The following is a 57671-nucleotide window of genomic DNA, read 5'->3' as shown; positions in this document are numbered from 1 at the left end:
ATAATCGTGAAAGTATCGATATTTTATTCCATGAAGTGGTATTTGCATATAGACGATCAGGTCATGAAAGCAATAGCATTTAACGGAAGCGCCCGAAAACAGGGGAACACTGCAATTCCCATAAACCATGTGTTCAGTGAACTGGAGAAAGTTGGGATAGAAACAGAATTAGTGGAGCTTGCAGGCAGGAAGATCCAGGGATGTACAGCCTGCTGTAAATGTTTTGAAACAAAAGACAGGAAATGCGCTGTCAAAAATGATATAGTGAATGATTGTATTGAAAAGATGGTGGGAGCTGATGGAATTATTCTCGGTTCACCAACATATTTCGCCGATGTAACCTCAGAAATGAAGGCTTTAGTAGAACGTGCGGGATTTACCTCAATGGCCAATGTGGTCATGTTCAAACGAAAAGTAGGCGCCGCTGTGGTTGCAGTGCGAAGGGGAGGCGCAATACCGCTTTTGACTCGATCAATCATTTCTTCCATATCAATCAGATGATAGTCCAGGTTCAAGTTACTGGAACATGGGCATGGGAAGAGAAATTGGGGATGTTGATAAGACGAAGAAGGAATCCGGAATATGAGGAATCCCGGAAATATGGCATGGCTGCTTAAGAAAATAAGAAGTGAATGATTTGATTTTGTCTTAAGAAATGACAACATCCTCTCCGCAATCACCTACTCCTTGGCTTGTTCTTTAAACTGCTGGATCGTAACTGCGATCTTGAAAGCTGTTCTCTGAGGCAGCTCATCATTTTCCACATGAACATGCAAATTCTCAGCCAGTCTGCTGATGACTGCAGGCTTGAAACTATTCATCAGATAATTTTCTAAAAAACTATGAATCGTGCTTCACAGGCTCATTTCGTGCAAACATAGCCCACATAACTCGGAATCTCAGGTTATAATCGTTCGAGCATATACTGGAGTTACCATACCCGATAGAAAAAAGATACAATCTCCGGGATGTAAGGACAGGGTAGCAGCAGCCTCCGCGGCGATTGAGCGCCGCCGTCGCCTGTTGGAGAGGATGAAGTATATGATGGTATTGAAATCGCAGATTTAAGAAAAAAAGCCCATCCCATCAATGCGGGCGTTTATGAGGAGTTCCCTGCCCTCGATGATGCACTGGAATGGCGCAAGACATCAACCCGTCAATCACCCTCTTCACTGCGGCATCATACGGAACGACCACGCCAAGCAACGGCTTGAGGTCTTTACTCCAGCTTTTCTCAAGCTCAGCTATGCGCTCGTTCATTTCCTCTCTGGAATAAGTCCTATCATAGAGAGCAAGCTTGCTGTTTATTAACTCAAGATCGGGTTTAATACCTCTTTCCATCAGGAACCACAGGTCATATAGATCCCTTGCCATTCCCCTCACCAGCAGTGCCCGCACCTTTTCTGCAAATATATGGTCAAGGCTTGCTGCGCTGATAATAAACGTCTTCACATCATCGTATTCGGTACGCACCGTTATCCTGTCCTCTGATACGCTCTCCCCTCTCAGGCTCACATCTATCCTCACCAGACCTTTGGTAATATCCCTGCCTTCATACAGCGGTCCCATATAACTCAGGGCGACGCCGAAGCCCGACCTCGACATCCTCTTGTTCCTGATCTCTGACCTGATGCCGAAATATTCAAGCTCCTTTGCTGCTGTTTCCAGTGCTCTGAAAGCCTCATCTTCACCCAGAGCCGAGTTAAAATCCAGATCCTCAGAATACCTTTGAGAACCATAAGCCATCCGAAGGCAGGTGCCCCCCTTGAATACGAAACTCATAGTCTTTGAATATAGAAGGCTAAGGTATGCAGCCTGGATGTAATCCCTCTCCTGGGTAAATAGCGGCACTCGATTTTTCAAAGCGAGCTTCTCTATTTGCTTCCTCGTCAGCATCTACGTCTCCCTCCAGCCCAGTATTTCTTCTTCACTCAAATTCACGTTAACATGCCATTTCTTATCCCATACCTTACTCTTTTCCCTTGTCGGGTCAAGCTTGACATATTCACGCGCTGAGCATTCCAGCAGCATTGCGGCATCAGAACCAAATCTCTCAATCAAATATCCCAATCTTGAGCAAAGACTCCTGCTCTTCATGGCCGACGCATACGAAAAAAGCTTTTCGAGATCAACCTTATCCTTTGCATTGTAAACCGCTTTTGCCACCTCCACCAGCCCGCCGGCATTCCCCGGGAGGTACAGGCTGTCAACAATCGCTTTCTCCTCCTCAGCTATCAGAAAATCGAGGTCACCCATCCTCTCCTTCCTGTACCCAAAGAACTTGCTGGGGTTCATTAACACGTATTTGAACCTGAGACCGTTGAACTCCACCTCTGTCTTTTTCCTGGCAGAAGCAAGAAAAACCACCACCGGAACCTGTTCTGTGAATCCATAGAAATTCAGGGCGCTCCAGAAACTCACGTATGAAGGATATACGATCCTGGATGCTATGAAAAAAGGGTTGGAAAGAGCACGCTCAGGTTCAAAACCAAGCAACAGGTACTTACCCCTTTCAACCGATTTTATGAACCCCCTGTCCTCAAGCCTTGCCACGATAGTATATGCTTTTTCGATAGGTACTTTTAATAAACCCGCAAGCTCACGCACTGTGAAATAGTAATATTCATTATCAAATAATAATTTTATTATGTAATTTGTGGAAAGTTTTAGCTTGTTTTCCATATAAACATATACACAATTTACATAGATAAAAAGTTTACGATATTTTAAAAATCACTTGGCTTCCCCTCTCCCCATATACTCGCTGAACTCCCACTGCTGCCTTTTGATTCCTTCAAGAACGAGTCGCGCAGCATCTTCCGGCAGCGCAAGAGAGCTGCGCGGGCGATAGATCAGTATTTAAGATCATCCCATCGTTAACCTAATATCCCATCCATCAAGTATAGATGTTTATGAAATACCCACCCACCAACCTTATCCAGGCTGTCGGTCTTGCGGATGCATGGGCGCAGGCTGTGAATTTTGTGATTAAACACGGCATGGAGATAAAGACGGAGTACGGTCCCATGTCAAAGGATATATGTTCTGTCATCGAAATACGCGAGCCTTATGCTGAGCCCATGCTGCATCCGCAGTTCCCTACAAAAGAGATGCATGTGAAAGAATATTTGAAGCAGTGGGAAAGGGATTATGACTGGAAAAAGCAGGGTTTTGAATACAATTATATGGACAGGCTGATAAACTATCCGTCGCGCAATAAGGACGTTGCGAAGCAAAATTCACACATTGCGGAGCAATGCGTGTATACGACGTCAACTGGCGTAACGGTTGTTGACCAGCTTAAAGCAATAAAGGAATTACTGCCGCAGGGCGTCTCACGGAGGAGGCAGGCGATAACCTGGATTCCTGAGCGTGACCTCTTCGTGAAGGAAGACCAGCCCTGCCTCCAGAGGCTCTGGGTTAGAAATATTGGCGATGGCAATGCGGAGATGCACTGCATGTGGCGCTCCCGTGATTTATTCGCTGCCTGGAACAGCAATATGATTGGGCTCCTTACGATGATTAAAAGGGAAGTGCTTGAACCGAATAACCTGAAACTCATTAAAGTGGTGGATTTCTGCAATTCGCTGCACATCTATGAAGCCGACTGGGATGAAGCATCGAAGGTGAAGCCTCTGCCAAAGAGCCCGCAGATGATGCGGTATTAAACAGCATACTCTTTCTTGAATTTCGAAATCTGCTCGCAGTTTCCGATAATAGCAAGCGTCATCCCCTCCTGTATGATAATCGAGGGGTCGATGTCCGTGATGGTCTTTCCGTCCTCTTCAATCCCTATTATGGTGCATCCTATCCTTGAGCGAATCTTTGCATCCGCAATGGTCTTCCCGACAAGAGGCGAACCTGAAGTTACGTGGTGCCTTGCTATTTCCAGTCCCTCAAGCATCGTAATAGTTTCTGCCTCATGCCCGAGGGCGATGTGCGCCAGCATCTGCCCTGCCACGATAGAAAGCGATGCCACATAATCCGCTCCTGCCCTGTAGATTTTATCTATCGATTTTGTTGCATTTGCCCTTGCAAGGATTATGCAGTGAGGGTTAATATTTCTGGCAATGAGCGTGCTAAAAATAATATCCGAATCGTCATTCAGGACTATGATAACAGTCGAGGCGTTTTTAATGCCAGCACGCTTGAGAATCTCCTCATCCGTGGCATCTCCTGCCACATAATCAAAACCTCTCTCCTTCAACTTTGCTTCATTCTTGTCAATAACCACAAAGCTCACATGGGCATTTTGGAGAACATGTGCTATACTCCTTCCAACATCGCCATAGCCCACCAGAATAAATTTTTTCATATCCCCTCTGTCAATTTCTTTAATGATTCAAGCTGTTTCTCGGTTCCCACCGCCAGAAGCACGGAATTTTCTCTTATTAAATCCTCAGGTTGCGGATTCAACGATAGCTTTCCGCCGCTCCAGAGCCCCACGATATTTGCTCCTGTTTTCTGGTGGATTACGGCATACTTTAATTTTTTTCCGATGAGAACGCTGTGCGGATAAATAGGAAGTTCAACGATGCTCAAATCCTCAAAGAACTTTGTTGCACCTGCAAGATGGTCTGTAAGGGGGTCGATGGCTTTCCTGCCAATATACGTCCCGAACAGGGTCTTTGGAGAAATTACCCGGTCAGAACCCGCATACTTCAGGTAGCCTGCTTTTGCTTCATTTTCCACGATGGATATTACCTGTATATCGCTTATCTCCTTGGCTGTAAGAATTATACTGGCATTTTTCTCATCGCTCTGGTTTGCTATCAGCATCCTTGCCGAGAGGATATTGGAATTCTGAAGCACATTTTCATCTGCCGCATCACCATAAACACACATGATTTTTCTGGAAATCAGCTGGCTTATGTTTTTTTCATTTTCATCAATCACCATAAAGGGAATCTCATACTCGTCAAGTTCAGCAATAAGGGTTTCAACAAGCTGGTTATAACCGCAAATAATAATATGATTTTTTAGATCATTCTGAACCTTTGAAGGGTGTTCTTTTCTAAGCCTTTTCTCAAGCTGTGGGGTGAGTACCAGGGGAAAAAGATAACCGAATATCATTATCACGCCCGAGAGGATCACCACGGTACTGAATAAGCGCCCGATGGTTGAGTTAAAATAAATATCGCCATAGCCCACCGTGGTCATGCTCACGATTACCCAGTAAATTGCTGTTATAAAATCGTAATCCTTGTTCTCGTATGTACGCATCAGGTATAGAAAAACCAGGCTGTACACTAAAACGAGAAATGAAAAAATCAGAATGTACGACCGTATGGATTCACTTATGCGAAATTTAAACATCCTTACTATTATTGTATTGAATCTTGAAATAGTTACTATTATATACTTTAAGAACCTATTTAGATACGAGGTCATCAATTATGATAACGATAGACAGCTATATAAAAGAGATTCAAGCCAACGGACAGGCAGCACATACTTTAATCAATGTCGAACAGACTTTGAGATATGCAGGGCAGTTTAAACCATTATCCAAGTGGAAAGACCAGGATGTTACCCGATATATCTTAGAATTACAAAAGACCTATAAACCAAGTTCTATCGAGTACAAAAAAGCAGTATTGAAGCGCTTTTTTAAGCGAGCTGGAAAAGGTGATATTGTCGAGCATGTAAAAATCAAGTTCATAAAAGGAAATCTCAATCGGGAAGATATTTTAACAGTGGATGATGTCAATAATCTGATAGCATACACTGAAAGCCCGATGTATAAAGCCCTTTTCAGCTTTTTATTTGAATCTGGGGCAAGGATAAGCGAAGTTTTGAATGTCAAGGTTGAGGATATCCAAGAGACTGATAGGGGCATGATTATAGCGATCCCACAAACAAAGACTGGAACTGATAAGAGGCGGGCATTATATGTTTATTCGGCAGGGTATATTAGAAATCATTTAACTTATAGTGGATTGAAAAAGGGCGATAAACTTTTTGGAATAACAAGACCCGCGGTTCATTTAATGCTTCAAAAGGTAGGTAAAGAGGCAGGGATTGATAAACCTTTATCTCCTCATAAATTCAGGCACGCTTCGGCTACTGATATGCTTTTAAGAGGCTACCAAGACCCGATAGTAAAGAAAAAACACGGTTGGACGGCAGATAGCCGAATGATAGCCAGGTATCAACATATTGTCGATGATGACGTAATCAATGCCGAAGCTGAAAAGAAAAACGGAGCGGATACTATCAAAAGACCGATCCGAACTATCAAACAAGCGGAATCTCTTAATATCGCCACTTCTCAATTGCAGTTATCGAAGCTGTCAGCGGAGAATCAAGAACTCCGCGCAAAATTTGAAGAACAGCAAAAGCAAATGAATAAGCAAGATAGAGAGCGCGAGCTTCTTATGACGCTGCTGAAAGAAAAGGGGATCGTATAATTAGAGATAACTTATATATATGTTTAGAGATATACTACAATCTTATGGTGAATATACCAAAGTTTGACATTGCTTTAATATTATGGCAAAACAACCATAATATTTTATCGAACTTTTTACACCTACCATTTTTTTAAGGACATTAGGTTTGTAAGTGGTTCTTTTTTGTATTGTATATGAAAAATCTTGAGGAGATAACTATGGTAAAAAGGACAATCAGGAAATTTAATTACTCACAGATCATAACTTTACCAAAACAGCTGACAGAATCTTTAAATTTGGGGGTTGGTTCGGTTGTGAATGTAACGCTGAATGAAGAGAAAAACAAGCTGATGATTGAAGGGGAGAAGAGGGGATAGCCATGGATCCGTTTATAGATGTGTTTCTGACAATAACCGCGCCCATGTTGATTATTGGGGCGATATTGTCTTTCATTGCAGATAGGGGCGCGAGAGCTGCACACAAAGCAATTACAAACTTGAATAGTAGGACATCCAACCAAATAATGCCTTTTGCTGAAATTACTCAAGACATAAGTAATTTATTTGGGATAGGCACGAACGCAGGCAGGCTATACGACCATAGGGATACACAATATTTCAGAACAAGAGCCGGGTGGTCGTTATGAACGCAAAGCTCAAATCTATTTCTTATCCCATCGCTGCTGCTGCAATAAAAAATAATAAAGACATTCTCGATGAATGGCTACAAAGTAAAGACCCTCTTTTAAACTCGCTTGCTTCTGAGTGCATCACAGTATTTGAGCAGGGGGCGACAGCATAAATGAAAAATAGAAAAGAAAAGCCCCCGAAACCCCACCAGGGAGACGAAGGCGACGAAGTTAAGAAGGTCTGCCTGGCTGATAAACCCGAATGTCCGCTTTTGTATCGAAAAACAATCCAGGCTATAAATAAGTACTGTTCTCATGATAAAAAAGTAATTCCTTTCGCAGAAATCCACAAGACCCTTTCTTGGATGCTGCACCTGAATAAATTTGACAGGCGAGGCGTCTTAGCGGAACTTCAAGAGATGGACCTAATCGAAATTGTGCCGTATCATGGCATCAAACTCAGGCAGGATTCGCGTTGCTTTGCAAGAGATTATGAAGGGGGGAAGTGCAAGCATTGCGGGCGCTGCTGGCCACGAACGAAGTGGCAAAAGTTGTTTGCCAGAAAAGATTTTAAATTTTCGACAATTTCTAAATTTTCAGTCCTCCCGGAGAGCTGCAGCGATCAGGACGACCTGGACAGAAAAAGAGGGGTACATTTATGAGTGAAGTTGAGATCATAACTGCTGCCGAAAAATACACGCAAAGAGGACGCGTAGTCCATCCACTCAGCAGCCCAAAGGATCCGGGTAATAGCCCAGGAAAAAAACCATTAATTAAAGGATGGCAAAAACTGACTAAAACACCGGAAAATATTGAAGATTACATTAAAAAAGGCTGTAATATTGGAGGTGTGTGTGGAAAGGTCAGTAATATTACTGTTGTCGATTTTGACCATGAACTTTTCAGGGAGGACCTGCTTAAAGACTTTGAGCTTGATACTTTGATGGCCAGCAGGACTCCGGGGCGGGGGCATATTTATTTTGAGTACAACGAGAAGATCCCTTCTCAGAAACATCATCTCCTCGGAATCGAGATACTTTCGGATGGGAGTAATGTAGTACTGCCTCCGTCTTTACACGCATCTGGTGATGTGTACAAATGGAACGATCCTGAAAAGAAGATCATTAAGATGCCTGCCAAGTTCGTTGAGAACATGAAGGCTTTGTTTGCCAGGGAAAAACAGCTTAATTCTCTTATCAACAAATGCAGGCCTTGTTTTAAGCGATATTGGAAAGATGATACGAAAATACGGCATGGATCGACAGCCAGGCTATTTTTAGGGGCGTTTTGTTCTGAGTTGTTTAACAAAGGTGCGGACCTTGACATGATCAAGATGTTTGCGAAAATAATCTATCGCGAGGATTACAACGAGAATAAAACCGAGACTGAGTTCAAAGGCTGGACTGAAAAGAAATATAAACCCTGGACCTGTGAGAAAATTAAAGAGCAGTGCCCAGGGTTTGCTGCCTGCGAGACGTGTAAGGATAAAAAAAGAAGTGGAACTAACAATAATGGCGCCACATATTCTCAGGCCAGCGCACTTATTGGCTATATTGCATCTGATGATTGCGAGCTTTTTCATGACGATAGACAGGACCCTTACGCGAGGATTAAGCTGAATGGAAAAAGCCAGATTACCCCTGTCCAGGCAAGGCAGTTCAGGCGATGGATTACACGTCTGTTTTATGACGACACCGGCACCGCTCCTGGAGGGGACGCGATCAGCAGCGCATTGAATGTTATCGAGGCTAAAGCCTGTCATAAAGGCAAGGAATATAAGCTTCATAACAGGATTGCTGGCTACAACGGGAGCTTTTGGTATGATATGGGGGGCGGGGTTGCTGTAAAAATAGATGAAAAAGGCTGGGAGATTGTTAAGAACCCGCCGATATTGTTTAAATGGCACACACACCAGAAAGCACAACCCCTTTCTGATATTGTACCATACCAGGATTGTTTTAAATGTAATAAAGGGGTGTGCAAAACACAACAGGTTAAAAAAATCTTAGATTTTGTTAATCTGAGCGATGAGAAAGAGCAATTGTTGTTCATAGTCTATCTGATTTCGTGTTTTATACCGAACATTCCCCATCCGATCCCTGTCCTGTATGGTGATAAAGGAAGTGCGAAGAGTACAGTTTTCAAAGTCCTCAAAGAAATAATCGACCCCAGCGTCCTTCGGATTTTGACGTTTCCTAAAGATAATCAGGAATTGGTGCAGAAATTAGACCATCACCACTTTGCACCTTTTGATAACGTAACCACACTGAGCGACTGGCAATCCGATGCTTTATGTCGAGCATGTTCAGGAGAAGGGTTCAGTAAGAGGGCGCACTATACGAATGATGAGGACGTTCTCTTCGATTATCAGAGATGTATAGGCCTCAATGGGGTGAATATTGTAGCCTCAAAAGCTGACCTGTTAGATCGATGTATTCTATTCCGGTTCGAGAGGATACCGAAGGACCGGCGCAAGCCAGAAGAGGCACTCTGGAGGGGGTTCGATGATGTAAAGGGTGAGATTCTCGCAGGCATATTCACAATCTTAGCCAGGGCGATTGCACTAAGACCGACTATACACCTTGATGAACTGCCGCGTATGGCTGATTTCATGATTTGGGGGTGCGCCATATCCGAGGCTATTGGTGATGGCTGGAGATTATTCTATGATGCATACAGCGCGAACATCCAGTCTCAAAATAAAGAGGCGATAGATGCAAGCCCGGTAGGTGAGCTGATCCTAAAATTCATGGAGGACAAGACTTCATGGGAGGGCAGGGCAGCCGAGTTGTTGGCAAGCCTTGAGGAGCTGGCTACGCTCCTCCGAGTTAATATTAAAGCTCGGAGTTTTCCGAAGGCTGCGAATACCCTAACAAGGCGCATAAACGAAATCAAAACAAATCTTTTAGAAGAGGGAATTAAGTTTGACGTTAGAAAAGACGCTAAATGTAATGTTCTCTTTCTCTTGAAAGTTTCGGGAAATACCTCCACAACCTCCATACCTCCAGTATCACAATCGGCAGAAGATGAAAAGGCTGGAGATATAAAAAAACAAACCTCCATCAACCTCCAGAGCCGACTTCAAACTGGAGATACAAGCCAAATTTCTGGAGGTATATCTCCAGCCGGTATCTCCATTCCAAACCATGATGCTGTGGTACAGGCTGGAGATGTTGGAGATGCTGGAGGTATTTCCCGAAAGACTTTAGGGGACGCCTCGGCCATAGAGTCACCAAAAACGGACAAAAAAAGCTCCGAACTTACGGAACTTCTTATCCGCGCAAGGTCAGTTTACGAGCATGACAAAGGCGTTGTAAATAGTTCCAATATCGGTATTTTTTCCTTTTGGATGTGTGAAATGTATCATCCAACCTGGAAGAACAACGGCGAATCGGGCGAATACACACCGACAGCAATCAAAGGGATAGCAGCTAAGTTATTCAAATTAACTCCGGAACCGGGGAGTGTGAGCGCATGATCTGCTCTATCGACAAGGCAGCCCGGACGACCCCGGCATGTCATGACGTAATCCCAGGGATAGCCTTTTGTGGTATTTGCGGCGCGGCGACGTGCCCAGTATGCCATCGGCATAATGTAACGCAGCTCTCCAGGGTTACGGGGTATGTAAGCGCGGTAGCTGGATGGAATGAAGGCAAGCGGCAGGAATTGAAGGACCGCAAAAGATATGAGAGGTTATCATGAAGGGCCCATCCCCGGAGTTGGTGCAGGCAATCCAGACACGGCAGCGCATGTTTTGTTTTATCCTGAATCAAAAGATATTCGTATGCAGGCTAACGAATTGTAAGCATTACAACCAATGCCATCCCGGAGCGCCCGGAGCGCCACTATGAAGCCAAGATGGAACCGCGACAAGGCACTTCAATTATTCATAATTATTCTAATCGTTGGGATGCTATTCGCTTTATGGAGGGTGATTGAATGAGGCAGCATACAACCAAAGGACAGACCAGGCGAGGTACAACCCCGAAGTTGTCAATTCTTGTCTTAATGAGCATGGTATATTCAATATCAGTAAAGAGGATTGAAAAAGCGACTATATAGCCACAACAACAACTAACAACAACAGATTTTAATTAACTATATCCTTAAAAAAGAAAAAAAATCACCATGAATAACAAGAGGTAAAATATGAGAGAACAAGACCCGGATGAGAAACAATTCCATGAAGAAATGCAAGCAAAGTTTAATCAACTCAACATAACCCAAAAGCAAGAGCGTGAGATGCGAATGGTTTTTGATGAATACAATAAAACAACTTGGAAACGAATACATCAAGAGGATCGTAATGGGAGTTCAATAAGTCATCAAAAAATTTTATCGGAACTATCAAAGCGCGATTGTGCCGAGCGCGTTTACACCCGGCATAAGGTGGTGCCTGAAATTTCCATCGGTCAATGGTGTGTTTTCTATAACATTTCACAGGGTTACTTTAGGGAGCTTCGCGCCATAAAAGAAAAAGAGTGGCAAGCAGAACATACAAGATATGTCCACCAGGAATTTATAGGTACAGCTGTGGGAGCAATATTGGGCGAGAATATAAACGAAGATGAAGATGAAAACTGGATAAAATTGAACGCCGCCATTCGAAAAATCTTTGAAAGTGGCGGAGCGCCGTCGTCGGAGGCTTCGTCTGATTTTACTTAATTATACCTTAAAAAAAGAAAAAAAAACAACATGACCATGGTGGCGTGTGGGGTGGTGAGTGGTATGTCTTAATTCTATCCTCCAGGAGAAGATCTCCGGGAGCTGGCCAATGGACCTTGCTGCAGGCAGCCAGGTTGATCAGGACCCGGACAGAAAGTTAAAAGATAAACTAATTATATACACTTCTTTTTATATATACTTAGATAGTATTAAATATAAAGATTGTGTATAATCTATTCAATGAGGTTTATTGAAGGTATTGAATTGGAGCTGACGTACACAGTGATGTTCAGGAATTGGATTACACAGAGAAGAGAATCTACCCCTGCTGATAATCCTACAAAGACTCCAGACAATGCAACAGGACCCAGTTATGCCTTTAGCGACTCTTAAAAATAATTCAACAATAACGGATGTGATGTTTCAATGAAACTTATCGAAGGCGTTCATTATCTTAATAATCATCCGGCGAATATCCCATTTGCAAACGCAATAAACCAGTATGAAGAATATTTCGATACTCATGCAAGCGCGGAAGAAAAACAAGCACGCGAAACGACGATAAAACTTTTTAACTTACAATATCCAAAGTTAGATAATTACTCATTAATCTATACTACACGAGAGTTAAACTTTAAATTGAACTTGTGGGAACAGTATTATAAAAAAACCACTCTATTATCATTTCCTATATTTGTGCAATTTCCAGTAGATACCCAATGTAACTTACATTGTGTTTTTTGTTATTATCATGAAATTAGAGAAAAATTAGGTGATATAACTTTAGAAGATTTTAAAAAAATGTCTTACTTTTTAGATTTTGTTTGGCGTGTGGGTTTATCTGGCGCAGGCGAACCGCTTTTTAATCCCCCTTTTGAAGAAATATGGGATTATATTGTTTCCAAGCATCCGGGAATCAATATAAATGTGTGTACAAACGGAACTTTACTTAATGACCACTGGATAGATAAAATAATTGAATATAATAATTGTGCAATTAATATATCTTTAAATGCGGGTACACGCGAAACCTATAAAAAAGTCATGGGTGGAGATTATTTTTATAAAGTTATTGAAAATATTTATGCGTTACGATCTGCTATGAGTCTAATTAATCCATGTAACATCAAGCTATCAATATCCATTGTGGTAATCAAGGAGAATTTAAACGAGGTATCGCGATTTATTGATGTGGCAAAAGAACTTGATGTGGATATAGAAATCAAAAAAGTTTATGGTAAAACTGAAAAATTATTTGCTACTGATACTGAAAAAACAGAATCGGTATTAACGGAAGCATCCAAAAAACTATATGGAGTAAAAACCAACGTTAAATCAATCCCGCCTAACTTCTTTAAAGATCTAAAACAAGACAGGAAAGCTGTTTGTGATGACGAACCTATTTTAGATAAAAAACTTATAGATGTTCCTGGACGACCATCCGAAAAAGGTATTTGCAGGTATCCCTGGATAAGTCTGTATCTTACTAATTTTGCTAATGCTGCGCCATGTTTGTTTTTCTCCAGACCAATAAATGACATTCGTGAACAGACTTTTCAAGAAATATGGAACGGAGAAGATTTCATTAAATTAAGGGAAACAGTAAACACCAATAATTTACTTCCAGAATGTCAAAATTGCTTATTACAAAAGAAAAAAAACTGCATAAATGTGATATGAGGGGCTTTGTTTTAGACTATTGGTATGATTCCTACCTTCCCTTTTTTATTTTCTGTCCTGGTCCTGATCAACCTGGCTGCCTGTAGCAAGGACAGAACAACAATTATAATTCTGTCCAGGTCCCAGCTCCTCGAGGGGATCTCCCGGAGGACAGAAACAAAACATTCCTATTGCTTGTCCAAGCGGCGCCAGTGAATTCTGCCATCCTCTGGAATATCGCCCTTCGACAATCTCTATGACTTTAAGGCAAATATACCCCAGATTCCCCAGAACGCCTTAAAATCGCTCTAAATTAGATTCTTAACCTTGCCGTAACGGATGCGAGCTATCAGGATGCGATATAAGCCACGTTCTCGTGGTGGTTAAGGTGTTCGTGCCTATAAAATCAGGTTGCTCCGTGCTGTTTTATCTTTCTATAAGCTAACGCTATTACATATTTTATCTTTTTATAAATGAAGGCTATTGCAGCTATAACAAAATAGCTTCCAACAAATGCCCCCAGAAGTCCGGCAAAACCCAAGTTGTTTTTATATCCGGTTAATATAGCCAACACAAAAGCCATTATTCCGTATATCATCCAGTTTGGTATCTCTTTTTCTTTTTTTATCTCCGGCATTTTATCACCTCACTTTTTATCAGGCTTTACAATTTTTTTCACGTCTATTTCAATATAATCCCCGGAATGCAGGTCCTCAACCGCGCAGATCTCCACAGGCAAGACTATTCTCCTTTTTTTCTCGTCTGAAAATTTAATTGTGCCTTTTGTCATTATCCCACTATAATGTATATTCTATATATTATAACTTATCTCTGTGGGAAAAAGTACCACAATTTTTAAATACTTTGACGTTGTGTATTTGATTGCGCGGGTAAGGTGGCAAAACCCATACCCGCATAGGCAAAGACCCTCCGAAGAGGCCAGAAGCAGCCCGTGGGGTGGATTCCTGCAAATAGTAAAATGTTCTCGCGGGCTGCTCTTCAATTCCTATTCGATTCTGTCCTGCCTGGCAAGATCTGCAGGAGCTGGGACCCGGACAGAATTATGGAGAAATCAAATGAACCTAAACGATTTCATAAAAGACTGTGAATCGCGAGGCTTAACACGACACACGATACAAACGTATTCATGTAATTTAAAAGTCTTCCTCAGTCGTGTTCGCGACCCTCTAAAAGTTGATACTAATATCCTCCGTGATTTCCTCGATTACCTCAAAAAAATGGACTACATCCGGGGCACTGTCAATTTAAAAGGTGTATGCAGTCAGACGATAAACGCTTACTTCGCGGCGATCTCAACCTACTATGATTTTCTCATCTATTCCGGCAATATGACCAGCAACCCGGTACTGCCCTTTAGGAAACGTTATTTGATGAAAAATAAAAGGCAGTACAACGGCGAGAACTCCCGGCAGTTGATAAGTATAGCCCAGATGAAGCAGCTGATCAACCAGGACATGCCCATACAGCATAAACTTATATTATTGCTTCTGGCAAAAACAGGGGTAAGGCGCGGTGAATTGCTCTCAATAGATATACATGATATTATAGCCCCCATCAAAAAAGAGATTGTTTTAAAAGCGAAAGCAAAGCGCACAAACCGGTTAATACTATTTGACGATGAGACCGCTGAGGTCCTGAAAGTATATCTTAAATGGAGAGAACCGAGAGCCAAATGCCCGGCTCTATTGATTTCACCATACGGAAAACGGATGAAAAAAACCACTCCCAATGATATTGTTGCGTTTTATGGGCAGAAGGTTGGCCTGCATGATCCGCATGGTCCCTTAAACCGAAAACTCACTCCACACGCATTCAGACATTGGTTTACTACCCATCTACGAAAAGCCGGAATGCCGCGAGAGTTCATCCAAGAGCTCAGGGGCGATAGCCGGAATCAAACTATAGACATTTACGACCATTTAGACATGAGCGAGATCAGGGAAGCCTATAATGACTGTATGCCTTCACTTATAGAGGGTACTGTAACGCTTCATGTACGCGATGCCCTGCCGCAGAAGATAAACACCCTTTCATTCATAACAAGAATAAGGCTTTTTGAAGAATCCACGGCCACATTCGGAGAGACTACCATCGGAGTACTTTCAATATTGAAAGAGACCTCCGGTGGTATGACTCCTATTCAAATTACCAGGCAAATTAAAAAACCCTACGATGCAGTAAGAAATACCGCGGCACGTCAGGTCAAAGCAGGGCGGTTATCCAGAGACGAAGCCGGCAAATATTCCATAACCCCAAAGGGAATTGAGACACTTGGTATAATCCTCAACAAATTTGAGATCAATAAAAATATCGAGGTTAAGAAGCCCGAAATCGATAGGAATAAACAGCTTCTTGATTATATAATTCAAAGTCATCCCGAATTAGTGAATGATTTCTTTAATGAGATTCAACCGCAGAAATAATGATTCTGTCCGGGTCCTGGATTCCAGAGATCTTCTCCAGAAGGACAGAAACACAGTATATGATTTCTGTCCGAGTGGCGCCAGAGATCTCCGGTGATATCACGGATATCTAAAGACAGAAACATAAGTATTATTCTGTCCTTGCTGCAGCTCAGGCCTTGGATCAGGACCTGGACAGAATTAACCCCCAAAAAAAAAATACACTCTTTTAAAATCGCTATCATTAAAGCCTATTTATAGAAAACAGGCAGGTATAAACACAAAGGCATGATAAAGAAAACACACTATATCGCATCCTGGAGGCTTGACTTTATAAAAAGATGATAAGAAGTTATGCCAATGCAAGCCTTTTCTCAATATCTGTGATTTTTAGCTTGAGAGCTGTTATCTCTTCTATAACTGGGAACCGCTTTTCTATGGAATCGAGCCGGGTATTAATAGCTTCAAATCTATAATCCATGCCTGTAAATTTAGAGTTCATTTCATTTCTCAGGCTGTCTATCCGTTCATTCGTTGAATCTATCCGGGCATTGATAGCTTTTAGCTCCCCTTTAATCTCATTGAGAGTGGGGAGCAGCATCCGTTCTATCCAGCCAGGTATCTTTTCAGCAGGCATGATCTATACTTGAAGTACAATCTATTTAACTTTAAGCTGCATGGAGTTAGAGTTTTATCTGCGATCCTTCCGAAAAATGCCTTATTAATATCTAATTATTTTTAAAATATTAGATACCCTTAGAAAAGTGTATCTAAAATAGAGTATTTTTGAGATATCGAAAAATATAATCACTATCGGTAAACAACCACAAAAATAATAGTTAGTTTTTAGATATTATTGTATTGAGGAGTTAATAATATTAATGGCGGATTCCATGATTCTTCATGCTTGAAAACCGTGTTGATTTTCTTGCGATTATGTTCGATAGAAACCTTTAAACCCAATCAGGTATTCTTTCATGGGATTTATTGGTACAAAGGTCGTGAAATTTACTTAAATGTGGAAAGTCGAAGATTCTATTGAACTCTACGGTATCGAGCGCTGGGGTAACGGATTTTTTTCTTTCAATAAAAATGGAAATCTGATTGTCAAACCAACAAGAAACGATGCACAGGTCATAGACCTTAAAAATGTCGTGGATGCTCTTGTATCCAAAAAAATAAATTTTCCTATACTGTTCAGGTTCCCGCAAATCCTTGAAGCCCAGATAAAGGCATTGAACGGGGCATTTTCCAATTCGATTTCAGAGTACAAATACAACGGCAGCTATCAGGGTATGTTCCCCATGAAGGTGAACCAGAGAAAGGAAGTGATAGAGGAAATCGTAAAATCAGGCAAGAAATACAACATGGGTCTCGAAGTGGGAACAAAGGCGGAACTGCTTGCTGCCCTATCATTTGAGTTCAGTCCAGATGCCCTTGTAATCTGCAACGGTTTCAAGGATGATGAATACCTGAGGCTGGCGCTGAACGCCATCAAGCTGGGGAACAAGATGGCTATAGTCATTGACGAATTCAACGAGACAAAACGGTTGCTTGAAATTTCAAAACAGATGGGCGTTAAGCCACTCATCGGCATAAGGGCAAAACTTTACTCAAAAGGCAGCGGGAAATGGGTGGAATCTGGAGGAGAATCAGCAAAGTTCGGTCTTACAACCACAGAGATACTGGAATGCATCAAGACAATTGAAGAGTATGGTATGCTTGAGCAGCTGCAGATGCTTCATTTTCATATAGGTTCCCAGATTACAGAGATACGAAGAATCCAGAAGGCTGTAAAAGAAGCAGCAAGGGTGTACGCAAAAATAAAATTAAAGCACATAAACATCAAATACTTCAACATTGGCGGAGGACTTGGACTGGATTACGACGGCAGCAAGACGTCCTCGGATGCAAGCGCCAATTATACGATGCAGGAGTATGCCAACAACGTTGTTTACTCGTTAAAAGACGTATGCGATGAGGAAAATGTTTCTCACCCGGTTATTTTATCAGAAAGCGGACGAGCGATTTCCGCATACCACTCCGTGCTGGTCATCAACGTTAAAGGAAGTAAGAACGGCAACACCAATAAACAGGTTGAGCTGCGGGGAAATGAACCCCATATAATAAAGGAACTCTACGACGGATATAAGGAAATAAACATTAAAAACTATGAAGAGTATTATCACGATGCTCTGCTGCATCGTGAAGAACTTCTTTCGCTCTTCAATCTCGGCGAACTCGATCTTGAGGATAAGTCAAAAGGAGAAATTCTTTTCTGGCAGACGTGCGAAAAGGCAGTACTTTTTGCCAAGGAAACAGGCAATAAATCCGATGATTTCGAAGATCTGAATAAACTGTTATCTAAAAAATATATCGGCAATTTTTCAGTTTTCCAGTCAGTTCCTGATTTCTGGGCTATAAAACAGTTGTTCCCGATCGTGCCTGTGAGCAGGGCCAATGAGAAGCCCACTGAATACGGCACCATAGTGGACATAACATGCGACTCGGACGGCGAGATCGACAAATTCGTGGACTTAAAAGATGTCAAGGAAATTCTTGAACTCCATGAATTGAACAACGGCTCTTATTATTTATCTGTCCTGATGATAGGCGCATACCAGGATACCATCGGCGACTATCATAATCTATTCGGGGCAGCAAACGAGGCGCATATCATAGTGGATGACAGCGGGGAATGGCATATAAAACAGATCGTCAACGGGGACAGGAACTGCGATGTCCTGGGTTACGTCAAATATAACAATAGTTATCTTCTTGAAGCATTTGAAGATGATGTGAACCAGGCGCTTCGTGAGAATAGACTGTCCAAAGCAGATGCGGAGGATATACTGAATAATTATAAAAACGTCATGAACAGGTACACGTATCTGGATTTATAATTTTTTCACATTCTTGGACATGCATGAAGGGCAGCGAATTCTGGATCCAAGTGCTTTGAATTTGTTTTTGCAATCATTGCAATAATATTCAGCTGCACCCAGCTCGCCGGATTCAATGTCGATGGTCGAGGAGGAATCCACAAGGCACATATTATCACCTGATTTTAAGAATGGTTTTGGCGCTAATAAGGCTTGCGGGACTCTCAAATGCTCACCGCAGAGGCGCAAAGAACGCAAAGATTGTTAAATTTTTGCTTTGCGCGCTCCGCGTCTTTGCGGTGATATGATTATTAGCTAATGGTTACATTTAGATTAAGGTAAGTTATCATGCTGACGCTTGGAATCGTGAACACCTATGATAAAATAAAGCTCCATGAGGCGCATTACAGAAGTATTGCAAGAGCTGCGCCGGCTGCATACGCTTTCGGGTTCGGTCTCGCTTTATTCGATTATCCTTTCAAAATGCGCGCAGAAGAACTTGTGAGCTTTGTGAAGGATAAAACCACCATCGGTGAGTCGGGGAAGTATCTTGAAGAGTTATTCAAATCCGGGAGGTTTTTCGTTTTTGAACTTCCGGAAAAAGGATTCCAGCCGCAGTTCGGCGCGGTGGTGGTGACCACTTCCCATCCTGAAAAACAAAAAGAGCTTCGTCTTCGGGCACTTGCGGATTTGATAAATAAAAAGAAATCTTTTCTTTTCCTTATAGGACTGGGGCATAGAGGGCTTCCAGAGGAGTTATTTGAGCTTGCACAGTACCATCTCGATATAACCTCGAAGGGTGTTTCGCTTGAGACCTGCACCGCTGTTGGGGCTGTGCCTGCGATTATTTCTGCATACGCCGAAAGTATGAATAGGCAAGAATAATCCTGGTATATTTATTCCTATAGCCACAATGTTTATAATTTGAGAATCTACTTTTAGCAGCAATTAAGAACTTAATGTTATGACAAAAATAATAGTCACGGGAGGAGCAGGTTTCATTGGAAGTCATTTAGTTGACAGACTGCTTTCTTTGGGCAATGAAGTAACAGTTATTGATAATTTAAGCTCCGGGAGAAGGGAATTTCTTGATGCTCATATCTCTGATAGTAATTTTAAATTTATTAAGCTAGACCTGCTTGGGACAGGAAAACTTACAAAAGCAATGCATGGCGCTGATGTTATATATCATCTGGCAGCCAATCCCGATGTTAGACTGGGTGCCGAGAATACAAGAATCCATCTTGAGCAGAATATAATCGCGACTTATAACGTGCTTGAAGCCATGCGGATAAACGAGCAGCAGAATATCGTTTTCACATCCACCTCTACCGTATATGGCGAAGCATCAATCATCCCCACGCCTGAAGAGTACGGACCATTAATCCCGATTTCCTTATATGGCGCCTCAAAACTTGCATGCGAGGCGCTTATAACTTCATACTGCGGGAGTTTTGATATGAAGTCATGGATTTTCCGCTTTGCGAATATCGTGGGTGAGCGCAGCACGCATGGGATTATAATTGATTTTATAAACAAGTTAAAAGATAAGCCCGAATTTCTTGAAATCCTTGGGAACGGGAAGCAGCGCAAATCGTATCTTCATGTTTCAGACTGCGTGGATGCAATATTGTCTGCTCTGGAAAATAGCGATGGAATGGCAAATATTTTCAATATAGGTTCAAACGATACCATAACTTCGACTGAGATTGGCAGGATAGTGGTTGAAGAGATGGGATTAAAAAACGTTACATTCACGTACACGGGCGGGAAGCGCGGGTGGAAAGGGGATGTGCCCAGGATGCTGCTTTCTATCGAGAAGTTACAAAAACTCGGGTGGCAGCCGGTTCACGATTCGAAAAGCAGTGTGGTTGCTGCAGTTAGAAGTACATTAGGGATTCAATAATGGCAACCATGTTCTGTCCGAAATGCGGTAAGGATAGCGATATTTTATATGATAACGTGTGCAGACAGTGCTTTGTCGGAAATAAAAAGCTGCTTGAATGTCCAGCTGTTCTTTATTCGCGTATATGTCCGACATGCGGTTCTGTTTATAAAAGAGGGAAGTGGCAGCTTAAGGAAGATGAGAAAGAAACAATTCTTGATGGTGTGAAAGATGCCCTGAACCTGGATGCACAGGCAAAGAATATTGAGCTTACATTATCTCCAAAGCAACTTGACCATTCAAGATACAATGTGCATATAGAGGCAAAAGGCGAAATTAAGGGCGCACCAATAACGGCATCTCAGGATGCTGAGGTAAGGATTAACTGGGAAACCTGTGATACGTGCAGCAGGATTTCCGGGGGTTATTTTGAAGGTATTGTGCAGATAAGGGCTGATAAGAGGCTCCCGACAAAAGAGGAGCTTGAAAGATGCAAGAGCATAGCCGGGGAAGTCGCAATCCGCGCGCAGGAGAAAGGGGATCGACTTTCGTTTATTGCAAAAAAAGAGGAACTTTACGAAGGCTTCGATCTATATGTGGGCTCGATAAAGCTCGGGAAGCAGATATGCAGAGCTGTAGTCGATGTTTTCGGGGGTAAATTCTCAGAATCTCCAAAACTTGTGGGACAGAAAAACGGCGAAGACCTGTATCGCATCACGTTTGCTTTGCGGCTTCCCGAGTTTGTGCGCGGGGATATTATCAGCGTGGATGACAGGGTAATCGAAGTTCAAAGCTGCGGAAAGCATGTGAGCGGCATCGACCTTGAAACGGGCAGGAGGTTTATCGAGAACTTCAACGACCTTTTGCAGGTCAGAAAGTTAAGCAGGAGGCAGGATGCGGTTTCTGCAGTGCTCATAGCTGATGAAGGAAAAACGATTCAGGTGATGGATCCTGATACGTATGAAACCGTTACTCTAAAAAGACCGGAATTCCTGAGCACTGAGCCTGGGAATGAGATTAAAATCGTAAAAACGGCTAAGGGGATTTATGTGGTGCCGCAATAGATTTAGCGGACGGTTCCAAAATGAAGCTTCTGGATATCATCGAGCAAATTGAAAATGTCAGCAAGGCGGAAATAAAACGGGTTGCTCCCGGGGATTGCAGCGAGATTACAGAAATTATCGCACAATCAAATCCAGAAAACCTGTATGAGAAGATGATAATTGGCTATCTGACATCCCTCTGTGCTGAGTATATCTATCCTGCGACCTTTCATCTTCCGAAGAACAACCTCGATTATATAGGATTTGAACTTGAAAGGGGTAATCTCGAAGTCGAAACCGCAGGAAACATGCTCGGCTCATGTATGAAAGGCGGAAAGATTGTTGCAAAAAAAGCAGGGGAGGAAACGGGAAGCTCTATGACAGGCGGGGAAATAATCGCAGATAAGATCAAAAGCATAGGAAATACCATAGGCGGAAGAATAAGAGCAGAAAATGCTGAAAAAATCTCAAAAGACCAGGGAGCGGAGATTTTCATAAGCGGCAGGAAGTTTAGACGAAGTCTGCTTGATAGATTATTCGGGAAATGATGCAATTCATCTTCTGGAGATAATACGTATCCTGAGGCATGAACGTCATTATTAATATCAGGACGAAACATTTCGTATCAGATGAATCAGGTACATGTTGAGTTAAAAAATGTATCCAAGGCAGTGCTGCGCAAGGTAAACAATAACAAAGTTAAAACCCAGATACTATCCAGCCTTGACCTGAGAATACAGAGGGGCGAGCTTGTTACGATTATGGGCGCCTCCGGTTCAGGAAAGACCACGCTACTTCGGCTGATTAACAGGCTTTCAGAGGCCGATTCAGGCACTATAATGCTAAACGGCAGGGAAATAAGGGACTATGCTCCCATTGAATTGAGGAGAAAGGTGGGCATGGTGTTCCAGGTGCCTGTGGTGTTCAAGGGTAGCGTAAGGGACAACCTTGCCTTTGGCATGAAATTGTGGGGAGATGCTCTCGATATCGAAGCCCTCGCCCAAGCCTGCGGCATTTCAGAGACCCTGCTGAATGCCGATGCCGAACAACTTTCAGTCGGAGAGAAGCAGAGGGTATGTATAGCCAGGGCGCTTGTAAACCAGCCAGAAGTGCTGCTTCTGGATGAGCCGACTTCGTCATTAGATGCAGTAGCTGCCGAAAGGATTGAGAAGCTGCTTTTGAACTTGCGAAAAGATAGTAATCTTACCATGCTGTGGATTACCCACGAAAGGGAGCAGGCGCAGAGGATAGGCGGGAGGAGGCTCGTCCTCAAAGAAGGGAAGCTGGAGGAGGAAAATGCCTGAAACTCTTGCACTTGCACTTACAGTTATTCTCACAGTGCTGACGGCAGTATATGCGCGAAGATTTGGCATAGGAAAGGAAATATCTATAGCAGGAACCAGAGCCCTTGTGCAGGTACTGCTCCTTGCCTCAATCATACTCCTGTTGTTCAAGCTGCCTCTCTACTGGAGCTTCCTTGTGCTTTTAGCAATGGCTGCCATAGCAGGACATACCACATATTCAAGGTCAGGCAAACTCGAGAGGGGTTTGCCTCTGGCTGCAATTTCGATAGCTTCAGCATCAGCAATATTACTCATCCCTTTCTTCCTCTTCGGCATCTTCCCGCTTGAGGCAAGATACGTTATCCCGACTGGAAGCATCCTGATAGGCAACGCCATGAACGTGAGCTCACTTGCGATAGACAGGTACAGGGGTGAGATAAAAAATAGAAGGGCTGAAATCGAGGCATACCTCGCCCTGGGTGCTCAGCCGATGCTTGCTGCCTCAGCCTGCCTCAGGCAGGGCATTCTCTCGGCTTTGATACCTTCAATAGACAACATGAAGAACCTTGGGCTGGTGTGGATACCAGGCGTGATGACAGGCATGCTGCTTGGCGGCGCTGATCCGATAGATGCAGCCTCCATACAGATAGTCATATTCGCTTCCATCTTTGCTGCCAGCATGATAGCAAGTAGCCTGCTGCTCCACTACTCCACGGACAGCTTTTTTACGAAGGCGGCGCAACTGAGGGAAGATCTGGATTAAAGTTTGACATGCCAAGATAAGCCAGAGTCCGGACTCGAACCGGAATGAAATCGCTCTGCAGGCGATTGCGTAGCCGCTCCGCCACCCTGGCGATGATTAAAGCAAACTATAACATAAATTAAAAATAGGAGGTAACTATCCAGTCGGCACCTCCGGGGCAACGTTCAGCCCGTACAGGCTCTGGCGCGCATCCTGGAAATAGAAGCGCTCCTGCAATATTTTTTCTTCTTTCAGTCTGTTCAGGGCGTATCTAACTGTTCTTGTAGGAAGATAGGTTTCCCTCGCAATATCCTTCTGTGTCAAAAAGCCGCTGTCGTGCAGCACCTTAAAAACAAGTTTTGCTGAGGGTGGTAAGTGATCTATCTTCGCCGGTTCAAATTGCCCATTGTTTGCAAAGACGATTCCTCATTGGTTCATCACCAGCTTTAAATTCAGCTTTATCCTTTATAAACCTATTTATTCGGGCAATTTAGGAGCGAAGGGAAAGCGATAGGAAAACAGAATAACCACTTCCAAATTTTGAATAATTGCGATTACGAAAAGGTTATCATCAATATCATAAGTTAAAAAAAATCGTTTGTTGTATTAAAAAATAAAAGAGGGATTCGCACCCTCCCAAAATTTACGGATCTACTTTTATACGTCCTCCAAGCAGTGTATCACTGTCAGAGTAGCCTGCTGGCAAGAAATCTGATGTTATTGGCAAGCTAATGTTGAAAGTACCCACACCTTTCATTCCTTCCATCACCATGACTGTGTACGGTAGCGCCATTTTTGCTCCTGTGGCATTAGTAACTTTTGCCCATCCACAGAATGTTGCCGTATGCGGCGTGACCGTCTTATCGACCATCAGCATCGTAACATTTCCGTGGAGTTTTATCATAGCACCATGGTCATTGTATTGCAGGTTTCCTTCTACCTTACAGCCTTTCTTGTCACTCATGTTTTTGGCTTCGAAGGCGAAGGTAGACACGTTAGGCATAACGGTGCTGTTACTCTTGCCGCCGCCCTCGGTCATATTCACTTTTTTGTTACCGTCTGCCAGAGTTGTGGGAATGGCAAACGCCGTCAACACAACTAATGCCAGTAGCAACACAGTTGTTCGTGTTTCAATTCTCATTTATTTTCCTCCAAATTTCAGTATTTACCTCGGAAAGGCTCGCCTGAGACTGCTTTGTACAGCGCCCGCTTGGAGTTTGATGCACTTACCGCAACTGCCTTTTACAGGCAAATCCCTGTGCATCTCGGATTTCCTTCTTTCAGCACCATATTCACGCAGAACGCGGCAGAAAGAACCAGCTTCTTCAATCCCTGCTCGGTGACCTGCGGGCTACACTGCATGTTTATCGGCAGACGTATGATGCCTTGTACTGTACAAACAATAGCGGTATGTGCTGGATTTTTGGTGAATGTATATTATATTCAAGCCCTTCTGCTATTCTTGTTTCATAGTCTTTTTTGCCAAATGCACTTAAATAGTTGACATTACTAAATTATGATGGGGTAAAGGGGAAACTAAAATCCTATCCTATCCATTTTAAAAAACCTTTTTGTCCTTTACCCTTATGTCGATAGTATCGGTTCTTGGTATTGGTTTAGTCTATTTGGGTAGACTACACACCAAGCTATTAAATGAATTAAAAGACATGCCTTGATGATTCTTATCAATTTCGGCGGGGATTGCCTTTTTTAGTGTCTCTTTTAATAAAAAATGTGATGCATGTCTTGATACCACGCATCCTAAATTATTTGACCTTCTCTTTCAATTCCGTTGTCCAATCTGGATAATGTGCACCCTTAAACTCATATCCTAACTCTTTGAGTATTTCATCCGTTTCATAAGAACCGTATACTTTGTATAGTTCAGGAAGAGCTGGTAGAATACCAACAATTTCAGAATCTGATGGTATATCTAAATTCTGGACGCCTTGAAAGTTTATAGATAGTGGATATACCACTACAAAATCCGAATCATCAAGTTGAGATTTGCTTTTTGTTACCACGAACCCGATAACAGGGTCTTTTGTTATTATTGCTTTTTTTATAGTTTTTTTTGCCATATTAGCTCTCCTGTGTATAGCACTGCATGCACAGACCGATTACTGTGCTATCATGCTCTTTTTCTTTTTTCTCTGGAAAGACAGCCTTTTAGAGCAAGAGCAACAGGACCTATTCTTTTCTCAATACCAAAACAAATACTGGTTTTTTGTTCTTGGGTTCCTGAACATCTATTTTCTATTTTTGGTAAACTTTTACAAATCCGTTTTGCATCTGTTGATTTCGTAGTATTCAACCTCCTATATTTTAGTTTAACTTTTTTTTTCATCTTTTAAATGTAATATTGCTATATAAGAATGGCGACAGTAAACCAACATGCTCCACGATAAAGTGACAAGTGTTTCAGATAGCTATTTCGCCATATAGTAAGTTACGGACTCAGCTTTACCTTCTGTTTTAATTGCCTTAGAGACAATCTTACCCTCTGACTCCAGACTTAAAAGAGCGAACCTAACCGCCGTAGCCTTTTCAGTGTAATTTACTATTGCCATAATACCCCTTTTTTCTTGAGGTGCTGTTATGTTGAGTGCTTCTAAAATCTCCTTTTCATTACGTGCTGGTTCATCTGTCTTTGTTGCATTCTTTAAGAACTCAAGTATATCATACTCTAAAGAGCCTTTCTCTAATGGTTTTTTCCCTTTTTCAAATTCGTCTTTTGATACTCCCATTTATCAACACCTCAGCTTTTACATGAGAGCCTGCTATAAAATAGTAACGAAAAAAGACTGTAGCAATCCGAAATTATATGAATGTATAAATCTAAAGAAGAACTCCTTATGGGCGAAAAACTTATATGCCTATCGTGGCGGAGTTCCTCTTATTAGAGTTCATTTTATCAAATCATAGTTGAGAGGGTTATAACCCTTTGGCAAGAGCGAGTGAAAGTTTTGCTTTGCCAAGTAAATGTTTTCAGGTATTCCCTATCGCCTCTGCAATCACAGGAGCCACACTCACAACACTCACGCCTTTATCTATGGTATCCGTGGCTATGATTCCCTTCACGCCTGCCTTGAATAACTTTGCAATGGCATTGTTTGAAAAAACAGGATGAACGCAGGCGGCAAATACTTCATGAGCCCCCTGATTTTTAAGCAATGATATTGTTTCTGCCATCGTTCCCCCTGTTGAAATAATATCATCGATGATGATAACATCCCGTCCTTTGACCGCGATATTCTTGGGCTGGATTGCCACGGTCTCGCCGCTCAGACGCGTCTTATCCAGGAAATCGTAATCAATACCCAGATCCTTTGATGCATTCCGTGCAAGGGCAATGGCGCCGTCATCAGGCGCAATTATAAGAGGATCTTTGAATTTCATATTTTTTATATATTTACCTATCATCGGAGTTGCATCAAGATTCGTTGCTTTTGCATCGAAATAGTCAAGTATGCTTTCGGCATGGATATTGACTGTAAAAACGTTATCAGCTTTTATCGCTCCTGCCATCGCGCGTGCGCTTATGGGTTCGCCTTTCCTGAACTGTTTATTCTGGCGTGCATAGCCCATGTAAGGGATTACCACATTAATTTTCGAAGCCTCGCTGCAGGCGTCGATCAACTGCAGCAGGGAGATAAAATCCAAATCATTCACAGTGCTCTGGATTATTGTAACCTCTTCACCAGCAAAATCATCCAGGATACGTGTATACAGTTCTCCATCGGGAAATCTCCTGAATTCGCTCACCAAGAGAGCGGAATTCAGCACCTCTGAAACTCTTCCTGCAAGCAACTGCGAGGCAGAACCGCCAATGATATTCAATATTATACCTCATGCCTGTAATAAAAGAGAAACAATATAAAGAATTGGTTTAGCGATTAACATTTTTATTTGATTAATAATGTAATGTATTATCGTTATATTTATGTACTGCAAGAGCTATCTGAAATGCCGCAAGCATTAGTTAAGCCTGCATGCTGTAGCGGTGTTCCAGTAAAAAGCAAAAACTTATTGGTAATGCGAATTAATAGCGGTTAAAACCGGAGAATAATACATGACGCCATTTATCGAAATAAAAAACCTTCGGGTTGGGTTTGATGGAGTTGATGTTCTTAAGGATATTGACCTTGAAATGAAAGAAGGAGAGATTCTTGGGATATTGGGAAAGAGCAGCGCGGGGAAATCGATTCTCATGCATGTGCTAAGAGGTGTGGAAGCTTTTGATGACATCTCAGGAAGCGTAATATATCATCTTGCAATATGCAGTAAATGCGGATATATCGACCTTCCAAGCAAGGCAGGGTCAGCCTGTCCCAAATGCAGTGCGGTTTTCGAGAAACTTGAGGCTGATTTCGTAAAATTGCCAATTCATGACCCGCTCAGAAAAGAAATAACCAGGAGAATTGCCATCATGCTGCAGAGGACGTTTGCGCTGTACGGCGATGAGAGGGTTATTGTGAATGTCATGAACGCGCTTCAGGAGATCGATGAGCTCGGTCCCAACGCCATCCACAAGGCTGCTGATCTGCTCGACCAGGTGAATCTTTCCAACAGGATGATGCATATTGCAAGGGAACTCTCAGGCGGCGAAAAACAGCGCGTTGTCCTCGCAAGGCAGCTTGTCAAAAGCCCGATTCTATTATTGGCAGATGAGCCCACAGGTACGCTTGATCCCAAGACTGCGGAACTTGTGCATGAAACCATATTAAATGCTACCAAGAATTTCAAGATGGGACTCATTATCACGTCCCACTGGCCGCATGTAATCGAGAAGCTTTCACATCGTGCGCTGTGGCTTGATGAAGGGAAAATCATAATGGTGGGGGATCCAGCCGATATCGCCTCTGCGTTTATGAAAGAAGTGGGTTCGATAGGGGAACAGGAAGAGGTGAAAATAGGACAGCCTATTATCCGTGCGCATGATCTGCATATGACCTATTTCTCTCTTGACAGGGGCATAGTAAGGGCTGTCAATGAAATCAGTTTCGATGTGAAGGAAGGGGAAATATTCGGGATAATAGGTGTGAGCGGAGCGGGTAAAACCACGACATCCAAGATTATTTCAGGATTGCTCAAGCCAACAAAGGGTTCTATTGATGTCAGAATCGGGGACGAGTGGATAGACATGACACAGCCAGGTCCGGATAAGAAAGGGCGGGCTACCAAGTACGTCGGTGTACTCCATCAGGAATACAGCCTTTATCCCCACAGGAATGTTATCGATAACCTGACCGAAGCCATAGGGCTTGATCTGCCTTTCGAACTGGGTGAAAGAAAGGCTATCCAGACATTGATGACCGCGGGCTATACAGAGAAAAAAGCAAAGGAAATTCTTACAAAAATGCCGGATGAACTGAGCGAGGGAGAAAGGCACAGAGTTGCGATGGCTCAGGTACTAATCAAAGAGCCAAGAATACTTGTTTTCGACGAGCCTACAGGAACAATGGACCCGGTCACGAAAATAGAAGTTGCAAAGTCTATTCTCCATGCCAGAAAAGAACTTGGAGAGACGTTTGTCATAGTATCGCATGACATGGATTTTGTATCGCAGGTATGCGACAGGGCAGCGCTTATGCGTCTTGGTAAGATTGTGGATATAGGGGAAACTGACGCTGTTTTATCAAAACTTTCCGAGAAGGAGCGGGAGGAAGCTCTGGAAGGAATAGTTAAAGAACTGAAATAACCACACAAATGAGCGCAGATAAACGCAGATGCTCCAAATATTTCTGGAGGATAAGTGATCTCAATAGAGATTAATGGGCAAAAATTAGAAGTTAACGGGGATGCAAGCCTGAGGGATGTCATTGAACGAAGTTCGGCTTTTTATATTCCGGACACAACAATCGGCATCCTGAAAGCAGGTACGAAAAAGGAAGAAGCTACCCCTGAGTATAAAATAACCACTACAAAAGGCGAGTTCAGGATAGAACTGCTCGGCGATTCCACGCTCTGGAATAAATTCAATCATATTTTTCTTAATGTAAATGCACACTGGGAAACCAGAAACTCTATTGCATTCGGTCCTGTCGAAACAGATATAGTCCCCCAGAGGGCAGAGCAAAAATATAACCGATACGATGTTTTTTTTGGAACAGGCGGGTATGATGCAAAAAATACCTACCTCATGTTTGCAAAGGAGAAGCATATCTCAGACTACGGCAGTCCGAAGGATGCGGTTATTGCAAAGGTTATAAGCGGCAGGAGCATTATCGCAAAGCTCAAACAGGGAGACGTTCTGATCAAAATTGAACCTGTGATAAAATGGGAAACCCTTCTTGATAAGATTTCCACCACGGATACGAATATCAAAATTGAAGACGGGATGAAAATTTTTACTTATTTTAAAGTTGATCTGGTAAATGAGTCCCCTGAGGGCGCAGAACATTTTCTTGCACTTATAAGGAACAAAATATTCAACGTGGATACCTTCTCAAACTCCTTCATTTCCGATAATGCTTTAACTGGCGAGGGATGTCCATACGAACACTGGGATGCCAGATCCGAAGGCGCAGTTGTCAGTCGCACCGACGGTCTGGGGAACGGACGGGTATATATCTACAAAGAAGACAGGACATCAAGCGCAGTCCACAGCGTGGTCGGGCATGTTTCGCAGGGAATCGAACTTATAAAGATCGCACAGATGGGAAGCAGGCTTGCTGTTCTCTCCAATCCTGAACGGGTAATGATCCTGGGAATGAGCTTTGTGGATGCGGAAAAGCTCCTGAGTGTAAGGGAATTGAAACTTGAGAAAAGAGGTTATACAGGCGAGGATGCGCTTATCGTGGAACAGGAGCCTGATAATACAATCGGAATAATAGGGGCAGGCGGGGTCACGGCTCTTGGTGTAAAATCCGATAAGATTATCAATGTCAGGTTTTATGATGACCTTGCACCAAAGACACTTGACTTCTTCAGGCATTCTCTGCGTCTGAAAGACCGCCCTCTGGGTCCTTTACCTGTGTTCTACACATACGAAAACACATACCTTTTCAGGTCTGAAAAAGAAGCTGAGGCTTATAAGGAGATAAACCCCGAGAATATCCCAAAGACCAAAGTCAATGCCGGTGAAATCGGTGTAACCAATCAGGCAGCAAAGCGTTACGGCATGATAGGGGTTAAGCTTGTTGATGATCCAAAGTATGGACCCACGGGTGAGAAGTTCGAATGCACGAACATAATCGGAAAGGTGCTTGAACCCCAGCGCCTCAAGGGGATAAATGCCGGTGAAATTATTTACATAAGAGAGGTTTCGTAATGGACACCATAACAAAGATGGTAGTGATCAATTCCACAAAAGTACTGCCGAGCGATGTTGTTATCAAGCTGTATGAATCGAATGCAGACGTGATGATCAAGGAAACATGTTTTGGAGTTATGGTATCGGGAGAACGTTCGGTTGTGGAGGCGCTTCTTGGCAGCATTCGTACAATGGATCCTTACGGCATCTTCATCAAAGAGCGCGGCTTGTCGCCGGGCGAACCTTACCGCTGCCGTGCGACAAGGCGAGGAGGAGCAAGACCGGGATTCCACAATCTTGAGAGCGAGAACAAATTGTTGCCTCATATCGCTTCGGCGCTTCGGGCACTGGATAAAGGTGAAATTCCCAGACTAAAACAAAAAATGAAAAAACTCGATATAGAGAAACTTAAAAGTATAATAAAAGAAACAGAGGTATCGCAATGAAGGTTTTTATTTATCCCACGAACAGTCTTATTCTTTCAGACCTGGTTGAGCGCTTTGGTCATGAACCCCTTGCGATAATGGCGGAAATCGGGAAAAAAGTCAGATCGCAGGGGCTTGATTCGCCTCCCATCAACATCACGCCTGAAGACCCGAAATTCGGGTTGAAATACGCTGCCGTGGAAGTGCCGTCCGGCGTCAGGGGCAGAATGTCGCTGCTTGACCCTCTTATCCAGAATGCAGACGCAGCCATCATAGTGCGCGACCCTGTGGTTTCGTTTGGATGCATGGGATGCGCAAGGACGAATGAGCTTGTCAATTTCCTCATCAGGGCAAAGAAAATCCCGTCGCTGGAATTGGATTATCCAGCAACCGAGGAGGATGCAAAGGAATTTGTATATAAAATCTCAGAATTCCTCAAATCCTTAAAACCCTCGGAGGAAAAGAAATGACTGCTGAAAATCCGTCTGGCGAAGCCCAGAATTCATGTGCTGGATGCGGGATTGAGAAAGAAATAGAACCTAGTGTTCAGCAGGCGTTAAAAAAGATAAGCTCCACTGAAAATCCTGTGAGGATAGCCCAGCTTTCATGCGGCGCTGAATACAGCGGTATACAGAAAGAAATCGATTCCGCGGTCAAGCAGGTCAACGCTGTCATGGTTTATCCTGAAGTGGATATTGCAGAAATCGAAGCTATCGAGGAAGAGTTCGGGCTTAAAGTTGCAAGTCCCGACCTGAAGCTCATGATGGCGCGGGCAAAATCCATTGTGACAGGCAAGGTGCATGTTGATGCCGTGTTCGTTGCAACGTGCTTCAGGTGTGCAGAAGCCGCCCTTGTGAGGAGCGAGGTGCGCCGGTATATCCATGAAAAAACAGGTATTCCTGTGATAAGCTATTCATTCACTGAAAGAACAACAGCTGGTACCCTTCTTACAAGAATGGAAGCTCTTACCACGACTGCGCGGCGAAAGAGTCTCCTTGCAAGGGAGAAGCAGAGCGGTCTGACAGCAGGCATTGACTCAGGCTCAACAACCACAAAAGCCGTTGTCATGAAGGACAATCAGATAATAGGAAAAGGCTGGGTTCCCACGATAAAAGTGATTGACAGCGCTGAGGAAGCTTATACCGCAGCATTGAAAGAGGCAGGCGTCAAGCGTGAAGAAATCCAGGCTCTTGGAACAACGGGTTACGGGCGCTTCCTCATAGGAGAACACTTCAAGGCAGACCTTGTCCAGGAAGAAATCACTGTAAACTCAAAAGGTGCGGTATATCTTGCCGGCAAACAAAAAGGAACCGCTACTGTTCTTGATATCGGGGGAATGGACAACAAGGCGATATCCGTCATAGACGGCATTCCAGGCATGTTCACGATGGGAGGCATCTGCGCAGGTGCGTCCGGGAGGTTCCTTGAAATGACTGCAAAAAGGCTGGGAGTGAGCATCACCGAACTTGGTGCCCTGGCAATGAAAGGAAAGGCTGAGAAAGTTAAAATGAACAGCTACTGCATCGTCTTTGGTATTCAGTCGCTTGTTAATTCACTTGCTGCCGGAAGTGCGCCCGAGGATGTCGCGGCAGCCGCATGCCACAGCGTGGCAGAGCAGTTATTCGAACAGCAGCTTCAGGAAATCGATGTGAAAGAACCTGTAATTATGTGCGGGGGTACCGCTCTCATTGAAGGTTTGCCAAGAGCGGTTGAGGAACTGCTTAAAGTGAAGGTCATAGTTCCTGATAATGCGCAGTATATAGGGGCTGTTGGAGCAGCCTTGCTGGTATCAGGATTTATAAATCCCCGCGTTTAATGCGGGGTCTTAGAGGATATAATGGAAGAGCTTGAGACAATTGTTGTGGAATCCCCGGATGCCACCGGCGCAAAGACAACCCGTACCCTTATACAGGACACGCTCTCAGACCTTGCCCTGAACCGGGTTATAGAAAAATTAAAAGTTTTTGTTGACCCTGTTGAGCCTGTTTTTATATTTGCAGCGCTTCTGCGCTTAGGGACGCCTGCAATCAAGCTCAAGGATTTCGCCAAGGTGGAGATGGGGTCGCTTGGCAAGGATGAGGTGAAGATAGAACTGCAGAGGGAAGCATACACGGTGAAACTGCTCAATAAGCTCTGGGAGAGATACGGCAAGGAGAATATCGAGCAGCCGGATAAAAAAATCATCGTCGTAAAAACCGACCCCATAAAAGAGGTGGATGTGCTGGGTGAGCTTGTAATCGATGAACCCAGGCAGGAAGTACTTGACAGGCTTATTGATGCCATCGCGCTTCGCATTATTCCCGAAGGCTTCAGGGTCAGAAAACATGAGCTTTCAAGCTCGCATGTTCTTTTTGTGGCTTCGGAGGATACGCTTAAACCCGAGTGGCTCGCGAAAGCAAAGGACATACTGGAGTCGCTTCGGAGGGAAGAACATGCTTGAGCCTGTGATGTACGTGGGAGGGGTTTACAAGCACAACCAGCTTGTGGAACTGGTGGAAGACCTGGGGGGCTATATCCTCCAGAAGAATGTGATGCAGACCGAAGTTGTCCTGCTGATGCTCGTCCCGATAAACGATACGGCGATTGTCGAGGCTAAGGCAAAAGAGCTTCTGGGAAAGCTTACAAGAGCTCCCCTTACCGGAAGCGAGATTGCAACGGTTGCGCCTACGCTTGCATACCATCATCTTCCCCATCTTGACTGCGATGTGGCAGAGTTCCTTCGAAAGCAGGGCGCAAAGACCAACATGATCGGACTGGCAAGGGGCGTTGGAAAGAGGATATGCCAGCTTACTTCGTATGAAAGAGACCTTATCAACGAGCACGACCTTGCGGTTTTTGTTCTGGGGAATTACGAGCACTGCATCATCGAGAAGTCAAAGAGGCTCTACGAAGGGATAGAGATACCCATCGTGGTCACGGGCGCGCCTGAACTCAGGACCGAGGATGTCCCGAATGCAACAGCATACGTGGGGAGCTTTGGCAGAATCCTGCATCACATGCGCCATTCCGAGGAGCTCCGGACGCTGGATAAGCTTGCAGAGGTCATAGGGAAGGCACTGGACAATGTGAGGCTGGAACTTGCGAAGGACCCGCCTTCGGTTGCGCCGCCGCGCATCAAGAAGGAAATAGAGGAGCAGATACCCGAGATTGTGGACAGCCTGCATCCATTACCAATCACGATACAGATGAACGGAGCAAGGGTGAAGCTGCCGTATGAGGAGTACCATGAGAGGATAGAGAATATCAGGTTTGTGGAAGGGGTTACGATGAAGGAGGTGGCGCAGGTGCTTCCTTCGAAGATGAGGAATTTTATATTGATAAAGGCGCTGCCGAAGTCAGAGACGGGGTTTGTGATATGAGCATTGGAATGTGAATTAACAAGATTCCGTAAGAGGTAGGTGGTATAGATGGGAGAGATTAATGGAATTAGAGGTTAACGATTTGTTTTCTAAAGCGCTTTCGCATACTATTGAAGAAATTGGCCTCCCGAACATAAGATTCTCCCTTGAAAATAATTTTCAAGAGATACAAAAAGCTCATGATTCAATTCATGAATTTGTGTATTTAGCTTCTCTCTGTGTACCATTAACGGATAAAACAAATTGGTATTCTAAATCTGCATTCCTTACCTACCATTGGGAGGCTTTCTCATCAGCACACCGATCTTTTTTAGAAGCCCTTACAGGATATTACAATGTTGCATTTACTCTTCTTAGGTCAACGCATGAGCTAATTATTAAAGGGGCATTTTTTGAATGTTTGGCGCACAGAAAATTTCGTGAAAGAGCTGAAGTTTTGGAGAAAGACAAAAGTGGTAGGCGTTTAAAGGATATGATAACCAAAACTATAGGTGGCAAAGAAGACTTAGAGAAAACATCAGCTACAATCCATGATATGCTTATGGTTACAGTTGATGACAAAGTTTTCATAGAGCAATCGGCTTATCGCCCGTCAGTAAAAACGATTGTAGAGCAGCTTTCGGAGTGGGGGATACTTGAACCGATTGAAAAGCCAGTTGAAGCGCTATACAATATTTACAAAAAATTATCAGCCGATGTTCATGTAATCCCGAACAACACAGATGTTGGAAGACGACTTCTTTTAGAAGAAGAATTTTATGAAGTAAAAGTTATTCCTAAGGAATTAAGTAAATTCATGAGTGATTTGCATGATGTTGTCGATATTGGTATTGTTATTGAATTGAACACCTTAAGTGAATGGATTATTCAGGACAAAAAAACAATTGACAAGCTTGCAGAGCGAGTGGCTGTTATAGAAGATTTAGAATTGAAAAACAGCTTAGAGAGGCTCAAAAAATTAATCTAATATGAAAGAGGATATAAAATACGAAATGGTCGTATATTGGAGCGAAGATGACGACGCCTACATCGTGGAAGTACCCGAACTTCCCGGTTGCATGGCAGACGGCAGGACTTACGAGGAAGCGATAAAAAACACTCTCACTGTGATAAAAGAATGGATAGAAACTGCTATGGAGCTTGGAAGGGAAATCCCAAAACCCAGAGGCAGGCTGATATACGCTTAGAGAAGCAAGCCTTTTTTAGCATGCGCCGACCGCTGCTCTCATACTATCGGCGCCGAACAGTCTAAAAATATAATTACTGAAGCAAAAATCCTCTTTCTTAGCGCCAATAACAATCCTGCTTAAGTTCAAAAAGTCTACCACCATGATATTAGTACCCAGCAGGATTTTACCACTCATTCACGTCAACCTGCTCACAGCTCGCTTCAATGGCTTGAGTCATAGCTTGAATATCCTCCGCCTCTATAATACCGGAAAAACGAAGGAATTTCTTGCCAGGCACACCTTTTAGATGAGATTTAGCCAATGCCTGAGCAAAATCAAGCACTTGATGTTGAAGCTCAGGTGACATATTATTAAGTTGCTTTGCAATATTTTGCATGATTGTCGAAACTTCTGCCATGTATTATTATACAGCAACAACAGATTTAATATTTTCTGTAATTTTTAGATTTTTGAACCACGCCCTCGCTGATTCGGTAACTATCAGCGCCGAACAGTCTAAAAATCTGATATACGAGGCAAAAATTTACCATAGAACTGAAATAAGGATAAATACCAAAAAACCAATAATAACCTCGGGAGAAACTATGGAACTAAAATCTGTAAAAATCATTGCGCCGCCTGACACAAACCTGATTCTCGGGCAAACTCATTTCATCAAAAGCGCTGAGGATTTATACGAAGCCCTCATCACCTCCTGTCCTGGCATCAAATTCGGGCTTGCGTTCTGCGAAGCCTCAGGCAAGTGCCTTGTCAGGAGCGATGGAAACGACGAGGAACTGATAAAAGCAGCCCAGGATAATGCCCTTGCCATCGGATGCGGTCACAGCTTTCTGGTATTCATGAGGGACGCCTATCCAGTAAATGTCCTGAATGCAGTAAAAAACGTACAGGAAGTATGCAATATATTCTGCGCCACCGCAAATCCTGTCGAGGTCGCCATAGCAGAAACACGACAGGGAAGGGGTATACTCGGCGTAATAGATGGCGAAAAACCGAAAGGCATTGAGAGCGCAGGGGATAAAGAAGAAAGAAAATCCTTCCTCCGTACCATCGGCTATAAGAGATAATTGATATGGATCACCTGAAAGTCAGGGTTCCCGCCACTTCCGCCAATCTCGGCGCGGGCTTTGATGTATTCGGCATCGCATTAGAAGTTCCTTTCGACATAATAGAAGTTGAAAAAAGCAAAAGGACAGAGATAATAGTCACTGGAAGGGACTCGAAGCAGGTACCCCTTGACCCGCGAAAGAATACTGCTGGAATTGTTGCCTCAGCTCTTGGAAAACCTGTAAAAATCACTATACACAGGGACATTCCCCTCTCAAGTGGGCTTGGAAGCAGCGCTGCGCCCGCTGCAGGAGTGGCGTTTGCAATGAACGAGATTTATGGTCTCGGGCTTTCAAAGGAAGAACTTGTCCAGATAGCAGCGCAGGGAGAGAAAGCAGTTTCAGGAGCACCTCATGCAGATAACGTGGCACCTGCCATCTACGGCGGCTTTGTGATAGTTCATAATAACAACATAATCTCTCTTAATCCTGAAAATATAGGCATAGTTGCACTTCATCCCGACATAGTTGTCAGCACGCGGAGAGCCCGTGCCATCCTGCCCAAAAAAATTTCACTTCCTGATATTTCCTTTAATACAGGAAGCGCCGCGTCTATGGTTGTGGGCATGATGAAAAGCGATATAAGGCTCATAGGAGAAAGCATGGAGAACAGGGTGATCGAAAAGATACGCTCAAAACTTATCACTGGATATACACAGGTCAAGAAAAGCGCGCTTCGTGCCGGGTCGGCTGGAGTAACAATAAGCGGTTCTGGACCGACTATGATTGCAGTTTGCAGGATGGATGAAAGGGAAAATATCGCAGAGGCTATGGCACAGGCTTTTTCGAAGAAACGCATCAAGAGCGAGGCTTTTATCACCACAATCGGAAGAGGGATAGAAATTATAGAATGATTTTTAATATATTCAAGTTTATAAAATCAAATATGCGAAAACTATTTATGTTGAGCCAGTCAATATATACATGTTCGTTGAATAACGAACAAGATAAGCGGGTTCATTTTTTCAACGATACCACCCACTCCCCTTCCCGCTTATCTTTTTGCTTTTCATCATAGACCAGGATGCGAAGACTGAATATTGTTAAGAAATTAATTACTTAACAAATAAAAGAATACGAAAGCCAATGCATCCAATAATTATAATTTCTCTTTTTACTACACTGCGCTCGGAATTTCCCCAACCGCCGGACTCGGTTATAATGGCTTTCCGGATTCTGACAGTTTTGTTTGTGATGATGGGCGACAATGATGGATAAGCTCAGTTTGCTGGGGCAAACGCGAGGAGATTTGCAGAGTCGAGAGGGTTAAAGTTTACAGGTTTAATCGGGCTCCTTGTAGCAGCAGTAAAAACCGATAAACTGACAGATGAAAAAGCTGTGGAAACTCTTAACGCGCTGGCAAAAAGCGACTTCAGGATAAGCCTTCCGCTTTACCTGTGGGCGCTTGAGAAAATTGAGTGATGATTATGGCGCACATGGTGTAATTATGCAGCCGAAGCCTGTAGTGCAGTGGTCAATCATGCGAGGCTCTGATCTTACGACTATGGTTTGAATCCTCGCCGGGCTACTTTTCCCCAATTTTATAGCCCATTTTGCTCCTATTCTTAGGCCTCAGCCTGTGCGAATAGAATATCAACCGGCAACTCAATAGATTCTTCCTTTAATTTTTCGAACCTCTTTTTAAAATTCAAAATCGCAAACCCCAGGACATTTCCTGTGCTATCCACCCGCTCCCAAATATCGTTTCCAACATCCTTAAAGAATCCTTTCTTAGAGGGGATTGAGGTTATCTCAAGAAAGTCCCCTTCTTCATCAAACCATATATTCATTTTTCCCATATTGTTGCACCTGTCTTAATCCTGTCTGTATAGAATGCAGTTATTAGGAATCCGGCGTCATAGAGTAATTTTGCCGCAACGAGTAAATACTTTTCCGTTACAGGCGTTCTCGTATAAAAGCGATAAAAAAGCCAGACAGAGCTATCTTGATTACTCTCTTTTATGATATCAGGGTCTGCTAATGTTTCTTTGATTCGTTCAAGTTGCCCTTGCATTTCTTGCCTTTTTAAAATGTGCTCTAATCTTTTTTCAGTTAAATGAATAGACTTACCAGACACATCGGTTATCGCAATCAAAAAACCACCATTTCTTTAAATGCATTCTTTGAATATAATATCCTATGTTTAGGTAGTGGGAGGAAAAAAGAGAGTTTCGTAAAGGAAGGTCGATAAATTACGAAATTAACTGAGCCGGCGGCAATTTCGATAAAATTATTATTTTTGATCCAATCCTGTACATCATTTCTGAAATTTATAAATTACCATAAATTAATTTGTGGCGCTTCCGCAAAACCCCAGGCGCTCTTGGCTATTTATTAGCTTTTTTCCTGGAAATTCCCTCAATTCTGAACTAAAAATAGGCTTATTATTTGAGTGAAAATGACAAAAATATAGCATTCTTGTTGTTTTTTTAAAAAATCTACTGCAACTGTCAAATTTGGGGGTAAAATTCATGAAAACTATATATAGTATGCTCATAATGATAATTATTGATGGCACCTGGGAGAAGAAATGAAGCCAGGAATGAAAATTATCCCTCAAGCTCTGGTCAGTCTGCGCAGGAAAAATCGGAGGTTTAGAATATGAAAGGAAATTATAAAATTGGAATTGCAGTTTTACTGTTGTTTACAATAACATCAGCGTCGGCAGCTACACAAATCGGAGATAATATAACTGTTGTGAATAACGTCACAGCACAGAACTTTATAGGTAATTTAAATTGGGGCTATTTATCAGGAGTTCCTGCAGATTTTCCGAACTCATCAGTTCCTGGTTTGCAGACCAACGACTCTTACTTCAATGGCTCGGTATTTCCACTATCAACAAACTTTAGAAATGACAGCTTACTTTTAATCTCAACATATGGAACCAGCTTCCCGAACTCATCAGTTCCTGCTTTGCAGACCAACGATTCTTACTTCAATGGCTCGGTATTTCCATTATCAACAAACTTTAGAAATGACAGCTTACTTTTAATCTCAACATATGGAACTAACTTCCCGAACTCATCAGTTCCTGGTTTGCAGACCAACGACTCTTACTTCAATGGCTCGGTATTTCCACTATCAACAAACTTTAGAAATGACAGCTTACTTTTAATCTCAACATATGGAACTAACTTCCCGAACTCATCAGTTCCTGCTTTGCAGACCAACGACTCTTACTTCAATGGTTCGGTATTTCCATTATCAACAAACTTTAGAAATGACAGCTTACTTTTAATCTCAACATATGGAACTAACTTCCCGAACTCATCAGTTCCTGCTTTGCAGACCAACGACTCTTACTTCAACGGCTCGGTATTTCCAGCATCAACAAACTTCAATAACAATTCTTTACAGATTTCGGTGAACAATTTACAGACCAACGACTCTTACTTCAATGGCTCGGTATTTCCAGCATCAACAAACTTCAATAACAATTCTTTACAGATTTCGGTGAACAATTTACAGACCAACGACTCTTACTTCAATGGTTCAGTATTTCCAGCATCAACAAACTTCAATAACAATTCTTTACAGATTTCGGTGAACAATTTAAAGACCAATGACAGCTACTTTAATGGAACAGTTTATCCTAACTCAACAAATTTCAGGAATGATAGCTTACTTTTAATTGCGACATATTCAGGGAACTTCCCTAATTACAGTTTAACCAATACTAATTATTCAAATAACAGCATAATGAGTTGTGGAAATTCTTGTCATGATGCTTATTTCGTGAATTACTCCGCATTTCAAAGTGGAGTTAGAAGTAATATCTCATCAAGCAGCGGGCTTGTATCTTACAATTCTACGACAGGAGTAATATCGGATAGCATCAATTCATCTGCAAATCTGTATAGTATGAACGCAAGCAACATCACGTCAGGTAACCTGTCTGTCAACAGGCTCAATAACGGCACAGGCGCATCTTCAACGACTTATTGGCAGGGCAATGGAGTCTGGAACACCCCCACCCTAACAGCCATAATGAATAGCGCGGCAGCAGACATTCCCATGACTAACGCCTATCAATGGTATAATGCTACCAGCCTGAACGTAACGTCTGGTACATGGTATTTATCTGGACAAGCTACTATTGGAAATAATCAAGGCGGCGGCGCCGGCAGCAACAAAGGGAATGTGACTTGTGTAATGTGGGCAAGCTCAACACCAAGAGTAAATATAAGTGCATCCGAATCCTATATTCAAGCTACCGCAAACGGTGTTTTCGGTTATGCAAACCTTTATATGAGCGGAATATTTACTACAAATTCTGCCCCAATGATTAGCGTATCATGTATAGGCACTGTGGGAGGTCAGGTGATTGACTCTACCACAGATTTCGTTACTGGAAATGCAACAGTGATTACAGCTTTAAAAGTGGGATAAAAATATGCCAATAGATGAAAAATAGCCATGAAGCTATATCTCCTTCTATTTTTGGCAGTTTTCGCAATCGGTGTAGCTTCGGCTGACGTCAGCATTGTAAACGACACTCTTTTCAACCTTAACAACGGTGCTTTCATTAACGTCCTTTCAGTCCAGAACTCAACCAATATCACTGTATACAACTCAACCAATTCACCGGTATCCACGCTCCAGTTTTACATCAACGGCACAGCGACAGGATTCACCGCAAATACCAATAAAACGCTCTCGAATATTTCTTATGATAATGTTACCGATGTCGTAACATACACCGGGAATGGCGCTGATGGCTATCTCAATATCTCTGCGCGAATGCAGGTATCATCGGTAAAATATGTTTTCAAGGTTGATGGAGTTGTTGACCAGATGCAGCAATCCAATGCTACCGGGTGGGTGACATTCAATTACACAGGATGGAGCCAGAATCAGCATGACTTTGAAATATCCAATCGAACGTATGTTCCTCCAGCACCCACAAACCTGATTAATGTCACCGGTAACTTTTACGTGAACCATAGCTGGCAGGCAGGATCAGGAAACATAACGGATTCGTACAACGTAAGCGTCAATGGTACCTCGCATAACGGTACAAACAGTACCTATTACAATAATTCAGGTTTAGCTCCGCACGGCTGGAGCAACATCTCGGTATATGCATACAACAGTTCAGGAGCAGGCACGTTGAACAGCACTGCTGTATCCCAGAACACCCGGGTCCCGAACAATCCAGTAACGATAACTAATATTTCAGATTCATATAATCTCAATGACAGTGAGACTCTTTATATAGCTGCGAATTGCACTGACATAGACGGCGACACATGCATTTTTAACAGAAATTTCACTCAGGGGACATTCAATTCATCTACAGGAATACTCAACTGGCAGGCAGGATACGGAAATTATAGCTGGCAGATTAACGTCACTGATGGGTATGGTTCAGTTTCTACGAAGAATTTCACAGTTCAGGTAAACGACATTCATCCCCCATCGCAGGTAACTAATTTCCATAACACTACTGTCCCCACAAAGAATTCAGTCAATGTTGCATGGAACGCAAGCAATGATGCAAACGGCTCTGGAATCAAGGAATACAGAATTGAGCAAACCAATGCATCGTTCAATTACATGACCATCGATAGACCAACAATAAATGCAACCGGAATAGCATCGGGGTACGAGAACGATTCTTACTGGTATACTTTCAAGACCAATGAACCAATTAACTGTCTGGAATGCCACGTCACAGGAAGGACGAGGGTAGGCAATTTCTGGACTAAATTCAATACCGCGTACCTTTACTTGATGGTGCATGCACCGGATAATGACACAAATACAAGCGATGAAACGATAAGACTTGCATTTGACGTGAACAGAGATGGTGGCACCGCTCCGCAGCCGGATGACCAGATGTATGAAATTAGTGAGCAGAACAACCTTGTCCGCTATACAGGCAACGGCACAGCTTGGGTCGTAAACAGTACCAGTGCAGTGAGTGCTGTTGCTGGTGCAGGTACACATGCGCCAAGATATGAGATAAGAATTCCACTATCTGAGATAGGCAACCCCTCTGACAGCACACTTATAAATTTCCTGTTTGATAATGGATGTACCGCCGGCACCGATTTCATAGAGAGGCACACATATTTCCCGTTAAATGCAAACTCCAGCGTGGACAATCCGAGTACGTGGGGATTGATAACATTCAGGAACCTCACGGATTATGTTCAGATAGCCAATACCCCAGCAACTTCTTATTTGATTGGGGGTCTATCGGAAAGTTACAGGTATAACTTCACAGCTAAAGCCGTGGATAATGTCGGCAATACAGGTCAGCGTTCAGACCCATTGATTATTGAGACTGCGGAAGAAATTGGTTTCAATATCTCAGGATATGTTCTTAATTACCTTGGAAATCCGATACAAAATGCTTATGTCCAGACCGCCAGTCTCTATATTGTAAGTACGGGTTCAAATGGCGATTATATCTTAGAAGAACTAATTAATGGCACGTATAATCTTACTGCAAGCAGCGGAGTTTACAGCAGCGATATCACACAAGTTACAGTAAATGGTGCTGATGTTTATAATGTCAATATCACAATTCCGGATATTACTGCAAACGCTACAAACTTAAACACTACATGTGGGAATTTCTATTGCAACTCAACATGGACTGCTGGAGGTAACACTACATCGTTTAATATAAGCCAGAATGGGACATGGAATAATGGCACTGCCAATAATTATTTTAACGTCTCGATCAGTCCGCATGGATACAGCAATATCACAGTGTTTGGTTACAATGACTATACAAGAGCTCTCAGTATTGGAAGTGTAACGCAGAACACTTCAATCCAGAACAACCCTGTTACAATAGGCAACATATCAGATAGCTATTCATTGGTTGAAGGGCAAACCCTGAGTATATATCCAAATTCAACCGATGCGGATAACGATACTCCGACGTTTGCCAGTAATTTCACGAACGGTACGTTCTACGCGAATAACGGCACGCTGCTCTGGACGACTACGGGCAGCGATACAGGCATCCATTCCTGGCAGATAAACGTGACAGACGGGTACGGCTCAGTCTCCTCGGCTAATTTCACGGTAACTGTGACTTCATTCGGGGTGAGCCTGACAAATATATCTGCATTAACAAATACTACTGTTGCAGGAACAAATGCGACCTATATTCTCAATCTGACCAATAACGGCACAGCAGGAACGGATTCGTATAATCTCACGATCGATAATACAAACGGAGCATCCGCTTTCTTGAACATCTCCTCGAATTTTGTGTATGTGCCTCAAAATGGAAGCGTAATATTCGCACTCAATGTAACCAATTCATCGTCAGGAACATTCTATGTCAATGTCACGGCAACCTCGGTGAATGACTCAACTAAGTTTGCTTACGTCAATACCACCACGACTGTGAATGCCGTCAGGGCAGTCAGCCTGACCGTAAATACAACCTCACAGACAACATCTGCTGGAACCAATGCCACTTACGTACTCAACCTCACCAACAAAGGCACTGATGCAGATACCTATACTCTCCTTGTAACCAATTCCAGCAGTGCCTCCGTAGCATTGCTGAACATCTCCTCGCCCACTTCTACGCTCAGTCCGGGTCAGAGCCTGATCTTCGCTCTCAACGTCACCAATACCTCTTCGGGTAACTTCAGCGTCAATGTAACCGCAACCTCAAGCAGCGATGCCACAAAATTCGCCTATGTCAATACCACAACGACTGTGAATGCTGTCCGGTCTGTTAGTTTAAGCATAGACGCTACTTTAAAGGACACCGATGCCGGCGTGAATGCCACCTACGTGCTCAATCTTACCAATAACGGCAGCGACCCGGATTCCTACACCTTGCTGGTAACCAACGCAAGCAATGCCTCCGTAGCGGCTCTCAATATCTCCTCGCCCACTTCTACGCTCAGTCCGGGTCAGAGCTTGATCTTCTCGCTCAATGTAACCAATACTTCCTCAGGCACATTCCTTGTGAACGTAACCGCAATCTCGCAGGGCAACAATTCGAAGTTCGCCAGCGTGAATACTACAACAGCAATTGGTGCTGTCCGGGCTGTCAGTTTAAGCATAGACGCTACTTCAAAGAGCACCGATGCCGGCGTGAATGCCACCTACGTGCTCAACCTCACCAATAACGGCAGCGATCTGGATACCTATACTCTCCTTGTAACCAATGCAAGCAGTGCCTCTGTAGCATTGCTGAACATCTCCTCCCCAACATCCATTATAGGTTCAGGTCAGAGCCTGATCTTCGCCCTTAACGTCACCAATACCTCTTCGGGCAACTTCAGCGTCAATGTAACCGCAACCTCAAGCGATGCCACAAAGTTTGCTTACGTCAATACCACCACGACTGTGAATGCTGTCCGGGCTGTGAGTCTGAGTGTGGATTCAGCTACAAAAACAACCACAACAGGAACCAATGCCACCTACGTGCTCAACCTCACCAACAACGGGACTGATGCAGATACCTATACTCTTGTCGTTACTAACGCAAACAGTGCCTCAACCGCTCTTCTGAATACCTCATTGAGCCAGAGCCTGAATGCAGGACAGAGTGTTATATTCGCCCTTAACGTCACCAATACCTCTTCGGGCAACTTCAGCGTCAATGTAACCGCAACCTCAAACAGCGATGCCACGAAATTCGCCTATGTCAATACCACAACGACTGTGAATGCTGTCCGGGCTGTGAGTCTGAGTGTGGATTCTGCTACAAAAACAACCACAGCGGGAACCAATGCCACCTATGTGCTCAACCTCACCAACAACGGTACTGATGCAGATACCTATACTCTCGTCGTTACGAACGCGAACAGTGCTTCAACCGCTCTTCTGAACACCTCATTGAGCCAGAGCCTGAATGCAGGACAGAGTGTTATATTAGCCCTTAACGTCACCAATTCTTCTGCCGGTGCTGGCACTTTCAAGGTGAACGTATCTGCTACCTCAAGTGATCCCACGAAATTCGCCTATGTCAATACCACCACGACTATGAATGCCATCAGGGCAGTGAACCTGAGTGTGGATTCAGCTACAAAAACAACCACTGCGGGAACCAATGCAACCTATATACTCAACCTCACCAACAACGGTACTGATGCAGATACCTATACTCTCCTTGTAACCAATGTAAGCAGTGCCTCTGTAGCATTGCTGAACATCTCCTCCCCAACATCCACGCTCGGTTCAGGTCAGAGCCTGATCTTCGCCCTTAACGTCACCAATACCTCTTCGGGCAACTTCAGCGTCAATGTAACCGCAACCTCAAGCAGCGATGCCACAAAGTTTGCTTACGTCAATACCACCACGACTGTGAATGCTGTCCGGGCTGTGAGTCTGAGTGTGGATTCTGCTACAAAAACAACCACAACAGGAACCAATGCCACCTACATCCTCAACCTCACCAACAACGGCAGCGATCCGGATACCTATACTCTCGTCGTTACGAACGCGAACAGTGCCTCAACCGCTCTGCTGAACACCTCATTAAGCCAGAGCCTGAATGCAGGACAGAGTGTTATATTAGCCCTTAACGTCACCAATACTTCTGCCGGTACTGGCACTTTCAAAGTGAACGTGTCTGCTACCTCAAACAGCGATGCCACAAAATTCGCCTATGTCAATACCACTACGACTGTGAATGCAGTCAGGGCAGTCAGCCTGAGTGTGGATTCTGCTACAAAAACAACCACAGCAGGATCCAATGCCACCTACGTACTCAACCTCACCAACAACGGTACTGATGCGGATACCTATACTCTCGTCGTTACTAATGCGAACAGTGCCTCAACCGCCCTTCTGAATACCTCACTGAGCCAGAGCCTGAATGCAGGACAGAGTGTTATATTAGCCCTTAACGTCACCAATACTTCTGCCGGTGCTGGCACTTTCAAGGTGAACGTATCTGCTACCTCAGACAACGATGCCACGAAATTCGCCTATGTTAATACCACCACGACTGTGAATGCCATCAGGGCAGTGAGCCTGAGTGTGGATTCAGCTACAAAAACAACCACTGCGGGAACCAATGCAACCTATATACTCAACCTCACCAACAACGGTACTGATGCAGATACCTATACTCTCCTTGTAACCAATGCCAGCAGTGCCTCCGTAGCATCGCTGAACATCTCCTCCCCAACATCCACGCTCGGTTCAGGTCAGAGCCTGATTTTCGCTCTTAACGTCACCAATACCTCTTCGGGCACGTTCAAGGTGAATGTAACCGCAACCTCAAGCAGCGATGTCACAAAATTCGCTTACGTCAATACCACTACGACTGTGAATGCAGTCAGGGCAGTCAGCCTGAGTGTGGATTCTGCTACAAAAACAACCACAGCAGGAACCAATGCCACCTACATCCTCAACCTCACCAACAACGGCAGCGATCCGGATACCTATACTCTCCTTGTAACCAATGCCAGCAGTGCCTCTGTAGCATTGCTGAACATCTCCTCTCCAACATCCACGCTCAGTTCAGGTCAGAGCCTGATCTTCTCGCTCAACGTCACCAATACTTCTGCCGGTGCTGGCACTTTCAAGGTGAACGTAACCGCAACCTCAAGCAACGATGCCACAAAATTCGCCTATGCCAATACCACCACGACTGTGAATGCCATCAGGGCAGTCAGTCTGAGTGTGGATTCAGCTACAAAAACAACCACAGCAGGAACCAATGCCACCTACATCCTCAACCTCACCAACAACGGTACTGATGCCGATACCTATACTCTCCTTGTAACCAATGCCAGCAGTGCCTCTGTAGCATTGCTGAACATCTCCTCTCCAACATCCACGCTCGGTTCAGGTCAGAGCCTGATCTTCGCCCTTAACGTCACCAATACCTCTTCGGGCACGTTCAAGGTGAACGTAACCGCAACCTCAAGCAGCGATGCCACAAAATTCGCTTACGTCAATACCACCACGACTGTGAATGTTGTCAGGGCAGTCAGCCTGAGTGTGGATTCTGCCACAAAAACAACCACAGCAGGAACCAATGCAACCTATAGCCTCAACCTCACCAACAACGGCAGCGATCCGGATACCTATACTCTCGTCGTTACGAACGCGAACAGTGCCTCAACCGCTCTTCTGAATACCTCATTGAGCCAGAGCCTGAATGCAGGACAGAGTGTTATAATCGCCCTTAACGTCACCAATACTTCTGCCGGTGCTGGCACTTTCAAAGTGAACGTGTCTGCTACCTCAAACAGCGATGCCACAAAATTCACCTATGTTAATACCACCACGACTGTGAATGCAGTCAGGGCAGTCAGCTTGAGTGTGGATTCTGCTACAAAAACAACCACAGCAGGAATCAATGCAACCTACGTGCTCAACCTCACCAACAACGGTACTGATGCGGATACCTATACTCTCGTCGTTACTAACGCAAACGGTGCTTCAACCGCTCTTCTGAATACCTCATTGAGCCAGAGCCTGAATGCAGGACAGAGTGTTATAATCGCCCTTAACGTGACCAATACTTCTGCCGGTGCAGGCACTTTCAAGGTGAACGTATCTGCTACCTCAGACAACGATGCCACAAAATTCACCTATGTCAATACCACCACGACTGTGAATGCAGTCAGGGCAGTGAGCCTGAGTGTGGATTCTGCTACAAAAACAACCACAGCAGGAACCAATGCCACCTACGTGCTCAACCTCACCAACAACGGCACTGATGCGGATACCTATACTCTCGACGTTACTAACGCAAACAGTGCCTCAACTGCTCTTCTGAACACCTCATTGAGCCAGAGCCTGAATGCAGGACAGAGTGTTATAATCGCCCTTAACGTCACCAATACCTCTTCGGGCACTTTCACGGTGAACGTATCTGCTAACTCAAGTGATCCCACGAAATTCGCTTACGTCAATACCACCACGACTGTGAATGCCTTCAGGGAAGTCAATTTAAGCATAGACGCTACTTCAAAGGACACCGATGCCGGCGTGAATGCCACTTACGTGCTCAATCTTACCAATAACGGCAGCGACCCGGATTCCTACACCTTGCTGGTAACCAACACAAGCAATGCCTCCGTAGCAGCTCTCAATATCTCCTCGCCCACATCGACTCTGGCGCCAGGAGCGAGTTTGATCTTCTCGCTCAATGTAACCAATACTTCCTCAGGCGCATTCCTTGTGAACGTAACCGCAATCTCGCAGGGCAACAATTCGAAGTTCGCCAGCGTGAATACCACAACAGCGGTTGGTGCTGTCCGGGCTGTCAGTTTAAGCATAGACTCTTCTTCAAAGAGCACCGATGCCGGCGTGAATGCCACCTACGTGCTCAACCTCACAAACAATGGCACAAACCCGGATTCTTACATTCTTATTGTTACTAACGCAAGCAATGCCTCTGTAGCATTGCTGAACATCTCCTCTCCAACATCCACGCTCGGTTCAGGTCAGAGCCTGATCATCGCCCTTAACGTCACCAATACTTCCTCAGGCACGTCCCTTGTGAATGTAACCGCAACCTCAAGCAACGATGCCACGAAATTCGCTTACGTCAATACCACCACGACTGTGAATGTTGTCCAGTCTGTCAGTTTAAGCATAGACGCTATTTCAAAGGACGCCGATGCCGGTGTGAATGCCACCTACGTGCTCAATCTTACCAATAACGGCAGCGACCCGGATTCCTACACCTTGCTGGTAACCAACGCAAGCAATGCCTCCGTAGCAGATCTCAATATCTCCTCGCCAACATCGACTCTGGCACCAGGAACGAGTTTGATCTTCTCGCTCAACGTCACCAATACCTCTTCGGGCACATTCCTTGTGAACGTAACAGCAATCTCGCAGGGCAACAATTCGAAGTTTGCCAGTGTAAATACCACAACAGCGCTTGGTGCTGTTCGGGCAGTCAGTTTAAGCATAGACGCTACTTCAAAGAGCACCGATGCCGGCGTGAATGCCACTTATGTGCTCAACCTCACAAACAATGGCACAAACCCGGATTCTTACATTCTTATTGTTACTAACGCAAGCAATGCCTCCGTAGCATTGCTGAACATCTCCTCCCCAACATCCACGCTCGGTTCAGGTCAGAGCCTGATCTTTGCACTTAACGTCACCAATACATCCTCGGGCACATTCCTTGTGAACGTAAGTGCAATCTCGCAGGGCAACAATTCGAAGTTCGCCAGTGTAAATACAACAACAGCGCTTGGTGCTGTCCGGGCTGTCAGTTTAAGCATAAACGTTACTTCAAAGAGCACCGATGCCGGCATGAATGCCACCTACGTGCTTAATCTTACCAATAACGGTACTGATCCGGATACCTATACTCTCCTTGTAACCAATACCAGCAGTGCCTCCGTAGCATTGCTGAACATCTCCTCTCCAACATCCACGCTCGGTTCAGGTCAGAGCCTGATCATCGCCCTTAACGTCACCAATACTTCTGCAGGTATATTCCCGGTCAATGGCACAGCCACATCGCAGAATGATCCAACCAAGTTCGCCTATGTCAATACCACAACCACAGTGACTGCACCGGGAGCACCTAACATAACGAGCTTTGCTCCCTCATTGACAGTCAGCGATACAGCAGGGGCGACAAGGATCTTTAATATCACAGCCAACCAGACCGTGAACGTGACCTGGTACATCAATGGAACAAATGTTTCGACCAATATCGGTGTGACCGATGCGAATTATACCAATACCAGTGCAGTCGCAGGATTCTGGAACGTAACCGCAATTGCAACCAATGATAACGGCATGGATTCAAAGACATGGCTCTGGAATGTTACTTCTCCACCACCCACCCCAACTCCAACACCTACTCCAACACCCTCTCCAGCACCCACCCCAACTCCAACGCCAACCATATCACCGGTAATCACAGGGTTTGCTCCATCTTCGCTAGCAAATGATATCGTGGGTGCAACTCGAACATTCACCATAACTGTAAACCAGATCGTGAACGTAACCTGGTATATCAATGGAACACAGGTTCAGACCAATACGAGTGTAACCGATGCCGGTTATGCCAACACCAGTGCAGTCCTTGGCGTATGGAACATAACAGCCACAGCAACCAATACCAATGGTGTTGTATCACAGGTGTGGATATGGAATGTCACAGAAGCTCCGACAGGAGCACCTAATATAACCAGTTTTGCCCCGTCTTCGCCTGTAACTGATATCGTGGGTGCAACTCGAACCTTCAACATCACCGTAAACCAGATCGTGAACGTAACCTGGTATATCAACGGGAGCCAGGTTCAGACCAATACGAGTGTGACCGATGCCGGTTATACCAACACCAGTGTCCTTGGCGTATGGAACATAACAGCCACAGCAACCAATACCAATGGCGTTGTATCACAGGTGTGGATATGGAACGTGACAGCAGCACCGACAGGAGCACCTAATATAACCAGTTTTGCCCCGGCGTCGCCTGTAAATGATATGATGGGTGCAACTCGAATCTTCAACATCACCGTAAACCAGATCGTGAACGTAACCTGGTATATCAACGGGACGCAGGTTCAGACCAATATGAGTGTGACCGATGCCAGTTATACCCGCACCATTGCAATCCTTGGCGTGTGGAACATAACTGCCACTGCAACCAATTCCAATGGTGTTGTTTCACAGGTGTGGATGTGGAACGTGACTGCCGCACCAACCCCAGCACCAACTCCGGCACCCACTCCAGTGCCGGGATTTGTTAGAGGCGGAGGTGGCGGCGGCGGAGGCGGCACAGGCGTAATTTCCACGGAACCGCCCGTAAACATTGAGTCGTTTGAGATTGCGGAACAATACTTAGGAGCAAATGTTCCTGCCTCTTATATATTCACTACCCCAAACCTTGTAATTTCTGAAGTGTTAATAACTCCGGCAAAGAACTTTGGAATTACAAGCATAAGAGTAGAAACGCTCAAAAATTTATCAAACACAGAAGGAATGACACCGCCCTCAGGAATTGTTTATAAATATGCCAATATCTGGACAGGTGCAACGAAGCTCGATAGTCCCGACAGCATCATAGACGCATTCATAGGATTTAAAGTCGATCGCGGCTGGCTTGCGCAGAATAACCTTGAGGAGAATAATATAAGACTTCTTAGATGGGACGGAAGCAGGTGGAGCTCGCTGGATACTCAGCCAACGAGCAGTGATGAAACATTCGTATATTATTATTCAAAAACCAGCTCATTCTCGCCTTTTGCAATAGTTGCCGTTCCCCTTAATCCATCTGCCACAGGTCAGGCAGGCGAAACTCCAATAACAGAGGCTCCGATCCAAAAGCTAATAAAACAGTTGGCGATAGAACGGGTATCCAGACTGTGGATGTATGCATTAGTTGCTTTGATACTTATCAGCCTTGCCCTTTATAAATTAAGTAAATATCAAAAAAAGGCAATTAAAGTTTATGAAGCGGTTGGGATAAAGCCAGAGAATGCCGATGTATGGTATGACAAAGGCACTGAGCTTCAGGAGATAGGGAAATACGATGAGGCAATAAAATCTTATGATAAGGCTATAGAGATAAATCCAGAATATGCCGATGCTTGGAATAACAAAGGTTTTGCCCTCTATGAATTAGGGAAATACGAAGAGGCAGCAAAGGCATATGATAAAGCAAGAGAGATAATCCATGGAAGCAGGCAATCGGATGAAGACTCTGTATGAATGGTCTTAAATTTATCCAGTGTTTAATGATAAAATTTATATCTTAAAAGGATATCTATAATATTAATTCGGAGGTTTAAATTGATGGAGAGTATGGTTTTCAGTGGAAAATCCATCAGATCGGTAGAGAATAAATTTCTGAATAAGTTAATACAGCGAAAGGATGAACCTGTTGTAGAAGGAAAAGCTGATGTATGGAGATCCATGTATCCTTTTTTTTGCGATCAGGCATTATCCACGCCAGTTGTTGCAATAGAATCATTAAAAATTCTTGACGTCTTAATTGATTATGGCATTGTTGGAGATTATAAAAACTTACAGAAAGTATTGCTGCATAACAGCGATGAGGTTGCGCGTTTGGCTTTGGATGTTTTAAGAAAAATTAAAGGATTGACCAGAGAAACAAGAATAGAGGGAGCAGAAATAGTTAGTGCTGAAAGTGGGGTAGAGAGCATGGAGAACGTGCTACCAACAAAAGATCAACAATTGAAAATTGAGCAGCTTGTGCAAAACGAGAAAAATCTCCAGAGCCGGGTTTTAAGTTTTCTAAAGAACGAAGATATGGTATCTGAAAAGCTGACAGATATCGAGAAAAAGGTCGAGGAGCTGGGTCAGAAAATCCCGGAGGTACCATCAAATCTGACACAGGATTACGATAATAAATTCAAAGCCCTTGAAGAAGGCATAGAGGAATTAAGAAAATTAATGGATTCAAATATTGTAAGTGAAAATGCTCTGGCTGAAAAATTTGTAGCTGAAAAGCTGACAGATATCGAGAAAAAGGTCGAGGCGCTTGGTCAGAAAATCCCGGAGGCACCGTCAAATCTGACACAGGATTACGATAACAAATTCAAAGCCCTTGAAGAAGGCATAGAGGAATTAAAAAAATTAATAAATTCAAATATTGCAAATGAAAATGCTCTGGCTGAAAAAGTTGCGGGGCAAGTTTTGGAACGCATCAAGCCAGAGCATATATCAAAGTCCGGAATTTCTCCTGTTCCGCAATTTACGCAGAAAACAGCAGAAGATTCCCAATACAGCAAAGATCAAGAAGTAAGGGTGCCTTCGCTGGATAATACACCCGAGACTTCCGTTATTCTATTGAATTGGGCCAAATTCCTTATGGAAAAGGTAGGGCGAAATAAGTTAGCCGATATACTTGAATATTATGTTGAAATTGGCTGGATAAGTGAAGAAGTCAGCTCAGTGATAGCTGAGTATGCGAACGGAATAGATTATTATGTAGAAACACCAGCAGGGGATCTTCTACCCGAGGTCCATACAAAATCCTTCTTGTTTATAGAACAGCTTAGACGCCGGAAAATGGATAAGAAGCATTCTTCGTTCTCGACATCCGGGTACGGTTCAATTATACCGACTCAAAGTTTATAGGACACTCTGATTTAATAGCTAAGTTTTGCAAATACCGTGCGAGCGCGATACATCTGTCAATTATCTTAAAGCAAATATAAGCCACTTCAGTACCTTTGCACTGGTAGAAAAGAACAACTGTTGCTACTACCAGTTGCACCTTACTGGCAATTTCATTTGATTCATCATGTATTTAATGACAACATTTATATCTTAAAAAGAATATCTATAATATTAATTCGGAGGTATGACTGATGGACAGTTTTATTGAAAAACATTTAGTGCCACTTTTAGCCCAAGGCATAAATTCTTCAGAAAATGAACTTGCAATTGAATCTCTAAAGGCAGCAAAAGCACTCGTTTATTATACCCCTTTGGCTGACTTGACCCAGGTTCTTAACAATGCGTTACAGCATAAGAATAAAGATGTTGCTTACGTCTCCTTAGATATACTGAGACTGATACGCGAGACAGAGAACAAGGTAAAGCCCCTTACCCCAGGAGAATATACAAAAATTCTTACAGATGCAGTAATCCCATTCATGGTTACATGCTTTAAATCCAGTTCCGACGACATAGCACTCAATGCGATGAATGCAACGAGTGTATTATCAAATGAAGCTGAAGTCAACGAGATTCTATTTAATCATGTGGAGCAGATGATGTTACACAAGAATAAGCAGATTGCCTATCTGGCGCTGGATATAATAAGAAGCATGAATGTTGGGAAAGAGATTCACGCTTTTGAGTAAGTATGATTTTCAAAGGAAAATCCATTCAATCGGTAGCTGACGCGACTATATATCCATTTTTGAATGACTCACTGCAGTCTGAGGATGAGACAGTAGTTCGCGAAACTTTAAACTATATTAAGATTCTTGCGGATCTCGGTGTAGAACGGAAATACTTCCTTGGGTTGCAGAAGCTCTTATACCATAAAAAAAACATTGTTGCCCGTAACTCGCTGGATATTCTAAGGAAAATGTCTACAGTCGTAGCGAAGAAAGAAGTTGAAGTAAATACTGATGTATGGAAATCCATGTATCCTTTTTTATGTAATCAGGCATTATCCACATCAGTTGTTGCGATAGAATCATTAAAAATCCTTGATGTCTTAGTTGATTACGGCATTGTTGGAGATTACAAGAACTTACAAAAAGCATTGTTGCATAAAAGCAATAATGTGGCGCATTTAACCTTTGATGTTCTCAGGAAAATTGTAGGATTGTCCACCGAATCGAGAACAGGGAACGTAAAAATAGAAGAAAAAATCACCACGAAAGAATCATATTATACTAAGTATCCACAAATAAAAATAAACTATGATGCTATTAAAAAACTCAAAAATGATTCTAAAAGCAAAAATGAAGTTTTAAAAGGTATAACTAACCAAATTCAAAAAGTTAATGACATTGATGCAAAAATCAATGCATTAGACAATGAACTTAAAAAATTCTTAGGGTACGAAAAAGTATCAAACGAGATTATTTCTAATTTAACATCTTTGGAAAATCAAAGAAATGAATTGCAGGACGAGTTAGATAAAACTCATGCAGACTTTAAAAAAGAGCAAGATACATTAAATATTGATAAATCAAAATCAAACAATTTATTATATATAGGTATTATTATATTTTTAATTGGTGTATTTGGCGCACGATTAATTAATTATTTATTCATTATTTGTATTTTAATTGGAATAATTTTAATAATACTACATCTAATTAAATCAAAAACTAATAATATGGTTGCGAATCAAACAAGAATTGAACAATTTGAATCTACTATACATGAAAAAGAGACATCAATTGAAAAATTATCAAGACAAATCGAGAGCTATTACAGCTCATTGCCCACCAACAATTTAAAAGAATTATCAGAAAATTTTGAAATATACAGTAAAAAAGCGCAGAAAAAAGCAGATCTTGTATCTCAAAAGGACATCCTAATAGGCAAAAATCAAGTAGATGAGTTAGAAAAAAAGAGACATGAGCTTTTAATTGAAACTGGAAAAATCGACGCAAGATTAAAAGAACTTGGAGAACTAAATCTTAGCGCCGAAGAACAAATCAAGTTGCAAGAACTATCAGTATTAAAAAAATAGGAGGGAACCCCATTTTAGTGTATAACCAGTTAAGAATGTTTCTTATCTACCTGTCCACTTTTTGGGGTTCAGCCCCTCATCATACATATAATGATAAAAGTTATATCTTAAAAAGAATATCTATAATATTAAATTGGAGGTATGACTGATGGACAATTTTATTGAAAAAAATTTAGTGCCACTTTTAGCACAATGTATAGATTCTTCGGAAAGCGATCTCGCACTTGAATCTCTAAAAACAGCAAAAGCGCTCGTTTATTATAGCCCTCTGGCTGATTTAACCCAGGTTCTTAACGGTGCTTTGCAGCATAAGAATAAAGATGTTGCCTATCTCTCCTTAGATGTACTGAGGCAGATACACGAGGCAGAGAACAAGGTAAAATCCCTCAATCCAGTTGAATATAAGAAAATTCTTATAGATTCTATAATCCCATTCCTGGTTACATGCTTCAAATCCAATTCTGACGACATAGTGCTCAATGCCATGAATGCTACGAGTGAATTATCAAATGACGAAGAAATCAAGGAGATTTTATTCAATGCTATGGAGCAGATGATGGTACACAAGAATAAGCAGATTGCCTATCTTGCACTGGATATTATTAGAAGCATGAATGTTGGGAAAGAAATACACGTTTTCGAGAGAACATGATTTTCAATGGAAAATCCATTCAATCGGTAGCAAATTCGACGATATATCCATTCCTGAACGATTTATTGCAGTCCGAGGATGAGATAGTAGTTCGCGAAACTTTAAACCAGGTTAAGATTTTTGCAGATCTCGGTATGGAAGGGAGAAACTTCCTCGGGTTGCAGAAGGTCTTGTACCATAAAAATATCAATGTCGCCCGCAACTCATTAGATATTCTAAGGAAAATGTCTCCTGGCGTGAAAAATGTCGAAGTAAAGGCTGATATATGGAAATCCATGTATCCCTTTTTCTGCGATCAGGCGCTGTCCGCCCCGGTTGTTGCATTAGATGCGTTAAATATTGTTAACATCTTAGTTGATTATGGCATTGTGGGAGATTACAAAAACTTACAAAAGGCATTGCTACATAAAAGAGATAATGTTGCGCATCTGGCATTCGATATTCTCAGGAAAATTGATGGATTGACCATCGAAACAGGAGTAGAGAGAGTTAAACTGGTCAGTGACAAGAGCAGTCGTGAGGTTAAGAAAAAAGATGAAATGATTAAGGAAAAAGAGCAGCCCTTGCAAAAGGAAACGGATACCCAGAGTCGAATCTCTAATGTCCTCAAGAAAAATCCCAAATATGTAGAAAGCCTAAGAGAAATAAAATCAAAGTACAATATATAATATAAAATATATGTCTTTTATTAATCGTATTTTTTGGTGGAAAAGGATTTCAGAACTTGAAAATCTGGTTGAGAAGCAGCATGAAATCATTAAGGAGCTTGGGGAGCGCAGCAAAGAAACAGTCATTCCAGGCAAGAATCAGGAGGAAATAGAGAAATTCAAGAATGAGATAAGGGAAATCAGTACCATTCTTGAAAAAGAAAGGGATAGAGCTTCAAGTCTGGCAAGGGAACTCGGGAAGGAAGAAAGGGTTAATGATGAGCTAAAGGAAGAGATTGAAAGAAAAACAGCCTTAATCAGCGAGTA

General features: G+C 43.1%; 56 protein-coding genes, 1 tRNA gene and 1 pseudogene (1 of these 58 cut by a window edge). 39 read left to right on the top strand and 19 right to left on the bottom strand.

The window, feature by feature from the left end:
• The first annotated feature begins 63 nt into the window (after positions 1–63).
• A pseudogene (locus O8C68_05720) lies at positions 64–636 on the top strand (flavodoxin family protein).
• A 44-nt stretch (positions 637–680) separates the two neighbouring features.
• Here the strand turns inward: O8C68_05720 and O8C68_05715 are convergent.
• From O8C68_05715 to O8C68_05705, 3 genes are all read right to left on the bottom strand, one after another.
• A complete protein-coding gene (locus tag O8C68_05715; GenBank protein ID MCZ7395301.1) occupies positions 681–821 on the bottom strand; it encodes a hypothetical protein in 141 nt (46 codons plus the stop codon).
• A gap of 265 nt (positions 822–1086) precedes the next feature.
• Positions 1087–1896: a nucleotidyl transferase AbiEii/AbiGii toxin family protein gene (locus O8C68_05710; GenBank protein MCZ7395300.1), complete on the bottom strand. Its 810-nt coding sequence runs from the start codon at positions 1894–1896 to the stop codon at positions 1087–1089.
• A complete protein-coding gene (locus O8C68_05705) occupies positions 1897–2682 on the bottom strand; it encodes a hypothetical protein (protein ID MCZ7395299.1) in 786 nt (261 codons plus the stop codon).
• 230 nt (positions 2683–2912) lie between these two features.
• On the opposite strand from O8C68_05705, the gene O8C68_05700 reads away from it, so the two are divergent.
• A complete protein-coding gene (locus O8C68_05700) occupies positions 2913–3668 on the top strand; it encodes a hypothetical protein (protein ID MCZ7395298.1) in 756 nt (251 codons plus the stop codon).
• Here the strand turns inward: O8C68_05700 and O8C68_05695 are convergent.
• Both O8C68_05695 and O8C68_05690 read right to left on the bottom strand, forming a co-directional pair.
• Positions 3665–4315: a TrkA family potassium uptake protein gene (locus O8C68_05695; protein MCZ7395297.1), complete on the bottom strand. Its 651-nt coding sequence runs from the start codon at positions 4313–4315 to the stop codon at positions 3665–3667. The genes O8C68_05700 and O8C68_05695 overlap by 4 nt on opposite strands.
• The gene (locus tag O8C68_05690; GenBank protein ID MCZ7395296.1) at positions 4312–5391 is read right to left on the bottom strand and encodes an NAD-binding protein; all 1080 of its coding nucleotides are present in this window, start codon (positions 5389–5391) and stop codon (positions 4312–4314) included. The genes O8C68_05695 and O8C68_05690 overlap by 4 nt, the downstream gene beginning before the upstream one ends.
• A 5-nt stretch (positions 5392–5396) precedes the next feature.
• On the opposite strand from O8C68_05690, the gene O8C68_05685 reads away from it, so the two are divergent.
• From O8C68_05685 to O8C68_05640, 10 genes are all read left to right on the top strand, one after another.
• Positions 5397–6410 (top strand): tyrosine-type recombinase/integrase, encoded by a 1014-nt coding sequence (locus O8C68_05685; protein MCZ7395295.1) that lies wholly within the window; start codon positions 5397–5399, stop codon positions 6408–6410.
• A 176-nt stretch (positions 6411–6586) separates the two neighbouring features.
• On the top strand, positions 6587–6769 hold the full coding sequence (locus O8C68_05680; protein ID MCZ7395294.1) for a hypothetical protein: 183 nt from the start codon (positions 6587–6589) through the stop codon (positions 6767–6769).
• A 2-nt stretch (positions 6770–6771) separates the two neighbouring features.
• Entirely contained in the window at positions 6772–7038 is a 267-nt protein-coding gene (locus tag O8C68_05675) for a hypothetical protein (GenBank protein ID MCZ7395293.1), read from the top strand.
• Positions 7035–7193, top strand: coding sequence for a hypothetical protein (locus O8C68_05670; protein ID MCZ7395292.1), 159 nt, complete (start codon positions 7035–7037; stop codon positions 7191–7193). Before O8C68_05675 ends, O8C68_05670 begins: the two co-directional genes overlap by 4 nt.
• Positions 7194–7682 (top strand): hypothetical protein, encoded by a 489-nt coding sequence (locus O8C68_05665; protein ID MCZ7395291.1) that lies wholly within the window; start codon positions 7194–7196, stop codon positions 7680–7682.
• Positions 7679–10498 carry a bifunctional DNA primase/polymerase gene (locus tag O8C68_05660; protein ID MCZ7395290.1) on the top strand — a complete coding sequence of 940 codons (2820 nt, stop codon included), beginning with the start codon at positions 7679–7681 and terminating at the stop codon, positions 10496–10498. The genes O8C68_05665 and O8C68_05660 overlap by 4 nt, the downstream gene beginning before the upstream one ends.
• Complete coding sequence (locus tag O8C68_05655; GenBank protein MCZ7395289.1) at positions 10495–10722, top strand: hypothetical protein; 228 nt, start codon at positions 10495–10497, stop codon at positions 10720–10722. The genes O8C68_05660 and O8C68_05655 overlap by 4 nt, the downstream gene beginning before the upstream one ends.
• 447 nt (positions 10723–11169) lie before the next feature.
• The gene (locus O8C68_05650) at positions 11170–11685 is read left to right on the top strand and encodes a hypothetical protein (GenBank protein MCZ7395288.1); all 516 of its coding nucleotides are present in this window, start codon (positions 11170–11172) and stop codon (positions 11683–11685) included.
• Between the two features lie 240 nt (positions 11686–11925).
• On the top strand, positions 11926–12078 hold the full coding sequence (locus tag O8C68_05645) for a hypothetical protein (GenBank protein MCZ7395287.1): 153 nt from the start codon (positions 11926–11928) through the stop codon (positions 12076–12078).
• Positions 12079–12111: 33 nt separating this feature from the next.
• Positions 12112–13365 (top strand): radical SAM protein, encoded by a 1254-nt coding sequence (locus tag O8C68_05640; GenBank protein MCZ7395286.1) that lies wholly within the window; start codon positions 12112–12114, stop codon positions 13363–13365.
• A gap of 385 nt (positions 13366–13750) precedes the next feature.
• Here the strand turns inward: O8C68_05640 and O8C68_05635 are convergent, their stop codons facing one another.
• Both O8C68_05635 and O8C68_05630 read right to left on the bottom strand, forming a co-directional pair.
• Positions 13751–13981 (bottom strand): hypothetical protein, encoded by a 231-nt coding sequence (locus O8C68_05635; protein MCZ7395285.1) that lies wholly within the window; start codon positions 13979–13981, stop codon positions 13751–13753.
• A 9-nt stretch (positions 13982–13990) separates the two neighbouring features.
• Positions 13991–14134 (bottom strand): hypothetical protein, encoded by a 144-nt coding sequence (locus O8C68_05630; protein MCZ7395284.1) that lies wholly within the window; start codon positions 14132–14134, stop codon positions 13991–13993.
• A 43-nt stretch (positions 14135–14177) separates the two neighbouring features.
• Here O8C68_05630 and O8C68_05625 point away from each other — a divergent pair, with 43 nt between their 5' ends.
• Positions 14178–15788, top strand: coding sequence for a tyrosine-type recombinase/integrase (locus O8C68_05625; GenBank protein MCZ7395283.1), 1611 nt, complete (start codon positions 14178–14180; stop codon positions 15786–15788).
• A 331-nt stretch (positions 15789–16119) separates the two neighbouring features.
• Here the strand turns inward: O8C68_05625 and O8C68_05620 are convergent, their stop codons facing one another.
• Positions 16120–16404, bottom strand: a complete 285-nt coding sequence (locus O8C68_05620; protein MCZ7395282.1) for a hypothetical protein — start codon at positions 16402–16404, stop codon at positions 16120–16122.
• 379 nt (positions 16405–16783) lie between these two features.
• Between O8C68_05620 and speA the strand changes: the two genes are divergently transcribed.
• The 7 genes from speA (at position 16784) to O8C68_05585 (ending at position 23623) form a co-directional block, all read left to right on the top strand.
• Positions 16784–18670, top strand: coding sequence for a biosynthetic arginine decarboxylase (gene speA, locus O8C68_05615; protein MCZ7395281.1), 1887 nt, complete (start codon positions 16784–16786; stop codon positions 18668–18670).
• A gap of 327 nt (positions 18671–18997) precedes the next feature.
• Positions 18998–19534 (top strand): DUF531 domain-containing protein, encoded by a 537-nt coding sequence (locus O8C68_05610; GenBank protein ID MCZ7395280.1) that lies wholly within the window; start codon positions 18998–19000, stop codon positions 19532–19534.
• A gap of 79 nt (positions 19535–19613) precedes the next feature.
• Entirely contained in the window at positions 19614–20555 is a 942-nt protein-coding gene (locus tag O8C68_05605) for an NAD-dependent epimerase/dehydratase family protein (protein ID MCZ7395279.1), read from the top strand.
• The gene (locus O8C68_05600; GenBank protein ID MCZ7395278.1) at positions 20555–21598 is read left to right on the top strand and encodes an NMD3-related protein; all 1044 of its coding nucleotides are present in this window, start codon (positions 20555–20557) and stop codon (positions 21596–21598) included. The genes O8C68_05605 and O8C68_05600 overlap by 1 nt, the downstream gene beginning before the upstream one ends.
• 20 nt (positions 21599–21618) lie before the next feature.
• Positions 21619–22125 (top strand): hypothetical protein, encoded by a 507-nt coding sequence (locus tag O8C68_05595; GenBank protein MCZ7395277.1) that lies wholly within the window; start codon positions 21619–21621, stop codon positions 22123–22125.
• Positions 22126–22206: 81 nt separating this feature from the next.
• Positions 22207–22881, top strand: coding sequence for a phosphate ABC transporter ATP-binding protein (locus O8C68_05590; GenBank protein MCZ7395276.1), 675 nt, complete (start codon positions 22207–22209; stop codon positions 22879–22881).
• Complete coding sequence (locus O8C68_05585) at positions 22874–23623, top strand: ABC transporter permease (GenBank protein ID MCZ7395275.1); 750 nt, start codon at positions 22874–22876, stop codon at positions 23621–23623. Before O8C68_05590 ends, O8C68_05585 begins: the two co-directional genes overlap by 8 nt.
• Before the next feature lie 19 nt (positions 23624–23642).
• Here O8C68_05585 and O8C68_05580 read toward each other — a convergent pair.
• The 7 genes from O8C68_05580 to O8C68_05550 all read right to left on the bottom strand — a co-directional run bounded on the left by O8C68_05580 (position 23643) and on the right by O8C68_05550 (position 27442).
• Positions 23643–23714 (bottom strand) — tRNA-Cys (locus O8C68_05580).
• Between the two features lie 44 nt (positions 23715–23758).
• On the bottom strand, positions 23759–23947 hold the full coding sequence (locus O8C68_05575; GenBank protein ID MCZ7395274.1) for a winged helix-turn-helix domain-containing protein: 189 nt from the start codon (positions 23945–23947) through the stop codon (positions 23759–23761).
• Positions 23948–24245: 298 nt separating this feature from the next.
• Complete coding sequence (locus tag O8C68_05570) at positions 24246–24743, bottom strand: hypothetical protein (GenBank protein ID MCZ7395273.1); 498 nt, start codon at positions 24741–24743, stop codon at positions 24246–24248.
• 625 nt (positions 24744–25368) lie between these two features.
• Positions 25369–25683 carry a hypothetical protein gene (locus tag O8C68_05565; GenBank protein MCZ7395272.1) on the bottom strand — a complete coding sequence of 105 codons (315 nt, stop codon included), beginning with the start codon at positions 25681–25683 and terminating at the stop codon, positions 25369–25371.
• 50 nt (positions 25684–25733) lie between these two features.
• Complete coding sequence (locus O8C68_05560; GenBank protein ID MCZ7395271.1) at positions 25734–25949, bottom strand: hypothetical protein; 216 nt, start codon at positions 25947–25949, stop codon at positions 25734–25736.
• 82 nt (positions 25950–26031) lie between these two features.
• Positions 26032–26349: a hypothetical protein gene (locus O8C68_05555; GenBank protein ID MCZ7395270.1), complete on the bottom strand. Its 318-nt coding sequence runs from the start codon at positions 26347–26349 to the stop codon at positions 26032–26034.
• A gap of 241 nt (positions 26350–26590) precedes the next feature.
• Entirely contained in the window at positions 26591–27442 is an 852-nt protein-coding gene (locus O8C68_05550) for a ribose-phosphate diphosphokinase (protein MCZ7395269.1), read from the bottom strand.
• Between the two features lie 232 nt (positions 27443–27674).
• Between O8C68_05550 and atwA the strand changes: the two genes are divergently transcribed.
• From atwA to O8C68_05505, 9 genes are all read left to right on the top strand, one after another.
• The gene (gene atwA / locus O8C68_05545; GenBank protein MCZ7395268.1) at positions 27675–29303 is read left to right on the top strand and encodes a methyl coenzyme M reductase system, component A2; all 1629 of its coding nucleotides are present in this window, start codon (positions 27675–27677) and stop codon (positions 29301–29303) included.
• A 54-nt stretch (positions 29304–29357) separates the two neighbouring features.
• Positions 29358–30875, top strand: a complete 1518-nt coding sequence (locus O8C68_05540) for a methanogenesis marker 3 protein (protein ID MCZ7395267.1) — start codon at positions 29358–29360, stop codon at positions 30873–30875.
• Positions 30875–31303, top strand: coding sequence for a methanogenesis marker 6 protein (locus O8C68_05535; protein MCZ7395266.1), 429 nt, complete (start codon positions 30875–30877; stop codon positions 31301–31303). The genes O8C68_05540 and O8C68_05535 overlap by 1 nt, the downstream gene beginning before the upstream one ends.
• On the top strand, positions 31300–31752 hold the full coding sequence (locus O8C68_05530; protein MCZ7395265.1) for a methanogenesis marker 5 protein: 453 nt from the start codon (positions 31300–31302) through the stop codon (positions 31750–31752). Before O8C68_05535 ends, O8C68_05530 begins: the two co-directional genes overlap by 4 nt.
• Positions 31753–31847: 95 nt before the next feature.
• The gene (locus O8C68_05525) at positions 31848–33098 is read left to right on the top strand and encodes a methanogenesis marker 15 protein (protein ID MCZ7395264.1); all 1251 of its coding nucleotides are present in this window, start codon (positions 31848–31850) and stop codon (positions 33096–33098) included.
• Positions 33099–33119: 21 nt separating this feature from the next.
• Complete coding sequence (locus tag O8C68_05520; GenBank protein ID MCZ7395263.1) at positions 33120–33722, top strand: methanogenesis marker 17 protein; 603 nt, start codon at positions 33120–33122, stop codon at positions 33720–33722.
• Complete coding sequence (locus O8C68_05515) at positions 33715–34641, top strand: methanogenesis marker 7 protein (protein MCZ7395262.1); 927 nt, start codon at positions 33715–33717, stop codon at positions 34639–34641. The genes O8C68_05520 and O8C68_05515 overlap by 8 nt, the downstream gene beginning before the upstream one ends.
• Positions 34642–34702: 61 nt before the next feature.
• Positions 34703–35608: a hypothetical protein gene (locus tag O8C68_05510; GenBank protein ID MCZ7395261.1), complete on the top strand. Its 906-nt coding sequence runs from the start codon at positions 34703–34705 to the stop codon at positions 35606–35608.
• Between the two features lies 1 nt (position 35609).
• Positions 35610–35828 (top strand): type II toxin-antitoxin system HicB family antitoxin, encoded by a 219-nt coding sequence (locus O8C68_05505; GenBank protein MCZ7395260.1) that lies wholly within the window; start codon positions 35610–35612, stop codon positions 35826–35828.
• Between the two features lie 15 nt (positions 35829–35843).
• Here the strand turns inward: O8C68_05505 and O8C68_05500 are convergent, their stop codons facing one another.
• Together O8C68_05500 and O8C68_05495 are read right to left on the bottom strand one after the other, a co-directional pair.
• Positions 35844–36005, bottom strand: coding sequence for a hypothetical protein (locus O8C68_05500; protein ID MCZ7395259.1), 162 nt, complete (start codon positions 36003–36005; stop codon positions 35844–35846).
• The gene (locus O8C68_05495) at positions 35995–36228 is read right to left on the bottom strand and encodes a hypothetical protein (protein MCZ7395258.1); all 234 of its coding nucleotides are present in this window, start codon (positions 36226–36228) and stop codon (positions 35995–35997) included. Before O8C68_05495 ends, O8C68_05500 begins: the two co-directional genes overlap by 11 nt.
• 52 nt (positions 36229–36280) lie before the next feature.
• Here O8C68_05495 and O8C68_05490 point away from each other — a divergent pair, with 52 nt between their 5' ends.
• Together O8C68_05490 and O8C68_05485 are read left to right on the top strand one after the other, a co-directional pair.
• Positions 36281–36898: an adenosine-specific kinase gene (locus O8C68_05490; protein ID MCZ7395257.1), complete on the top strand. Its 618-nt coding sequence runs from the start codon at positions 36281–36283 to the stop codon at positions 36896–36898.
• A 5-nt stretch (positions 36899–36903) separates the two neighbouring features.
• A complete protein-coding gene (locus O8C68_05485) occupies positions 36904–37791 on the top strand; it encodes a homoserine kinase (GenBank protein ID MCZ7395256.1) in 888 nt (295 codons plus the stop codon).
• 711 nt (positions 37792–38502) lie between these two features.
• Here the strand turns inward: O8C68_05485 and O8C68_05480 are convergent.
• Positions 38503–38736 carry a hypothetical protein gene (locus tag O8C68_05480; protein MCZ7395255.1) on the bottom strand — a complete coding sequence of 78 codons (234 nt, stop codon included), beginning with the start codon at positions 38734–38736 and terminating at the stop codon, positions 38503–38505.
• Positions 38724–39032, bottom strand: coding sequence for a PBECR2 nuclease fold domain-containing protein (locus O8C68_05475; GenBank protein ID MCZ7395254.1), 309 nt, complete (start codon positions 39030–39032; stop codon positions 38724–38726). Before O8C68_05475 ends, O8C68_05480 begins: the two co-directional genes overlap by 13 nt.
• 506 nt (positions 39033–39538) lie before the next feature.
• On the opposite strand from O8C68_05475, the gene O8C68_05470 reads away from it, so the two are divergent.
• From O8C68_05470 to O8C68_05435, 8 genes are all read left to right on the top strand, one after another.
• Positions 39539–41329, top strand: a complete 1791-nt coding sequence (locus O8C68_05470) for a hypothetical protein (GenBank protein ID MCZ7395253.1) — start codon at positions 39539–39541, stop codon at positions 41327–41329.
• Between the two features lie 27 nt (positions 41330–41356).
• The gene (locus O8C68_05465; protein ID MCZ7395252.1) at positions 41357–52570 is read left to right on the top strand and encodes a PGF-pre-PGF domain-containing protein; all 11214 of its coding nucleotides are present in this window, start codon (positions 41357–41359) and stop codon (positions 52568–52570) included.
• A gap of 84 nt (positions 52571–52654) precedes the next feature.
• Entirely contained in the window at positions 52655–53962 is a 1308-nt protein-coding gene (locus tag O8C68_05460; protein MCZ7395251.1) for a hypothetical protein, read from the top strand.
• A 233-nt stretch (positions 53963–54195) separates the two neighbouring features.
• Entirely contained in the window at positions 54196–54693 is a 498-nt protein-coding gene (locus O8C68_05455; GenBank protein MCZ7395250.1) for a hypothetical protein, read from the top strand.
• Between the two features lie 2 nt (positions 54694–54695).
• Entirely contained in the window at positions 54696–56045 is a 1350-nt protein-coding gene (locus tag O8C68_05450; protein ID MCZ7395249.1) for a hypothetical protein, read from the top strand.
• Between the two features lie 148 nt (positions 56046–56193).
• The gene (locus O8C68_05445; protein ID MCZ7395248.1) at positions 56194–56697 is read left to right on the top strand and encodes a hypothetical protein; all 504 of its coding nucleotides are present in this window, start codon (positions 56194–56196) and stop codon (positions 56695–56697) included.
• Positions 56694–57365 carry a hypothetical protein gene (locus O8C68_05440; protein MCZ7395247.1) on the top strand — a complete coding sequence of 224 codons (672 nt, stop codon included), beginning with the start codon at positions 56694–56696 and terminating at the stop codon, positions 57363–57365. The genes O8C68_05445 and O8C68_05440 overlap by 4 nt, the downstream gene beginning before the upstream one ends.
• A gap of 10 nt (positions 57366–57375) precedes the next feature.
• Positions 57376–57671, top strand: the start of a protein-coding gene (locus tag O8C68_05435; protein MCZ7395246.1) for a hypothetical protein. 1105 nt of this gene lie beyond the right edge of the window; the window shows 296 of its 1401 coding nt (coding positions 1–296); it begins with the start codon at positions 57376–57378; its stop codon lies beyond the right edge, outside the window.

It is taken from the genome of Candidatus Methanoperedens sp. (genome assembly GCA_027460525.1).
Taxonomy (GTDB): domain Archaea; phylum Halobacteriota; class Methanosarcinia; order Methanosarcinales; family Methanoperedenaceae; genus Methanoperedens.
The sequence above is the reverse complement of the archived record's forward strand: the minus strand, read 5'-3'. Positions and strand labels throughout refer to the sequence as shown.

What these genes read in the sequence shown, in the direction of transcription:
- O8C68_05465 (MCZ7395252.1), top strand. Translation starts at nt 41,357, where the DNA reads ATGAAGCTATATCTCCTTCTATTTTTGGCAGTTTTCGCAATCGGTGTA.
- O8C68_05470 (MCZ7395253.1), top strand. Translation starts at nt 39,539, where the DNA reads ATGAAAGGAAATTATAAAATTGGAATTGCAGTTTTACTGTTGTTTACA.
- speA (MCZ7395281.1), top strand. Translation starts at nt 16,784, where the DNA reads ATGTGGAAAGTCGAAGATTCTATTGAACTCTACGGTATCGAGCGCTGG.
- O8C68_05645 (MCZ7395287.1), top strand. Translation starts at nt 11,926, where the DNA reads ATGAGGTTTATTGAAGGTATTGAATTGGAGCTGACGTACACAGTGATG.
- O8C68_05520 (MCZ7395263.1), top strand. Translation starts at nt 33,120, where the DNA reads ATGGAAGAGCTTGAGACAATTGTTGTGGAATCCCCGGATGCCACCGGC.
- O8C68_05555 (MCZ7395270.1), bottom strand. Translation starts at nt 26,349, where the DNA reads ATGGGAGTATCAAAAGACGAATTTGAAAAAGGGAAAAAACCATTAGAG.
- O8C68_05595 (MCZ7395277.1), top strand. Translation starts at nt 21,619, where the DNA reads ATGAAGCTTCTGGATATCATCGAGCAAATTGAAAATGTCAGCAAGGCG.
- O8C68_05610 (MCZ7395280.1), top strand. Translation starts at nt 18,998, where the DNA reads ATGCTGACGCTTGGAATCGTGAACACCTATGATAAAATAAAGCTCCAT.
- O8C68_05585 (MCZ7395275.1), top strand. Translation starts at nt 22,874, where the DNA reads ATGCCTGAAACTCTTGCACTTGCACTTACAGTTATTCTCACAGTGCTG.
- O8C68_05700 (MCZ7395298.1), top strand. Translation starts at nt 2,913, where the DNA reads ATGAAATACCCACCCACCAACCTTATCCAGGCTGTCGGTCTTGCGGAT.
- O8C68_05440 (MCZ7395247.1), top strand. Translation starts at nt 56,694, where the DNA reads ATGATTTTCAATGGAAAATCCATTCAATCGGTAGCAAATTCGACGATA.
- atwA (MCZ7395268.1), top strand. Translation starts at nt 27,675, where the DNA reads ATGACGCCATTTATCGAAATAAAAAACCTTCGGGTTGGGTTTGATGGA.
- O8C68_05445 (MCZ7395248.1), top strand. Translation starts at nt 56,194, where the DNA reads ATGGACAATTTTATTGAAAAAAATTTAGTGCCACTTTTAGCACAATGT.
- O8C68_05500 (MCZ7395259.1), bottom strand. Translation starts at nt 36,005, where the DNA reads ATGAGTGGTAAAATCCTGCTGGGTACTAATATCATGGTGGTAGACTTT.
- O8C68_05600 (MCZ7395278.1), top strand. Translation starts at nt 20,555, where the DNA reads ATGGCAACCATGTTCTGTCCGAAATGCGGTAAGGATAGCGATATTTTA.
- O8C68_05685 (MCZ7395295.1), top strand. Translation starts at nt 5,397, where the DNA reads ATGATAACGATAGACAGCTATATAAAAGAGATTCAAGCCAACGGACAG.
- O8C68_05590 (MCZ7395276.1), top strand. Translation starts at nt 22,207, where the DNA reads ATGAATCAGGTACATGTTGAGTTAAAAAATGTATCCAAGGCAGTGCTG.
- O8C68_05460 (MCZ7395251.1), top strand. Translation starts at nt 52,655, where the DNA reads ATGGAGAGTATGGTTTTCAGTGGAAAATCCATCAGATCGGTAGAGAAT.
- O8C68_05705 (MCZ7395299.1), bottom strand. Translation starts at nt 2,682, where the DNA reads ATGGAAAACAAGCTAAAACTTTCCACAAATTACATAATAAAATTATTA.
- O8C68_05650 (MCZ7395288.1), top strand. Translation starts at nt 11,170, where the DNA reads ATGAGAGAACAAGACCCGGATGAGAAACAATTCCATGAAGAAATGCAA.
- O8C68_05480 (MCZ7395255.1), bottom strand. Translation starts at nt 38,736, where the DNA reads ATGGGAAAAATGAATATATGGTTTGATGAAGAAGGGGACTTTCTTGAG.
- O8C68_05605 (MCZ7395279.1), top strand. Translation starts at nt 19,614, where the DNA reads ATGACAAAAATAATAGTCACGGGAGGAGCAGGTTTCATTGGAAGTCAT.
- O8C68_05530 (MCZ7395265.1), top strand. Translation starts at nt 31,300, where the DNA reads ATGAAGGTTTTTATTTATCCCACGAACAGTCTTATTCTTTCAGACCTG.
- O8C68_05640 (MCZ7395286.1), top strand. Translation starts at nt 12,112, where the DNA reads ATGAAACTTATCGAAGGCGTTCATTATCTTAATAATCATCCGGCGAAT.
- O8C68_05450 (MCZ7395249.1), top strand. Translation starts at nt 54,696, where the DNA reads ATGATTTTCAAAGGAAAATCCATTCAATCGGTAGCTGACGCGACTATA.
- O8C68_05670 (MCZ7395292.1), top strand. Translation starts at nt 7,035, where the DNA reads ATGAACGCAAAGCTCAAATCTATTTCTTATCCCATCGCTGCTGCTGCA.
- O8C68_05485 (MCZ7395256.1), top strand. Translation starts at nt 36,904, where the DNA reads ATGGATCACCTGAAAGTCAGGGTTCCCGCCACTTCCGCCAATCTCGGC.
- O8C68_05455 (MCZ7395250.1), top strand. Translation starts at nt 54,196, where the DNA reads ATGGACAGTTTTATTGAAAAACATTTAGTGCCACTTTTAGCCCAAGGC.
- O8C68_05620 (MCZ7395282.1), bottom strand. Translation starts at nt 16,404, where the DNA reads ATGCCTGCTGAAAAGATACCTGGCTGGATAGAACGGATGCTGCTCCCC.
- O8C68_05695 (MCZ7395297.1), bottom strand. Translation starts at nt 4,315, where the DNA reads ATGAAAAAATTTATTCTGGTGGGCTATGGCGATGTTGGAAGGAGTATA.
- O8C68_05680 (MCZ7395294.1), top strand. Translation starts at nt 6,587, where the DNA reads ATGAAAAATCTTGAGGAGATAACTATGGTAAAAAGGACAATCAGGAAA.
- O8C68_05715 (MCZ7395301.1), bottom strand. Translation starts at nt 821, where the DNA reads ATGAATAGTTTCAAGCCTGCAGTCATCAGCAGACTGGCTGAGAATTTG.
- O8C68_05660 (MCZ7395290.1), top strand. Translation starts at nt 7,679, where the DNA reads ATGAGTGAAGTTGAGATCATAACTGCTGCCGAAAAATACACGCAAAGA.
- O8C68_05630 (MCZ7395284.1), bottom strand. Translation starts at nt 14,134, where the DNA reads ATGACAAAAGGCACAATTAAATTTTCAGACGAGAAAAAAAGGAGAATA.
- O8C68_05560 (MCZ7395271.1), bottom strand. Translation starts at nt 25,949, where the DNA reads ATGAAAAAAAAAGTTAAACTAAAATATAGGAGGTTGAATACTACGAAA.
- O8C68_05635 (MCZ7395285.1), bottom strand. Translation starts at nt 13,981, where the DNA reads ATGCCGGAGATAAAAAAAGAAAAAGAGATACCAAACTGGATGATATAC.
- O8C68_05515 (MCZ7395262.1), top strand. Translation starts at nt 33,715, where the DNA reads ATGCTTGAGCCTGTGATGTACGTGGGAGGGGTTTACAAGCACAACCAG.
- O8C68_05510 (MCZ7395261.1), top strand. Translation starts at nt 34,703, where the DNA reads ATGGAATTAGAGGTTAACGATTTGTTTTCTAAAGCGCTTTCGCATACT.
- O8C68_05535 (MCZ7395266.1), top strand. Translation starts at nt 30,875, where the DNA reads ATGGACACCATAACAAAGATGGTAGTGATCAATTCCACAAAAGTACTG.
- O8C68_05655 (MCZ7395289.1), top strand. Translation starts at nt 10,495, where the DNA reads ATGATCTGCTCTATCGACAAGGCAGCCCGGACGACCCCGGCATGTCAT.
- O8C68_05710 (MCZ7395300.1), bottom strand. Translation starts at nt 1,896, where the DNA reads ATGCTGACGAGGAAGCAAATAGAGAAGCTCGCTTTGAAAAATCGAGTG.
- O8C68_05495 (MCZ7395258.1), bottom strand. Translation starts at nt 36,228, where the DNA reads ATGGCAGAAGTTTCGACAATCATGCAAAATATTGCAAAGCAACTTAAT.
- O8C68_05675 (MCZ7395293.1), top strand. Translation starts at nt 6,772, where the DNA reads ATGGATCCGTTTATAGATGTGTTTCTGACAATAACCGCGCCCATGTTG.
- O8C68_05570 (MCZ7395273.1), bottom strand. Translation starts at nt 24,743, where the DNA reads ATGAGAATTGAAACACGAACAACTGTGTTGCTACTGGCATTAGTTGTG.
- O8C68_05565 (MCZ7395272.1), bottom strand. Translation starts at nt 25,683, where the DNA reads ATGGCAAAAAAAACTATAAAAAAAGCAATAATAACAAAAGACCCTGTT.
- O8C68_05665 (MCZ7395291.1), top strand. Translation starts at nt 7,194, where the DNA reads ATGAAAAATAGAAAAGAAAAGCCCCCGAAACCCCACCAGGGAGACGAA.
- O8C68_05690 (MCZ7395296.1), bottom strand. Translation starts at nt 5,391, where the DNA reads ATGACCTCGTATCTAAATAGGTTCTTAAAGTATATAATAGTAACTATT.
- O8C68_05505 (MCZ7395260.1), top strand. Translation starts at nt 35,610, where the DNA reads ATGAAAGAGGATATAAAATACGAAATGGTCGTATATTGGAGCGAAGAT.